Below are 57,671 nucleotides of genomic sequence, written 5' to 3' on the forward strand. Positions count from 1 at the left end.
AAGATTTGATCGATGCTCATATCCTCGCTCTTCAGTATCTTAAAAACGGGGGAGAAAGCGATACGTTCAATCTTGGCAGCAGCCGGGGCTGTTCCGTTCATCAAATTATCGAAACAGCCAGAAAGGTAACCGGCCATCCCATTCCTGCAAAGGTGACACCGAGAAGAGCAGGAGACCCAAAAGCACTTGTGGCATCTTCAGCAAAGGCTAAGAAAATTCTAGGATGGGAGCCAAAACGTACAGGAATCGACCAAATCATTGAAGATGCCTGGAAATGGCACCAAGAACATCCTGATGGTTATAACCAATAGGAGGGGAGGAGATGGAAATCTATTCTGTTATACAGAAGCTTATTCAAAAAGCGATCGCTTTGGAGATCATACAGAAGCAAGATGAAATCTATGCCCGAAACCAGTTAATGGCACTTCTTGGGTTTGATAGCTTCGAAAAAGGAGATGACCCTAATGGTATGGAAGAAATCCCTGATATTTTGGAGCAGCTTGAAAAATATGCTGTAGAAAAGGGGCTTATCAGAGATCTTCTAGATGAGAAAGAAATATTTTCAAGTAAACTGATGGATGTTTTCATGCCCCGGCCATCGGACCTGAACAGAAGTTTTTTTCAAAAATATAAAGAAAATCCTGTGGAAGCAACGTCATTCTTTTATGAATTAAGCAGAAACAGCAACTATATCCAAACAAAAAGGATTGCCAGGAACATAAGCTATAAAACGGATACCCCTTATGGCGAGTTTGATATTACGATTAATTTATCCAAGCCTGAAAAAGATCCAAAAGAAATTGAACTGGAAAAAAAGTTGAAGGTTTTAGGGTCGTCCGATTATCCAAAATGTCTGTTGTGCATAGAAAATGAGGGATATGAAGGAAGGATTGGATATCCTGCGCGTTCCAATCACAGGTTGATCCATTTAGACCTTAAAGGAGAACCATGGTATCTTCAGTACTCACCATACGTTTACTATAATGAGCATTGTATCATGCTCTCAGGTGAACATAGGGACATGAAGATCAATAGGGATGCATTTAAAAGGCTTCTTATTTTTGTGGAGCAATTTCAGCATTATTTTGCTGGATCCAATGCCGATTTACCGATTGTGGGAGGTTCGATTTTAAGCCATGACCATTATCAGGGTGGCCATTATGAATTTGCAATGGCAAAAGCAGAGGATGAATATATTTTTTCAATAAACCATTTCTATGCGGTAAAGGCAGCTTCAATCAAATGGCCGATGCCTGTTATCCGGTTAAGAGGAAGTGATACGGCTGAGCTTACAGATGCCGCTGAATTCATCCTCAAAAAATGGATTCCATACAGCGATCTAAGTGTAGATATTCAGGCTTATACGGAAGGTACTAGGCATAACACGATTACCCCGATTGCCCGCTACAGGGATGGGGAATTCGAATTGGACCTTGTGCTAAGAAACAATCGGACTAGCGATCAGTATCCTCTTGGAATTTTTCATCCTCACCCAGATGTGCATCATATAAAAAAAGAAAACATTGGCTTGATTGAAGTAATGGGGCTCGCTGTATTGCCGGCAAGGTTAAAAAACGAATTGGAAGATGTGAAACATTATTTGCTGGGAGTCAAAAATGAACTGATGGAGTACCATCTGCCATGGGCTGATGATATGAAAGAACGTTATGGAAAAGATATAACTCCTGGTTCTGTTGAAGAGATTCTTAAAAAAGAAGTTGGCCTTAAGTTTCTCCGGGTCCTTGAGGATGCAGGTGTGTTTAAGAGAGATAAATCCGGTCAGGAAGCCTTTCAGAGGTTCATTCTTTCCTTGAATGATTAAAAGAAGGCATTCGCTCATAAATGTAGCGGATGCCCATTTTCTTATAAAGGAGAGTGTCAGAGTGAAGATTCTTCAGAAGAAATTTGGCGAGGTTAACGGCCATCCTGTAACATCCACCACCCTTATTAACGATCAGGGAATGGAGGTTGCGAGCATAGATTACGGCTGCATAATTACAAAAGTAATAGTGCCGGATAAAAATGGGCAAAAGGAAAATGTTGTGCTGGGCTTTGAATCCATTGACGAATATATGAAGCATTCTCCCTATTTCGGAGCCGTGGTTGGGCGATTTGCAGGCAGAATAAAAGGCGGCAGCTTTGAATTGGACGGTCAATCGTACCAGCTTGAAAAAAACAATATGGGGAATCATCTTCATGGCGGTTTAAAAGGCTTCGACAAGGTTATATGGAACTCTCAGGTGATTACAGGCGAGAATGAGACAAGCATCATATACACGTATCTCAGCCGGGATGGAGAAGAAGGGTATCCAGGTAACCTGGAGGTAAACGTAAAGTATACCTTATCAAATACAAATGAATTTTCCATTTTTTACGAAGCCGTTTCAGATAAAAAAACGCTCGTTAATGTTACGAACCACTCTTATTTTAATTTGTCTGGAAACTTGAAACGGGATATTCTGGACCATCAATTGACATTAAAAAGCGAATCATTTCTGGAACTTGATGAGGAATTGATTCCTACAGGTGAAATCCTTTCTGTAAAAGGTACCCCGTTTGATTTCAGAGAAAGCCGAAACATAAAAGACGGATCAGAATCCGGGCATGTTCAAAAAATTTTAACTGGCAAGGGGTACGACCATCCGTTCTTGCTTGCTGATAACCATAATCAAGAAATTGTATTGAAAGACTCTGAAAGCGGCCGGGTATTGACGATTGAAACCGATCAGCCAGGCGTAGTGTTATACACTGGAACACAGTTGTCATCCGACTTTAAAATCCGAGGAGTAAAGTCCCGAAAATACTTGGGTCTATGCTTGGAAACTCAGGGGCTCCCTGACAGCATTCATCACCCTCACTTCCCGTCTAGCATTCTTGATAAAAATGAAGTTTTCCGTTCAACTACAAAATATATTTTTAGTGTGATTACTTAGACGAAAAAAATGGCCTCAGACAGATTCTGAGGTCATTTTAGATGAATGATATAAAGCCGATTCTTGATATTAGATGATTTTTCAAGATAACGAGGTCCTTTTTCCTGATATGTAGTTGTTTTTTCCTGATATCATTCTTAATTTACTGATTTAGGGTTGTCATTACATTTAGATTCCATAAGTTATGCTGACAAAGAAGGACATCCCCCCAAGATGGCGTATTTTAATAATTAACGGAATATTTATGGAAAAATTCTTTTATTCATCGATCAAAGGAGGATCCATCATTGAACCAGACGAAGAAAGCGAACCAGCTGTGGCTAGAAGAGCATTTGCACCGGTTAAATCTTGTTAAGAATATGAAGCAGCCAGAAGGATTCACGAGACTTGGGTTTAGTGAAGAAGAATGGGAAGCGATGAATGTATTTAAGGAGATTACAGAGGATTTCGGTTTACTCGTACGACGTGACTTTGCAGGAAACTTGATCGCAAGATGGAATCCGAGTGAGGAGGCGTCTTCATTGCCTGCTGTAGCACTGGGTTCGCACCTGGATACGGTAAAAGGCGGAGGCGGGTATGACGGCGTCGCGGGAATCCTGTGTGCACTTGGAGCCGTAAAAGAATTAAAAGAAGAAGGGTTTCAGCCAGATTACCCCATAGAAGTGATCTGCTTTGCTTCCGAAGAATCCTCCAGGTTCCCGGTTTCAACGATCGGCAGCAAGGCCATGTCTGGCATCCTGGATACAAATGCATTAGAGAACCTTCAGGATGAAACAGGAACCTCCATAAAAGAAGCGGTCGAAGCCAGGGGGTTAAGCTGGGATACGATAAAATACGCTGAACGCAGTGCGGATGAGATCAGGTCGTTTGTCGAGCTTCACATTGAGCAAGGAATGAGGGTCGAAAACGCAGGTGCTGATTTTGGCGTGGCGACGGCCGTTGCATGTCCGATCCGGCTTAAGGTACAGATCGAGGGCAAGATGGGACATACGGGGACGACCCCAATGGGAATGAGGCAGGATGCGTTAGTGGCCGCGGCACCGCTTATCTCTTTTGTCTCTGAGAAGGCGGAGCAATTATCCAAGGAAAAGGAGTACCCGATCGTGGCGACGGTCAGCAAACTTAACTTGAAGCCGAACGCGATGAACGTTATTCCAGGAGTGGTTGAACTCGGCATTGATATTCGCAGTGTGGATGACTCGTTAAAGGAACGCTTCAAATCGATGGTGGAAGAGAAGAGTTTATCGATAGAGAAGGAAAGTAATGTTAAAATAAAAACAGACATTATCGTCTATAATGCTTCTATTAACCTTGACCCAAACCTTGCCATAAAGCTGGAACAGCTAGGTGAATCAGAGGGGCTAAAATGCCTGGTGATGGAGAGCGGAGCAGGGCATGATGTGATGAACATGAGCCGTAAATGGCCAGCAGGACTCGTTTTTATTAAATGCCGAAACGGTGTAAGCCACCACCCTCAAGAATATGCGACATTGGAAGATTTACGTTTAGGAGTTGATATCCTTGTTAACTATTTACGAGATGAGGCAAGGAATGGATAAATGAGAATCCGGTTAGGTGTAGTAGGACCGAGTGATTCCATAGAACTTGTAAAAAATGCAGCAAAAGAGTTTTCAAAGATTGAAATGATTCCTTTTGCGTATAAAAAGGTAGAAGAAACCTCAGAGATCATCATCAAGAACAAGCCTTATGTGGACCAATGGTTTTTTTCCGGCCAGGCGCCTTATCATTATGCGCTCTCAAATCGTTTGATCCGTAAAGAGGAAGGCAGCTATGTCCCGCTGAACGGGAACAGCCTTTATAAAACGCTGCTTGAAGCCCAGCTTAAAGAACAAAAGATCTTTAAACGCATCAGTCTGGATACGATTCTAGAAAAAGAAGTGCGAACAATTCAGGATTCCATACAGCCAATCAAGGTTTCTACGTTCCCTTATTCGGGATACATGCCAGCAGACGAGATCATCCAATTTCATATGGACCTGTATAAAAGAAAAGAGATCGATATTGCAGTAACATGCCTTCAGGCAGTTTTTGTACGGTTAAAAGAGCTGGGGATTCCATGCTATCGGGTTACGCCCGATGTTCCTTCTATCCAGCTCATGCTGCAGTTCTTAAAGGAACGTGGTGCGTCATACTGGTATAAAAAGGCGCAGACAGCCATCCTGGGTATTGAAGTTCTTCACCCTTCCTCTCTTTCTGAAGAACATTTCTTTTCCTATAAAATGAAGCATAGGGAACTGGAGTTAAAAAGACTATTGCTGGATTATGCTGAGCTGATCAGAGGTTCATTCGTTCAAATCGGGGACGGCCATTATTACATCTATACCACTAGGGGAGAGATGGAGCTCCATTTAGAGGATGATTCCTTGTTAAGATTGATGGAAGAGGCTAAGGTTCATAGCAAATTGGAAGTCAGGATTGGTCTGGGTTATGGACTTACAGCACATGAGGCGGAACAAAATGTGCGCCTTGCTTTCCAATATGCCCGCAAAAAGCACAAACCTGTCATTATTTTAATTAATGAAGATAAACAAGTGATCGAACGGTTTAAATCCGTTGAAGCCATATCCTATAGCGGAAGGGTATGGGGAGAAGAGTGGGAAAGCCGGCTGAAGGATGCGAACATCAGTCCAGCGATCGCTAGCAAGATTCAATCCCTTGCTCTTCATTATAAAAAGACCCATATCACCTCACAGGAGCTGTCCGGCTGGCTGAAAGGCACAGAGCGGAATGCAAGAAGGATTCTGACGGAAATGGAAAAGCTGAAGCTTGTTAAAGTCTCAGGTGAGGAGCAGTCGGGCCAAAGAGGCCGACCTAAAAAGATATATGAAATCATACTGAACAATCAGCAAACCCTTCATCCTTGATGGAGGGTTTTTTATATTAAAAATTTTATGAAAAAATTTTGGCGAGAAAGAAGGGAAATTGACAGAATAGAAAGAATACAAATTATAGGAATATTAAAGGAAAAATTCCGTAATTACTTAAAGGGGGGAATAATATGCCGCAACTGGCAACGGAAGTTCAATCTTCTGAAAAAGGGTTTTCTCGATTTTTAAACTTCATTGAACGGGTAGGGAACAGACTGCCGCACCCATTCATGCTGTTTGTTTATCTTGCACTTTTCATGATCGTTATCTCGTTTGTTGTAAGTCTTTTCAATGTTTCTGTCAAACATCCTGGAACAGGTGAGGTACTTCAAGTAAAAAGCTTGCTGTCCGGTGAAGGGTTAAAGTTCATGCTAACATCCATGCTCGAAAATTTCACAGGGTTTAAGCCGCTTGGCCTTGTTTTAACCATGATGCTTGGAATTGGGATGGCCCAACGAGTGGGTCTGTTCGAGAGTGCGATCAAGAAAACCATCATTAAAGCTCATAAGTCCATCATCACCTATACCGTATTCTTTATTGGAATCATGGGGAACATCGCTTCAGATGCGGCATTCGTTATTATTCCCCCGTTGGCAGCGGTTGTCTTTTATTCGATCGGGCGCCATCCGTTAGCTGGTTTAGCTGCAGGTTTCGCCTCTTCTGGTATCGGATTTACGGCAAACATCCTGATTGCAGGGACGGACGCTCTATTATCGGGAATATCTACAGAGATCTCGACTACGATCAACCCGGATGTTACTGTAACTCCAGTGGACAACTGGTATTTTATGAGTATCTCTACGATTGTCTTGACCATCGCGGGCGGACTCTTGACAGAGAAGTTTATCGAGCCTCGATTGGGCAAGTATGAGGGGAATGCGGAAAAGAAGGAACTGGATTTTAAGGGAGACGCGTTAGAATCAAGAGCGCTTAGAAACACGCTGATCGCTGCAATTATCTATATCGGAGTGATTGCCCTTGCCGTCTTTTTCCCTAATTCACCGCTGCGAAATGAAGAGGGAGGCATCATTCCATCGCCATTCTTGGATGGGATCATTCCGATCATCTTTCTATTCTTTTTGACAGTTGGGGTAACGTTTGGCGTTACGATGAAAAAGATCAAGAAAGTAAGCGATGTACCCGAACTGATGACTGACTCCATAAGAGACATGGCTGGATATATCGTTCTAGTGTTTGCTATCGCTCAGTTCATCGCCTATTTTAACTGGAGCAATATTTCTACTCTGATTGCGGTAAACTCTGCAGATCTGTTGACACATATGAACTTAACGGGTATGCCAGTCATCATTGGATTTGTTTTCTTAACGGCTATATTAAGCTTGTTCATCATGAGCGGATCTGCTCTTTGGGCGCTGGAAGCTCCTGTTTTCATACCGATGCTCATGCTGTTAAACTATCATCCTGCCTTTATTCAAGTGGCATACCGCATTGGGGAGTCGTCTACCAATATGGTGACGCCGCTTAATCCGTATTTTGCCGTATTACTGGCCTTTATGAACGAATATGATAAAAAAGCAGGAATCGGAACGCTCATGGCGTTAATGATTCCATATACTATCCTGTTTTTAACGATTTGGATCATCTTGCTGGTTGCTTTTGGGCTTCTTGGTATACCGGTTGGGCCGGGAATCGGCATGTATATAAAGTAGTTTGCGAGTGAAGGGGGAGGCTTTAAATCTTCTCCTTTTTGACATGAAATCTATAGATGGAGAGTGTATACAATGGGAACGGCAACAACGAATCTAGTAAGAGATATCTATCCATTGATGGTGGAATGGAGACGGGACTTTCATAAGTACGCTGAATCCGGATGGGTTGAGTTCAGAACCGCTTCTTTGGTGGCATCCCGGCTGGAGGAGTGGGGCTATACCGTCAAAGCGGGAAAAGAAGTCGTGGATGTGAATGCGCGTATGGGGGTTCCGCCAGCAGATTTCTTAAAAGAAAACGAAAAAAGGGCACTCGATCAAGGGGCTGTGGCGAAATGGCTACCTTCCTTCTCGGGAGGATTTACGGGCGTTGTCGGGATTTTAAAGACGAACAAGCCAGGTCCTGTCATCGGGCTTCGTTTTGACATGGATGCCCTCGATATTCAGGAATCAGATAGTGAAGATCATGTACCGCAGCGTGATGGCTATGTTTCGATCAACGAAGGAATGATGCATGCTTGCGGCCATGATGCCCATACATCGATCGGACTTGGTTTGGCAAAGCTTTTATCCGAGATGAAGGATGAATTATCAGGCACCATCAAATTTATCTTTCAACCGGCAGAAGAAGGTGTTCGCGGAGCTAAATCCATGGTGGAAGCAGGCGTGATGGATGATGTTGATGTATTCGTTGCCTCGCACATCGGAACAGGTATTCCGGCAGGTGAAGTGGTAAGTGGCGCAAATGGTTTCCTATCGACGACTAAAATAGATGTTACGTATACAGGCGTCGCAGCTCACGCCGGTGGCAGTCCGGAAGAAGGGAAGAATGCCCTTCTCGCAGCTGCATCGGCTGTGTTGAACCTTCATAGCATCCCAAGGCACAGCAGCGGCCAGTCGCGTGTGAATGTTGGCGTATTAAAGGCAGGAAGCGGACGCAACATCATTCCAGCTTCAGCCCATTTAAAAGTGGAAACGCGCGGAGAGACGATAGAGATCAATGAATTCATTTTGGAAAACGCCATCAATATCATTAAAGGCTCAGCCGCCATGCATGATGTTGATGTTCACTATGAAATTGTTGGAGAGGCGAAAACAAGCGATTCAAGTGCACGGCTTAAAACGTATATTGAAGAGGTTGCAAAAGAGGTGGATGAGGTCCGTTCAATCCGGAGTGAATCACCGAATGCAGCTGGGTCAGAAGATGCGACCTATATGATGGACCGTGTGAAAAAGAACGGCGGCCTCGCTTCATACGTAATTTTCGGAACAACCCTTGCCGCAGGGCACCACAACGAAAAGTTTGATATCCAAGAGGATTCGATGATCATGGCGGTAAAAACATTATCAAAATTTGTTTTAAACATCGACCGTTTAAAACTGGACTGAGGTGATTACAGTGAAAACAGAAACAAAAGACTATGTCTCAGAGATTGATCGATTGATTGAGAACAAGCGAGAGCAATATATTGAAATCAGCAATAAAATTTGGGATTATGCAGAAACACGCTTTGAAGAATACAACTCGGCCAATCTGCTTGCTTCTCTTTTAGAAGAAGAAGGATTTTCTGTTGAAAGAGGCGTCGGCGGGATTAAAACGGCCTTCATCGCAAATTTTGGGAGCGGCAAGCCGGTCATCTCTCTCTTAGGAGAGTTTGATGCACTTTCCGGTCTTAGCCAAAAATCAGGATTATCAACGTATGAGCCGGTCGTCGAAAACGGTAACGGCCATGGCTGCGGCCATAATCTGCTGGGCACAGCACCGCTCGCAGCAGCAGTAGCCCTCAAAGAATATATGGAAAAACATGATGTTCAGGGAACGATTAAATATTACGGATGTCCGGGTGAAGAAGGCGGATCAGGTAAAACGTATATGGTTCGCGAAGGGCTCTTTGATGATATAGATTGTGCACTCACATGGCACCCCGGTTCTTTTTCAGGGATCTTCTCTTTATCGACTCTTGCAAACTATCAAGTGTACTTTAAGTTTAAAGGAAAAGCCTCACATGCCGCCAATTCTCCTCATCTTGGGAGAAGTGCCCTGGATGCTGTTGAGTTAATGAATGTGGGAGTGAACTATCTTCGCGAACATATTATTCCGGAAGCGCGAATTCATTATTCCATTACCAATACGGGCGGATTTTCCCCGAATGTGGTTCAAGCAGAAGCGGAAGTGTTATATCTGATCCGTGCACCGAAAATGCCAGAGGTAAGAAGCATCTATGAAAGAGTTGTGAACATTGCCAAAGGTGCCGCGCTCATGACAGAGACACAGATGGAAATCCGATTTGATAAGGCGTGTTCAAACTATATTCCAAATCATGAACTCGGAACGGTTCTGCATGAGCATCTAGAGAAATTTGGTGTGCCGGTCTATGAGGAAGAAGAGAAGAAGTTTGCGACTGAAATCTACCGGCAGATCACAAAAGAAGATATCGAGAACACAAAGAATGAGATCGAGAAGAGTTCAGGCGGTGCGTTCTTTTATAAATTTCAAGAGGGTCCTTTTCAGACAAAAGTTGTTCCCCATCAAAAAACGAATGAAGTCCTGTTTGGATCTTCCGATGTCGGGGACGTGAGTTGGGTGGTTCCGACCGCACAATTCTGGGGTGAAAGTTTTGTATTTGGTACCCCGCTGCATTCCTGGCAGCTGGTTTCCCAAGGAGCAACACCGATCGCACATAAAGGGATGCTGCAGGCAGGAAAAACACTGGCAGGAACAGCTCTTAAGATTTTATATGACCCCGAGATCCTAGAACGCGCTAAAAAAGAGTTTGCTGAAAAAAGAAAGGGAATCGCCTATGAATGCCCGATTCCAGAAGGGGTAACGCCGTCTCCGTTGAAATAGAAGGGATAGATGAATTCCTGAATCGAACAGAATTCCCCATAGAACATCAAAATTTCCCCATAGAGGGGCTGAATCAGAAGATTAACAACTTTTGAGGCAGCCCTTTTCTTATATTAAGCACTGCTCTCTGGACTTTTCTTAGATACACTGAAATAACTTTATGACTTCCTCAGATTCTATTGCGGGCACGATAGGTTTTTCTTATTGTTAGCTTTAGATAACACTCGTTTAAACGTAAAATGACAGCGTTTTCTTTTTCGTTTAAGCAGAGGGGGAGAATGAATCGTGAAGAAGACAGCTCATATAATCTCTCACTCCCACTGGGATAGAGAGTGGTACTTGCCATTTGAAACACATCGTTATTATTTTATAAAGCTCATGAACAACTTGATTGAACAGTTTCGAAAAGAAGGAAATCAATTTAAATCATTTCACTTGGATGGTCAGACTGTGCTGCTTGAAGACTACCTGGAGGTCCATCCCGAGAACCGTCCGATCATAAAAGAATTGATCGAGAGCAATAAGCTGCACATCGGACCATGGTATGTGCTGCAGGATGCTTTTTTAACAAGTTCTGAAGCGAACGTACGTAATTTATTAATCGGTATGAATGATTCCAAGTCATATGGACCCGTATCAAAACTTGGATACTTTCCTGATACGTTTGGAGTTTACGGGCAAGCTCCTCAACTCCTGCGGCAAGCTGGCATCGATACAGCAGCTTTCGGGCGTGGTGTGAAGCCTACAGGATTTAATAACACTGTGTCAGATGCTGCTGCGTTTGAATCTCCATTTTCTGAGATGATATGGAAAGCGCCAGACGGTTCAAGTGTGCTGGGAATATTGTTCGCCAATTGGTATTCCAACGGAAACGAGATACCTGTAGATACCGAAAAAGCGAAGGTGTTCTGGGACCAGAAACTTCAGGATGCAGAAAAGTACGCATCAACGAACCAGCTGTTATTTATGAATGGATGCGATCATCAGCCGCTGCAGGAAGATATACCACACGCTATTACAACAGCCTCTGAGCTATATCCGGACTATCTGTTTAAGCACTCAAGTTTTGATGAGTATATATCCGCACTAAAAGATGCACTTCCACAAGAGCTGCAAACGATTGAAGGGGAGCTCAGAAACCAGCGGACAGACGGCTGGTCAACATTAGTGAACACAGCTTCTGCTCGTATCTATCTCAAACAATGGAACCATCGCTGCCAAATGCTTCTAGAAAAGATAGCTGAACCGTTAGCCGTAATGAACCATCTTGTGAATGGGTCTTATCCGCGTGAGTATGTACGTTTTATGTGGAAATCACTCATGAAGAACCATCCTCATGACAGCATCTGCGGCTGCAGTGTTGATGAAGTGCATCGTGAAATGGTGACGCGGTTTGAAAAAGTCATGCATATGGGAGAAGTGTTTGTTAAAGAACAAGCAACTGACCTTGCTCAAACTATAGATACTTCCAAAGCACCTGAAGGCAGTATTCCTCTTGTGATCATGAACACGACGGGATGGGACAAAAATGAAGTCGTCAAAACGACGGTAGATCTCGAGAGAATCTATTTTTCAGAGATGCATTTTGAAGATATCCCTGCCTATTTGAGCGAAAAAGAAACACCGTCCTATAAGCTCATCGATGATGATGGAAAAGAGTTTCAATGTGTGATCGAGAGCGGGGCTGTTGAGTTTGGATACGACCTGCCTGATGACCGCTTCCGCCAGCCGTATTTTGCAAAGAGAGTGAATGTGTCATTTTACGCAGAAAACCTGCCTTCCTTTGGCTATAAAACGTTTTATCTCGTTCCGCTTCAAGAAACAGCAGCAGATGAGGCACAAACCGTTAAATCAGCAGCAGAGCCCATCGTATTAGAAAACGAAAACGTACATGTTCGTTTTCATGAAGACGGTTCGTATGACCTTACAGATAAAAACCATGGGGTAACGTTTCATCGTCTAGGTGTTTATGAAGACACCGGGGATATCGGAAACGAGTATATGTTTAAAGAAGCAGAAGGCCGTACAAAAATCACGACTGAAGGTACAAAAGCTAAATTCACGTTAAAAGAAAAAAACAAGCTTCGTACCGTTCTAGAAATTGAACAAACGTTAACCATTCCCATTTCAGCGGACAATGAATTGGAGAAAGAACGCCACAAACTGATCTGGCATAAGGAAAGAAAAGCGGGCAGATCTGATGTGACGACAACCATGACTCTACAAACAAAGGTTACGCTTGAAAAAGGGATGAAAGGTCCACAGTTTAAGCTTTACATGGATAATCAAGCAAAAGATCACAGGATGCGTGTGCTTTTTCCAACCGGGCTGAAAACAGATACGCACCAGGCTGACAGTATCTTTGAAGTGGTGAATCGACCGAACACACCTGAGAAGGAATGGGAAAACCCAAGCTTTTGTCACCATCTGCAACGATTTGTGAGTGTAACGGATGGAGAGAAGGGATTGACGGTTGCGGCTAACGGACTTCAGGAATACGAAATCGTGGGACCAGACTCTACGATTGCATTGACCGTTCTTCGTTCTGTTTCAGAACTTGGTGACTGGGGGTATTTCCCAACACCAGAAGCACAATGTTTAGGTGAACAAACTGCAGAATGGTCTGTGATCCCTCATACCGAGGACGTGATTACTTCAAAAGCCTATGTAGAAGCTTATCAATACAAAGTACCGCTTGTAACGATTCAAACTGACAGTCATCAAGGAACACTTCCGGCTACAAACCAGTTTATAGATACAGAAAGCGATGGTCTTGTATGGAGCACTATGAAAGTGGCTGAGAACCATGATGATGTGATGATCCGTTGGTTTAATCCATCAGGAAAAAGTAAACCACTTTCTGCTTCTATCAAAGATCATGCCACTTCTTATAAAAGCAACATTACGGAAGAGAGAACGACTGATTTGAAGGTTTTTTATGATGTAAACCATCATGAAATTATCACACTAGGGTTTGAGCGAAAGAGAGGAGAGTAACAAATGACGACCGGTATTCCAGCATCTATTCAAAAATTGATCAATCATGTAAACGAGTTCTTTCCTCATGATCAGAAGCTGCAGCGGATGTTTGAAAAGTGCTTCATCAATACGTATGAAACAACCTTGAAAAGACAAAAGGATGGAAAAACATTTGTAATCACAGGAGATATTCCAGCGATGTGGCTGAGGGATTCTGCTGCACAAGTAAGACCCTATCTATTAGCGGCAGAAGAAGATGAAGAAATCGCAGGTTTGTTAGAAGGCGTTGTTCGTCAACAATTTGATTTTATTCTGCATGATCCTTATGCGAATGCGTTTAATGAGACAGACAATAACAAAGGTCATCAACTGGACAAAACCGATATGACGCCTCGTATCTGGGAACGTAAGTATGAGATCGATTCGCTGTGTTACCCGATTCAGCTTGCCTATCTGTTGTGGAAATCAACAGGGCGTACTTCTCACCTGGATGAGACGTTCCGACAAGTTATACAGACGATCATCCAAGTATGGCGAACTGAACAGGATCATGAGACTCGATCTGCTTACCGATTCGAACGTTCAGATTGCCGTCAATCAGATACATTGATCAGAGACGGAAAAGGCGGACGAGTGGTTCCGACTGGAATGACTTGGAGTGCGTTCCGTCCGAGCGATGATGCATGTACGTATGGTTATCTTATACCTGCCAACATGTTTGCCGTTGTTGTTCTGGGCTATGCGGCTGAAATTTGTGGAGAGGTGCTGCATGACGCTTCATTAAAGGAAGAATGCCATTCTCTTCGCCAAGAGATCCAAGATGGCATCGAACAGTACGCAAAGCTAGATCATCCGATTTATGGAGAGATGTACGTTTATGAAACAGATGGAGAAGGACGCGTTAACTTAATGGATGATGCGAACGTTCCGAGTCTGCTTGCAAGTCCATATTTAGGCTACGTGCCATTTGAAGATTCAACATACTTAAACACGCGCTCTTTCCTGTTAAGCCGAGACAATCCTTATTATTACGAAGGAAAATATGCAAGTGGGATCGGCAGTCCGCATACACCGGATCATTATATCTGGCATATTGCACTCGCGATTCAGGGCATGACCACTTCAAATGAGGAAGAAAAGAAGCAGATATTAGCTGCTTTCCTCCATACGGATGGCGGAACAGGTTACATGCACGAAGGGTTTAATGCTGATGCACCGGAAGAGTTCACACGTGATTGGTTTGCATGGGCAAACTCGATGTTCAGTGAGTTTGTGTTAAGTCTTACAGGCAAGACGGTTAAAGGAAGCCCTCTGCATCATCAAGTGGAGAAATCATTGCAATAAATCGTTTGATAACGTGATAGAAAGGAGAGGGTGGCATGAAGTGGACAGAATGGATGATGGAGATCAGTGATTGGCTATGGCGGCTCATTCTAGCTAATCTATGCTGGCTGTTCTTTACGGTGCTGGGGTTAGGGGTGTTTGGCTTCTTTCCTTCAACGGTTGCTCTGTTTACAATCGTTCGAAAATGGCAGAAGAACGAGCTGGATGTACCAATTTGGAGAACGTTTAAACAAGTGTTTAAAAAAGAATGGAAAAGAAGCAATCAGATCGGCGTCTTCTTTTATGGAATCGCAGCTTTTCTTTATGCAGATATCAGGGTTGTTGAAGCGATGCCGGGAATTCTATCGATGTTTTTACTAGCTCTTTTATGGGTTCTCGTTCTCATCTTTCTTCTGGCCCTTGTCTACTTTTTTGCCATCTATGTGCATTACGAGTTTTCTAACAAGGCATATATCAAGCAATCCTTTCTATATGCTGTTTCAAGTCTATCAACTGCGCTTTGGATGGGGGCAGGAATCTTCTTTATCGGATACCTCATCTATCAATTGCCAGGCTTAATTCCTTTTGTATCTGCTGTCTTTACTGCCTTTTGGTTGATGAAGGTCTGTTTAAAGCGGTTCGAGAAGCTGGAGAAACAAGTACTAAACCATTAAACATTACGAGTTGGTGAATACGCATGTTTTTAACAGAACGTAAATTAGAAGCACGAATTCAGGAATTATCCGCACTTCGCTACCGAGATCTCACGCCTATCATAAAGTTTATGACCGTTGAAGATGATGGGCAGATCGGTCTCTATCCCCCTGAGATCGGAAACGATCATCAGGAGATTTTAGCAGGAGATCGCTGGGAAGGGCGAGATGTTTATAAGTGGCTGCAAACGACAGTTTTGTTTCCTGAAGATTGGAGAGGAAAAAAGTTAGTCGGAAATTTTCAGTTTGGCCGTACGGGCGGAGGCAATAATTCAGGGTTTGAATCCTTATTGTTTGTAAATAACGAGCCCTATCAAGGTGTTGACTCCAATCATGAAGAGGTAATCTTTCATGAGTCCTTGGCTGGAAAAGAAGTGTCCTTATCGTTCCGGATGTGGACCGGTCTAGAAGGCGGGGGAGCGCCTCAAATTCAGCATTATCGATTAGAACAGGCAGAGATAGGATGGCTTGATGAGACGATCGATGATCTGTACTATACTGCATTGGCCATGTATCAGACGATCATGGAATTACCGGAAACGGATCATAACCGTTCGACACTCATCACTCTCTTGGACCAGACGTTTTTATTAGTGGACTGGACGCTGCCAGGCAGTGAGCTCTTTTATGACTCCTGCTACCAAGCTCATGCTTTCGTGAAAGAAGAACTCAGCAAACTGGATAAGAATCATCCTGTTACCGTTCATTGTGTGGGTCACACCCATATTGACGTAGCGTGGCTATGGCGGTTGAAGCATACGAGAGAAAAAGCTGCGCGTTCGTTCTCGACCGTTCTTCGTTTAATGGAGGAATACCCAGATTATCTATTTCTTCAATCGCAGCCTCAGCTCTACGAATACATCAAGAACGATTACCCAGCTATCTATGAGAAAATGAAGAAGCGGGTAGAGGAAGGCCGTTGGGAAGCAGAAGGCGGGATGTGGCTTGAGTCCGATTGTAACATCCCAAGCGGCGAATCACTGGTTCGTCAGATTCTCGTCGGCAAACAGTTTCTAAAAAAAGAATTTAATGTGGATTGTTCTATTCTTTGGCTTCCCGATGTATTTGGGTATAGCTGGGCATTGCCTCAAATTTTAAAGAAGTCAGGCATAGATTCTTTTATGACGACAAAGATCAGTTGGAATCAATACAACCGGATGCCGCATGACACCTTTTATTGGAAGGGTATGGATGGAACAGAAATCCTGACTCATTTCATTACAACCCCAGAGCCTTGGAACGCAGAGGATTCTTGGTTCTATACGTATAACGGGCTTATCACTGCTAAAACCGTAAACGGTGCCTGGAAAGGTTACCGAAATAAAGACGTGAACAAGAACCTTCTTCTATCTTATGGCTATGGAGATGGGGGAGGCGGTGTTAATCGAGAGATGTTAGAACTGCGCCGCCATTTAGACGATATGCCAGGGATCCCGCATGTAAAGCCGGGTAGAGCAGGGGATTTCTTCAGAGAGCTTCAGCATACTGTCAAAAACACCAAGCAGTACGTTCACCAATGGGACGGTGAATTGTATTTAGAGTATCACAGAGGCACTTATACGAGTCAGGCTTTCATGAAGCGAAATAACCGCAAGCTGGAGTTAGCCTTTAGATCTTGGGAGTTTTATAGTGTGCTTGAATCTCTGCAAAATGGGTGGGCCAGCTATCCAACGGAAAAGCTGCTTGAAGCTTGGAAGATTCTATTAAGGAATCAGTTTCATGATATTATCCCGGGATCGTCCATTCGAGAAGTATATGGAGATGCAGAGGTTGAATACGAAGAAGCCAAACATCTCTATCAATCTCATTTAAAAGAGACCTCATCCGCTTTGATGAAGGAACAAAAAGGAACGTATACCTTATTTAATCCTACCCTTTGGAACCATAAACAGGCCGTTCTTATTCCTTTTGATGAAGTGAATCAAGAAGAAGGAAATTTTATAGATGAAGAGGGCCAGCCTCTTTCTGCTCAAAAAGGAAAGGATGGCTGGTGGATCATTCCTCAAATCCTGCCTTCCTTCGGTGGAACAAAAGTTTCTTATAGGAAGACTGAACCATCTCGGGATGAGGAACAAACACCGTTTTCATATGATCATCGAACATTAAAGACTCCTTTTTACGAAGTGAAATGGAATGAGAACGGTCAGATCATCTACTTATATGATAAAGAGAACAATAGACGGGTACTTGCAGAAGGAGCAAAAGGAAACCTTCTCCAGATTTTTGAGGATAAGCCTCTGGCCCATGATGCTTGGGATATTGACTTGTTTTATCAAGAGAAATCCAGTGAAGTAAACGAGCTTCAAAAAATAGAAGTAGTGGAAAATGGACCGCTCCGGTTTGCAGTTGAGATGCAATGGAATTATCATCTATCCTCCATTACACAAAGAGCTGTATTCTATACGCATACTAGAAGGATTGATTTTGAGACGCATGTGGATTGGCATGAGAGACGAAAGCTTATGAAAGCAGCTTTTCCTGTAGATATTCGATCGACAGAAGCAACGTTTGATATTCAATATGGAAACGTAAAGCGTCCTACTCATTGGAATACCTCTTGGGAGATGGCTAAATTCGAGACGGTAGGACACCAATGGGCAGATCTGTCTGAGACGGGGTACGGAGTCAGTCTGCTTAATGATTGTAAGTACGGATATGACATAAAAGGAAATACCCTTCGTCTTTCCCTGTTAAAGTCCTCTGTTTATCCTGATACGGAGGCAGATCAAGGAGAGCATGTATTTACCTATTCGCTGTATCCGCATAGCGGAGACTGGCGCGAAGGGAAGACCCATCAGGAAGCTTGGACTTTAAATGCACCGGTTGAAGTATTTGATGGTGTGCTGACTTTGCATAAAGGTTCACTTCTCTCATCCGACCATCACCATATTCACATTGATGCGGTTAAGAAAGCAGAAGAAGCAGATGGTATCATTGTAAGGCTCCATGAATTTGAAGGCAGGAAAGGTGAAGTAACGCTTCGCTCAGATTTTGCATGGGATTATTGGCAAGAAACAGACTTAATGGAAGTGCCGCTTTCTGATAAAATGGAAAGCAGCACAATTACTCTTGATGTTTCTCCCTATGAAATTAAAACGATCTTCATTAAATTTCAATAATGCGGGGGAAAGGCGTAGCACTTTAGAGTGGTGCGCTTTTCTCTTATTTCAAGTTTAAGGAGACGGCAGGATGAGAAGACTCCATTTTAACCAGATGAAACAAAAAGTGTTTAATAAAATCTTGCTGGTCTATTCCGTTATTTTAATCTTAGTGATGTTTCTGTTATTAAGTGTGATGTGGAATTACTATACAGACGTTGTAGTGAAACGGGAGCAAGACGCAAACATGCGTATTTTAAACGAAGTTTCTTCTTACTTTGACGAAAAAGAAGAATTTGTGAGTCAAGTTGTTCGAGAGATGTATACAAAAGACGACATTATCTACGACATCAGTTATTCCCTTCAAAACAATTATTCTAGCTATCTCTCGTATAAGCTTAATAAATATAGTGAGAGTCCTTCTTTTGTACCGAACAACATGGAGACATTTGTCCAAACGTACTTTAGTGAGGAACCAGATATTAATGCGATCAGCTTCTCTAGTGAAGAAGAGCAATATGAATACTTATTTATCTTTAACCATTACCGATGGGATCGATCCATTAAAGATGAGAAACAATCATCGTATATACAATACGATTCCTTAGGACCTGAGAATAGACAGGTTCCCACAATAAGGCGTTCCTTTCAAAGAGAACTGCAAGATACGTATACAATAAAGCGTGAACTTAAAGATCCGCGTTCGTTAGAAAAGCTAGGAAACTTTTATTCCTATTTCAGTTTTGATTCTCTTAATCAATTTCTTCTAACCAATCAAGAAAGATATAAAGGTAATTTATTTGTCTTTAATAAAAATGGCGATAAGTTTTATTCTTCGGATCATGAAAAATTCCCTGAGGATATAGATCTCCCCAATTTTAAAACGGTACAAGAAGAAAGAAGCATCCAGGGAGAGGATTACCTTGTGAGTACGTTAGCTGATGACCGGCTGGGATTGATGTTTGTGAGTTATTTACCTAAAAGCGAACTTCAACAGCTCTCCATCGTATTGTGGACGATGATCTTTGTTACGGTAGCATTGGTATTCATTGCGATTTCAGCTACTTACTTCATCATGCGTTCTTACTCAAAGCGTATCCATACGATCGAAAAATCCATGAAGAAAGTACAAGAAGGTAATTTAGATGTCCGTGTCCCTGTTTCTCATCATAAGGATGAACTGGCGACGATCACAATGACGTTCAATCAGATGCTTGAAAGATTAAAAGCGTATATCAATCAAGTGTATATAAGCGAGATCAAACAAAAAGAAGCAGAAATGAAAGCGCTTCAGTCTAATATTAATCCGCACTTTCTCTATAATTCTCTTGAAACTATCCGTATGAAGGCTATAAGTGAAGGTTCACGTACTACCGGCGACATGATTGTTTATTTGGGAAAGCTATTTCGCTATTCCCTTGAGAGTAAACAGATGGTAACGGTTGAGGATGAAATCAATCATATTAAACAATATTTAAATATGTATCAGATCAGATATCCTGATCGATTAAAAATAGAGTTTGATATTCCAGACGATTGCTATGATTTACCGATGATGCGCTTTACACTTCAGCCTCTAATCGAAAACTACATGATTCATGGATTCAGAAAGCAACAGGATAACAATCTGGTAAAAATAGTGATCCATAAATCAGATGAGGAAATGATCATCACCATCATTGACAATGGTGAAGGGATTAAAAAAGATCGGTTAAAGGAAGTCCTTGAAAATCTTCAAAAAGAAATGATTGGAGAATCCATCGGTCTTCATAATGTGCATCAACGGATTCAGATGAAATATGGAAAACCATTCGGACTTCATATTGAAAGCATTCAAGGGCAAGGAACTTGTGTCATTCTTACTCTTCCGGTGCTGAAAGGAGGAAGTGTTCATGTATAAGGTGTTCATTGTTGATGATGAGCCAATTATTGTTGAAGGATTAAAATATTTGTTTGATTGGGAAGGCAACGGACTGGAAGTGATTGGAGAAGCAAATGATGGGGAGAGTGCACTTGAGCAGTTAAGAGATAATCCTTGCGACCTGTTGATCACAGATATCATGATGCCGAATATGACTGGCCTTCAGCTTATAGAGGAAGTAAAAGCCGTTCACCCTCATACAAAGTGTGTCGTTCTAACTGGGTATCAAGAGTTTGATTATGTAAAAAAAGGGATAGAGTTAGGAATTGAAAACTATTTGCTAAAACCAGTAGATGAAGAGGAACTGGGCTCTACCATCCGTAACGCTGTAGAAAAGTTAAACCGACAAGAACAGGCATTAGAAGAAAACCATATTTTGCGGGACAATGTGATCTGGCGCTGGTTAAACGAAGAGATTGAAGAAGACGAACTAAAGCACAGGCTCGAAATGTATCAGATCCCTTTTTCAAAGCAAGCGTTCTATCTGTCCTCTTTAAAGATTGATTCAACAGAAGAACACACGATCCAGAAACAAACCATATTAAAAAAGAAACTTGAAGAGGCAACGGAGGCCCTTTTTGTTATGGAGCCTGGCGGTGAAATCATTGTCCTCTGGATGAATAAAGATTTTGCAGTTGTTGAAAAAGATATTGATACGTTAATTATGATCATGAAACAAGAACGCTGGATTCGTCATTTTTGGATCACGAAAAGTGATGCGACCTCTTTCATGGACACGATTTCGGATCATTTCAAACAAATCAAACACCTAGCTGATTTTCGTGTTGTATTGCCGGAAGATACACATATCATAACAGAAGAACAAGCAGGAAAATTCTCTGTCTCTCAAGATACATCACTAAACGGGCAAGAACTCGTACAGATCATACTTAAAAGTGATGCAGAGGGAGTGAAGAGATGGCTGCAGACTTTTTTCCAGCAATATGGTTCTTTAGAAGATCCTCAACATGTTATCCTGCTGCGAGGCGCAGTCATTGATACGATCTCTATTGTAAAAAATTCAATTTCCGTTCAGTCCAATTACGTGGAAACCGCACAGATCATGCAAAATATCCTTCAGTCTACTAGCTTGATCGAATTGGAACGAATACTCTTTGCCTATTGTGAAAATATTATTCAAAGCCTTCATGAAAGAAATAATCACATTAGCCCGATTATTAAAAGTCTCGTAGATTACATTAAAAACAACCTTCATGAAGAGCTGTCCTTAAAAAGTTTGAGCCATCAGTTTCACATTAACACCGTTTATTTAGGTCAGCTTTTTCAAAAAGAAATGAAGGTTGTCTTCTCGGACTATGTAAACGAGCTTCGCATCCATAAGGCAAAAGAACTCCTTCAGTCCACTCACCTGCGAGCAGGTGAGATCGGGAAGCAAGTAGGCTATTCGGATTCTACCTATTTCTATAAACAGTTCAAAAAGAAGATCGGTTTGACCCCTACTGAGTTTAGAGCTTTATCACAAGGAATAAATGCATAGCTGCTTGATCCCGTACATGTTCAGTGCGGGATTTTTTAGTGGACATATTTTAGTTATAGTGAAAAAAACTTATCACTTTCATAGAGCGGATTGACTGCTTATAGAGCCCAAGATATAACTACTTACAGGAAGATGTTGTTAATGAGTGGCCGATCCACCAGGTTTTGATAACGCTTACATAATTGATGTCCAGCATTAACATCATCTGAAAAATTAGACAGAGGAGAGGATTAAACTTGAATCACCTAAAGAAGAACGTCTGGGTAATCGGTAGTTTCTTAGGCATGTGTATGCTGGTATTGTTTCTTTTGCCTCATAGCAGCAGTGCCGCACAGCCACAATCTTCACATTGGTTTCCAGAGCAGCTATTAAACTGGAACCCAGAGAATGACCCGAACGCCAAGTACAACCGCAGTCATATTCCTTTAGCGCAACGCGATGTGTTGTACAAAGTAAATGAAAATGCTCAATCAGATGCAAAACTCGTTGCCTTATCTGCGTTAAATCCCAATACAAGTGGTGTACCGTCACAAGGAGGGAAAGCGTTTTTTGCCAACACGTTCAGTTATTGGCAATACGCGGATCTTATGGTGTACTGGGCAGGTTCTTCTGGAGAAGGGATCATTGTTCCGCCGAGCGCTGATGTAATTGATGCTTCTCACAAAAACGGTGTACCCATTTTAGGCAATGTCTTCTTTCCTCCTACTGTCTACGGCGGTAAAAAAGAATGGGTAGAACAGATGCTCACGCAGCGAGCCGACGGTTCTTTTCCTGCGGCTGATAAACTGCTTGAAGTAGCTGAATATTACGGTTTTGACGGCTGGTTTATTAACCAGGAAACAGAAGGTGGAACTCCTGAAACAGCTAAGAAAATGCAACAGTTTTTAGTGTATTTACAGAACCATAAGCCAGAAGGCATGGAAATCATGTGGTATGACTCCATGACGAATGATGGAAGAATCAACTGGCAAAATGCGCTTACGGATAAAAACAGCATGTTTTTACAGGATGGGGAGCAGCGTGTCTCTGACAGCATGTTCCTGAACTTCTGGTGGCGTGACCAGCAATCCTCTTATAACAAAGCGCAGCAGCTGAAAAGAAATCCATATGATTTATATACAGGTATTGATGTGGAAGCGAGGGGAACTAGTACATCTATTCCATGGGAAGGAATCTTTCCAAAAGGAAAAGCTCCATACACTTCTCTAGGCATCTATCGTCCAGACTGGGCGTTTAAGACCTCGCAAAACATGGAGGAGTTTTATCAAAAGGAACAAGAGTTTTGGGTTGGTAAGAACGGAGACCCTTCTGATACAGAGGGTAATGGGAGCTGGAAAGGGATGGCACACTACTTTACAGCTAAAACACCTATTCAAGAATTGCCTTTTGTTACACATTTTAATACGGGAAGCGGAAAGTTCTTCTCTGTAAAAGGAGACGTGTCGAGTAATGAAGCATGGAACAACCGCAGTCTTCAGGATGTCCTCCCAACATGGCGCTGGCTAAAAGAAGGAGGTCAGGATCTTGATGTGAATTTTGACTGGGAACAAGCTTATTACGGCGGAAGCTCATTAAAACTATCAGGGATGTTGGACCCGGCTGATCCTGCTCACCTGAAACTCTATAAGACAGATCTTCCGATACAAAAAGATACGGAACTTTCGATTACGCATAAAGCTAACTCTAAGAACGCAAAGGTTAAAGTAGGGATTAGTTTCTTAGACGATCCTGAGTCCTTTATCTTCTTGGACACAGAAACCAAAGACAGAGATGAATGGACCACAAGTTCCTTTAAGTTAAAAAAATATAACGGCAAGAAGCTGGCTGCCATCTCACTATTTGTAGAGGGGAACCAAGAAGTTGAAGATTTTAAACTTCATGTAGGCGAGTTAAAAGTTTTCAATAAAGACGATTACCGTATAAAAAGTGTACGAGCTAAAGGTGCTAAAGTAAGTGACGTAACGTTTAATAAAGGAATCTACGCAGATGTGTCACTTGAATGGAGTCCGGTAGAATCAAATATTAGTCATTATGAAATATATCGTACGCTGCCAAACGGTGAAAAGGAGTGGGTAGGAGCAACTCCAAATCATGTCTATTTCTTATCTGAGATGAAACGCAAGGAAAAAGAAAATCATACTCTCTTAGAGGTTGTTGCGGTCAGAAAGGACTTCAAACGAAGCAAGCCTGCAGCTATTCAGTTTGAATGGCCGCCGTATCCAAAACCTGAAGCTGATTTCCGTGCAGATAAGACGATTGCAGCACCTGGTGAACCAATTCAATTCACAAATGAATCATCAGAAGTAACAGAAGAAGTAAGCTGGGAGTTTGAAGGCGGTACACCGTCTATATCTAACGAAGAAAATCCAATCGTTACGTATGAAAACGAAGGCGTCTACTCTGTTACATTAACGGCGAGAAACAGTGAAGGAGAAGATATCCTCACGAGAGAAGCATGGATCACTATTTCTAAAGATGCTAAAAATATTACGAATGTCGCACTAAACAAACTAGCAGAGGCGAGCGGGGCATGTGCCCCATCAGAAGGACCGGGCTATGCTTTAGATGGCAAAGTAACGGATAACAGCAAATGGTGCGCGCTTGGGACTGCTCCCCATTGGCTGAAAGTAGATTTAGGAGCCAGCCATTCCATTTCAAAGTTTGTGGTAAAACACGCACAAGCAGGTGGAGAAGCTCAAGCCTTTAACACGCAAATTTTTAAAATCCAAGTAAGTGCAGATGGCGTAAATTGGGGAGACTCTGTCCAAGTGACGGATAATACACAAGCTGTTTCTGAGCATAGTATTCCGCTTACGGACGCTCGATATTTCCGATTATGGATTGAGAAACCGACACAAGGAAGTGACCAAGCAGCAAGGATCTTTGAATTTGAGGTATACGGATACCCTTCCAATTAATAGCTATTCTACGAAAGAAACATGGAGTGATCCATGTTTCTTTTTTTTTTGGTATTTTTAGTAAAACTTAAATTTGCACATAAAAACAAAGATAGTACAGTAAACCTAAATTTTGTTAACTACTCCTGCTCCTGTTCCTTTTGTAAAATTAGTGTAAAGAATCAATTATAGAAACAAGGGGGAGAGCAATGGCTAGGATAAAGAGGTTCTTTCAAGACGTTTATAAAAATAAAACATGGCTTTTGATGGTCCTTCCAGGTGTTGTATGGTTTTTGTTGTTTTCTTATTTACCGATGTTTGGGACTGTAATCGCCTTTAAAAACTTCCAATTCCACCCCGACGGATTTTTTGCAAGCGTTATCAATAGTGAGTGGGTAGGGTTTGAGAATTTTGAGTTTCTATTCAGTACGGATGATGCTTTCATTATTACGAGAAACACGATTCTTTATAATTTGGTATTCATCATTCTAGGACTCATATTGGCTGTTGCGACAGCGATCATCTTAAACGAGATTACAAATAAGAAAATGGCAAAAGTATATCAGACAGGTATGCTGTTTCCCCACTTTCTATCCTGGGTTATTGTCAGCTATTTTGTGTTCACCTTTCTAAGTGTAGATCGAGGGATGCTGAACAATATTTTTCAGTGGTTTGGAATGGAGAAGGTTTCCTGGTATAGTGAGCCAGAATATTGGCCGTTTATCCTTGTATTCATGAGCATGTGGAAAGGGATTGGATATGGCAGTATTGTTTATTTAGCTGCTATTGTTGGAATCGACCGAAATTACTATGAAGCAGCTATGATTGATGGAGCATCAAAGTGGCAGCAGATCCGGCATATTACCATTCCGATGATCACTCCGTTAATTGTGATACTAACGATCCTAAATATCGGTAAGATCTTCAACTCTGATTTTGGATTGTTCTATCAAGTCCCTCTCGACAGCGGATCTTTGTATCCGGTTACAAACGTTATTGATACGTACGTTTACAGAGGATTGATGACGATGGGTGAAGTCAGTATGAGTACTGCAGCAGGACTCTATCAATCTGTTGTTGGTTTTATTCTAGTTATTTTAACCAATTACATTGTTACGAGAATCAACAAGGATTATGCCCTGTTCTAAAATATAGCCCTTATTTCTTTTTAAACTCAAATACAGAAAGGGGGGAGTCGCAGCTAAAGCGACTATTGTATGAGTAAATCCGTAATAGAGACTGATGTGCTGAAGCCTGCAGTTCCATCTAAAAAAGTTCCAAAAGCAGTGAAAAAGAAGAACTACAATCCACATCAGTTGGGAAAAAAAGCAAATGCCATCTTAAATACCATGCTAGCGGTTTTTGCTTTTTCATGTGTGTTTCCTTTTCTTTATGTCATCATCATTTCACTTACAGATGAGAGTGTATTAGAAAAGAACGGGTTCAGTTTACTGCCAGAGACCTGGAGCTTTGAAGCTTATCAGTTCTTATGGGCGATTAAAAGTCAATTGCTGCAGTCTTATATGATTACGATTGCAGTAACGGTACTAGGAACGATTATAAGTGTATTTACCATTGCTTTCTATGCGTACGCCATCTCGCGTCCGCAATTTAAATTTCGAAAACAGTTCACCTTTTTTGCGTTTTTCACCATGTTGTTCAATGGAGGGCTCGTTCCCTTCTATATTGTAGCTACTCAAGTATTGCATCTTCGCGATACCATTTGGGCGCTCATCCTTCCGATGGCCGTTAACGCGTTTTACATTTTGATCATGAGAACGTTCTTTCAACGATCGGTACCTGAATCGATACTAGAATCGGCACGGATTGACGGGGCCAGTGAACTGCGAATCTACTTTCAGATTGTTCTGCCGCTATCCCTTCCGGGGCTGGCAACCATCGCGTTGTTTAGTACACTCGGGTATTGGAACGATTGGTTTAATGCTTTACTATTTATCGATAACCCAGCACTCGTTCCACTTCAATCTCTTCTTATGAAGATCGAGAATACCCTTGAGTTCATACGCCAGAACACGTTATTAACAGGTTCTGTAAAAGGAATCATGCAGTCTGTTCCAAAGGATGCGGCAAAGATGGCGATGGTCGTGATCGCAACGTTGCCAATCGCTGTTTCCTATCCATTCTTTCAAAGGTATTTCATTCAAGGATTAACGATAGGCGGAGTAAAGGAATAAGTAAAATTACGATATAGGAGGAATTGAAATGAAGAAGATATTTCTTGTATTGTTTTCCTGTTTGCTATTACTTTCTGGTGTACTAGCGGGCTGCAGCTCGAATGAAAGTGAAGCAGGAGGCAAGGATGGAGAAGAAGTTAAACTTACGTGGTATATGATTGGAACCCCTCAAAAAGATATGAACAAAGTAATGGAAGAAGTAAACAAATATACGAAGAAGAAAATCAACACAACGATTGATCTGAAGATGATTGATTGGGGAGATTACGATAAAAAAATGCAAGTCGTTATCGCCTCTGGTGAGCCTTATGATATTGCATTCACAGCCTCTTGGGCTAACAATTATGTGCTAAACGCACGTAAAGGAGCCTTCAAGGAATTAGATCAGCTGATGGACGAACATGGCAAGGAACTTAAGGGTGCGTTAGATCCGGCGTTCCTTGAGGGAGCAAAGATTGATGGGAAGCTTTATGCGGTTCCAACGAATAAAGAAGTGGGACAACAAGGAGTTTATGTTTTCAACAAGCGTTTAGTTGATAAATACAAGTTTGATATCCAGAGCATTAAAAGTTTCGAAGATTTAGAGCCGATGCTGCAAACGATAAAGGAAAAAGAATCTGGCATCCAGCCGATGACAACCTTTACACCACATGCACCTTTTGATTATATTCTCGATGACAAGATGCCATTTGCTGTTCCTTTAGAAGGTGAAAACAAAATTGTTAACGTGTATGAAACGGATGAAATGAAACAAAATTTAGATACGCTTCATAAGTATTACAAAGCAGGCTACATCAAATCAGATGCAGCTACTTCCAAAGAGCCTTGGGCACTTGATGTAGAGAACTGGTTTGTACGTAAAGAACTATACCAGCCATATGCGGAGAACATCTGGAGCCGAAATGCGGGTTACGAATTAGTGGTTCAGCCGATGCATGAATCTCCAATCACATTCAACAACTCTGTTACAGGTTCTATGCAGGCGATCTCTGCAACATCCAAAAATCCTGAGCGTGCGATGGAATTCTTAAATCTATTAAATACGGATGAGTATCTTCGTAACCTGATGGATAAAGGGATTGAAGGCGAACACTACGAGAAATTGGATAATGGACGCATCAAAGACCTTCCAGCTCGTAAGAATTATACGGTACCAAGCTTTGCATTAGGAAACCAGTTCATCCTAGATCTGTATGAAGAAGATTCTGATGATAAGTGGGAGAAGTTTGAAGAGTTTAATAATCAATCAGATGATGCTCCTACCCTAGGATTCTACTTTGATCCTAAGCCAGTACGAACAGAGATTGCAGCTATCTCAAACGTAACCAGTGAGTTTGCACAAGCTCTTTTAACCGGTTCTGTTAATCCGGATGAGTACTTGCCGAAGTTCAATAAAAAGTTAAAAGAAGCTGGACTTGATAAAGCTTTAGATGAAATGAACAAACAGTACGAAGAGTGGAAGAAGAAGCAATAACGAAAAGAAAGTAGCCAAGTTCAATTTTAACTTGGTTACTTTTGTTCTATTCCAACAAAATTAATAAGACGGTGATCAGAAATGAATGAAACCAATCAGACATATTCTTTCCCTTCAGATTTCTGGTGGGGTAGTGCTGCATCAGGGCCACAAACAGAAGGCGCTGCAAAAGAAGACGGAAGAAAGCCGAGTATATGGGATTACTGGTACAGCAAACAACCTGAATGTTTTCACGGAGAGGTTGGTCCAGAACATACGTCCAACTTTTATCACATGTATAAAGAAGACATTCAGTTAATGAAGAAGACAGGCCATAACTCGTTTCGCACGTCTATTCAATGGTCGCGTCTCATACCAGATGGAAAAGGAACCATCAATGAAAAAGCGGTTCAGTTCTATAACGATGTGATCAACGAATTAATCGCTAACGATATCGAACCTATTATGAATTTATATCATTTTGATATGCCGATGTGCATGCAGGAAAAAGGGGGATGGGAATCCCGTGAAGTGGTTGATGCGTATGTTGAGTATGCCAAAACGTGCTTTGAACTGTTTGGTGATCGAGTAAAGTATTGGTTTACCTTCAACGAACCAATTGTTCCTGTAGAGGCGAGTTATCTGTACAACTTGCATTATCCTCATATTGTTGATTTTAAACGAGGCGCACAAGTGGCACATAACACGATTGTGGCACATGCGAAAGCTGTAGCCGTTTATAAAAAATTGAATCTTAATGGCCGTATAGGAATCATTTTAAATCTGACGCCTTCATATCCAAGAAGCAAGAAGGAAGAAGATGTTCAAGCAGCACACATTGCCGATCTGTTTTTTAATCGAAGTTTTTTAGATCCAGTAACAAAAGGGGTGTATCCGGCAGGTCTGATTGAAATCTTAAAGGAACGGAATCTGCTTCCAGCTGTTGAAGAAGGAGACCTAGAGATTATTCAAAGCAATCCAATTGATCTATTAGGTGTAAATTATTATCAGCCAAGGCGAGTTAAAGCAAAGGAAGAACAGGTACCGCCTGAGAAACCGTTTATGCCTGAACATTTATTCGATCCTTATATCAAGCCAGACCGTAAAATCAATCCACATCGGGGATGGGAAATTTGCGAAGAAGTCATCTATGACATCATGATCAATATTCGAGACCATTATGACAATATTCCCTTTTTTATTTCAGAGAACGGTATGGGAGTAGAAGGGGAAGAAAAGTTCCGTAACCATGAAGGCTACATTGAAGATGATTATCGGATTGAATTCATTCAAGAACACTTAAAGTGGGTGCATAAAGGTTTACAAGAAGGAGCCAACTGTCTAGGCTATCACCTTTGGACCTTTATGGATAATTGGTCTTGGGCAAATGCGTACAAAAATAGATATGGACTTGTTGAAGTAGATCTTAATAGAGACTTTAAACGGACGATTAAAAAGTCCGGACAGTGGTACAAAGCATTAACAGATAATCATGGCTTTACGATTAACAGGAAAAAGGAAGCGAAATCATGAGTGATCATCTTCTCGGAATTGATCTAGGAGGAACAAACCTTAGAGCAGCACTTGTCACAGCTGACGGGGAGATCGTTGAAGAACGAATCGTTCCAACAGAAACAGAAAAAGGTCCTTATCACACCATTCAAAATATGATTGATCTTTGTGAGTATTTTTTAAATAAGAATCAAATAGCTGCAATTGGGATTGGGGCTCCGGGTCCTTTGGATTCAAAACAGGGAACGATTTTAAGTCCACCCAATCTACCAGGATGGGACGAGATTCCGTTAGTGACGCTGTTAGAAAAGGTGTTGCATAGAAGAGTCGTTCTTGATAATGATGCAAATGCAGCAGCACTTGCAGAAGCAATGATAGGAATTGGAAAAGGCAAGGAGTCTATTTTTTATATTACGGTTAGCACAGGAATTGGTGGAGGTTTTGTCTATCGAAACCAAATCATTCAAGGTGCTCATTCTTGTGCGGGAGAAATAGGCAACATGATCATTGATCGCTACGGGCCTGTACACTCAAACCTTAATAAGGGTTCTTTAGAATCCTTGGCTAGTGGAACAGCTCTAAAAAGATCAGCTCAAGAACAGTTTGGTTTGGATGGTCATGCGGGAGATCTATTTTTGTTAGCAATGGAAGGTCATGATGATGCGAAAATGATCGTAGATACGATGCTCACACAATTAGCAAAAGGGATCGCTAATATTGTGCATACGGTTGATCCACACATGATTGTATTAGGTGGCGGAGTTATGCAGTCCAAGGACTATATCATGCCGATTCTAAAGAAAAAAGTGGATCTGTTTCTATATCCGCAGCTTCGCAGCAAAGTTAAACTAGAGTGTGCCGCGTTAGGTACGAAAGCAGGAGTGGTTGGAGCAGCTTTATTATCCCAGCAATTTAACGCTGTTCTTAGGAGTTAATGCAATGAAAACGTACATGGTGTTTGATCTAGGTGGAACGTATATCAAGTATGCCGTCATGGATGAAGAAGCCGGCAAGTTAGAAAGCGGCAAGCTGATTACACCTGTTAGCCTTGAAGAGTTTGTACAAAAAATAACTTCGATTGTTCAATCGCTTCAGAGTAAATATGACTTTTCTGGTATAGCCGTGAGCTCCCCTGGGGCTGTGGATACCCATACAGGATATATTGGTGGAGCGAGTGCCATCCCCTTTATACATGACGTTAACATGATAGAGTTGCTTGAAAATGAAACGGGTCATCAAGTTTCCATTGAAAATGATGCCAACTGTGCTGCGTTGGCAGAAGGCTGGCTAGGTGCAGCGAAGGATACTGATTATTATATATGTATTGTAATCGGTACAGGAATCGGTGGCAGTATCGTCATGAATCGTTCCATTTTAAAAGGATCCAACCTTCATGGCGGAGAGTTTGGCTACATGTTATTGGGAGATCCACTCGATAATCCGCAACGATTGAATTGGAGTCGAACCTCTTCAACCCATGCACTGGTCAGGGAAGTGGAGAGAAAGAAAGGTCTTGCAATGGGTGCTTTGACTGGCGAGCAGGTATTCGATTCCGTTAATAACGGAGACATAATAGCAAGTGAGTGCGTGGCTGATTTTTATAAAAAATTAGCCGCAGGAATCTTTAATTTAAAATACATTCTTGATCCCGCTAAAATATTGATAGGCGGGGGAATTAGCAAGAGGTCAGAAGTGATTGACGGCATTAATCAGGAATTAAAAAAGTTAAGAAATGAAACGGCAACCCTTGATTTTAGAGTAGAAGCTTGTCATTTTGACAATGATGCAAATCTAATTGGGGCTTTGTTTCATTTGTTAAACAGTGGAAAGAGCGATTATTAAGAAAATCGCTCTTTTTATACGTTTAAGAGTACATTTTGATTAGGCCTGGGCGTAAATGTGAGGAAATAGGGTGTAAATATGAGGAACCTGGGTGTAAAATGGGAAAACTGGGCTAAATTGTATGTGAAGCGGGTGTAAACGTGTCGAATTCGGGTAAACGTGTAACAGATAAAAGAACACGTACCGTAAAAAACAAAAAAGGCAGGTGAGATGAATTTCTCTCCTCAAACAAATAATAATAGAATGGATGCCTTTGTCTAGACTGGTGCCACGGTAAAAAGTGTTTTAAGATATTTGTATCAATGAAAGAGAAGATAGAAGATTGGTAAACATGCTACTATATAAGATGGCGAAAAGCGCCATTTAAATACTTTTATCCGGAATTGTACTTTAATTAATCACTTTTTAGGAGGAACCATGCTACAAAAATTCGGTTTTTCACAATATGAGAGTCAAGTTTTTGAAGTTCTTGCATCGAGTGAGGAACCCATGGATGCGACGAACATCGTAAAATATTCAGGTGTCCCGAAATCAAAAATTTACGAGGTTCTTTCGCGCATGATCGAAAAAGGGATGGTGCTTGATTCAGTATCGGAAAAGAAAAAACTGTATACCGCGCTGCCATTGCCGATTGTGATCGAGAAGCTTACGACTGAATTCCAAGAGAACGTCCAACAGTTAAAAACCAGCACCTCCAAGAGGAAGTTCTATGATGAACACGTTTGGAGCCTAAAGGTCGATTCATCGATTCGTGCACAAACGAAGCGGCTCCTTCAAGGTGCGGAGAAATCAATTAAAGTTTCCGCTTGGCAGGATGATGTTCTCGACTATCTTCCTTTACTCGAGGAAAAAGAGGAACAAGGAGTAGATGTGGAAGTACTTGTTGTAGGTGAGATGGACTCCAGTTTGTCCAACGTACATACACTGATTCCGGCACAGGAGCACCATTCGTTGGAACGATTCCGCTTAGTTGTCGTCGATGAGACAGAAGTGATCTTTGCGGGGATGGAAAATCAAAGCTGGCAGGCGCTAAAGACAAAATCCAGGCCGTTCATCAAAGTGTTCATCGAGTTCTTTTACCACGATGTGGCCCTTGCTAAAATTAATGAAAAGCATTCAGAACTGTTGATGAATGATGAAGAGATCAGAAGTGTATTAATGAAGTTAAGGTATTAAAAAAAGGAGGCTAATGCAGCCTCCTTTTTACGTGCTTATTTTTCTGAACTTACTACTTCCAGAGCCATTTCGATCATATCGTTGAACGTTGTTTGACGCTCCTCCGCTGACGTTTCTTCACCTGTGAAGATGTGATCACTTACTGTCAGGATCGATAGTGCATTCACGCCGTATTTCGCTGCGATTGAATAGAGTGCTGTTGTTTCCATTTCGATAGCCAGTACGCCGTTTTCAGCTAATTTTTTCACGATATCCATGCTGTCACGGTAGAACAGATCAGCAGTTAACACGTTACCTGCTTTAATTTTTAAGCCTTTTTCTGTTCCGGCATCATATGCCTTCTTCAATAGATCGAAGTTTGCACAAGGTGCAAAATCAATGCCAGGGAAGGCTAAGTGGTTCATTCTTGAATCCGTAGAAGCTGTCATAGCTAAGATTACGTCACGAACTTTTACGTCTTGTTGGATTGCACCGCATGTTCCAACACGGATCAAGTTTTTCACGCCATATTCACGGATTAGCTCGTTTACATAGATCCCGATTGATGGAATCCCCATGCCAGTCCCTTGAACCGATACGCGTTTTCCTTTGTACGTTCCTGTGAACCCTAGCATACCGCGAACTTCGTTGTAGCATGTTACGTCTTCTAAGAATGTTTCTGCAATGTATTTTGCACGAAGCGGATCACCTGGTAATAAGATACTTTCTGCGATTTCACCTTGTTTTGCACCAATATGGATACTCATTTGTTTCACCATTACAGCCTTTTTAAACAGCTAGTAATGGCTTCACCTCCTTAAAAAGTTGTAGCTTACCTCAAAAATTTTCTCTACATTCATCATGCCATAGTTTTAGCAACCTAGCTAATTGTATGTGCGCGACTCGAAGAATGCTCTTTTTTACCCATGGAAAAAACAGCTGTACCAAGAGCCAGTATGACCAACAATCCGCCGACTGTTGCATTCATCTCTACGGATGCATTCTCAATCACGATTCCACCGATCATGGACCCGAACGCAATGCCGAAGTGAAGCGCAGAATTGTTTAAGCTCTGCTGGATATCGGATGTTTCAGGAGACGACTCGATGAGATAACTCTGCATAGCAGGTGTGATCGCCCAGCTGAGCATGCTCCAAATGATCATGACCACTAAAAATAACGGGAAAGCAAAAGTTGTATATGGAATCATAAAGATTGAGATGCCAAAAACGATAATTACACCTAAAATAGTAGGCTTCGTGCCAAATCGGTCAGCAAGCATGCCGCCTAATCCACCGCCGAATACCGCTGCAACCCCAAAGATCAGGTACACGATGCTTACCCATGTTCCATCAAGCCCGAGCGTCATCTTTAAGAACGGTGTTAAATAGCCGTACAACGTTAGATGACCTGCCAAGAAAAGAAACGATGTAACTTGAGCAAATAATACTCTTCTGTCTTTTAACGTGCGAAGTTGTTGTCTGATCGGAATCGCGGGCTTCGGATCAAGACGTCCCATAAAGAAATACACACCGAGTATGGATAAGACAGTTAGAGCTGTAATTAAGATGAATGGAGCGCGCCAACCGAAGGCGTTTCCAAGCATCAAGCCGATTGGAATCCCTAATACCAGTGAAGCACTGATCCCCATAAAGACCACGCCGATCGCACGAGCACGATATTTTTCTTCTACGATGTTGGATGCGATCGTCACACATAGAACAACGAGTAACGAGCCGCTTGCTGCAGAAAAGATTCGGGCGATCAATAACATTGTATAAGTTGGACTCACGATTACCAATGCGTTCCCTGCTAAAAATACCACTAGAGCAATAAGGGTTAAACGCTTCCTTTCTACTCCAGCAGTCATCGTCAGCAAGATGGGAGCTGCGACGGCAAACACAAGAGAGAAGATCGTGATAAGAAATCCTGCTTTACCTAAACTAACTCCAAGATCCTCTGCTACGAGGTCTAGAATTCCACCTATAATTAACTCGACCATCCCAACAACAAATGAAACGATCGTCAATAAATAAACACGTTTATTCAACATTACCGACCTCCATTCAAAAAGTTACCCCTGTAATGGTAACTTATAAAGAAAAGAAGGGCAATACTAATTTTCTAACCAATATATGTCGTTTATTTTATTTATAAATGAACTGTGAAAGGGGCTGTGGTATAGATGTATTTGTATATTTGCGAATGAATCAATAAAAAAATGAAGAGATTATTTAAATCTCTCCATTCAAAGCAGCAAGTATTAATTTAATTTGGAAACAGATTCTCCACACATTTTATTTGTAGGAACAATCGTTTTGGATTCCATTTTACTTCCTCTTATTTTCCCAAATAGAATTTTACTGCCAACCGCTCCTAATTCTTCGATTGGTATTTCTACTCTTGTAAGCGCAGGGCTGAGAAAGGGTGAATTACTATAACCAACGACAGAGAGATCTTGAGGAATGGATATTCCTAATTCTGCTGCTGCCTTATAGAGAGTCCAAACTTTTAAATCATCATTTGCAACAACGGCAGTAGGTCTCTTCGAACGAAGCAAAAGTGATTTTGCTGATTCATAAGCACTTTCAACCGTATAACCGCTGTTTATGATCCAGTCGTTATTGAGCTGTAACCCATGGTGCAGGATGCCATCTGTATATCCTTTAAGACGATCGATGGATACATGGTATTCAAGCGGTGAATGGAGACAGGCAATATCCCGATGACCTTGCTCGAATAAATAATTTATCAGGTCATAGCTGTCTTGATAGTTATTGGTATCTACTGTATATACATTTTTATAGGTACCATCTAGTCTGCCAATCACAACGATGGGAATGTCAAACACATCTAGCTCTTTAAAGAAATGCTCATCGGCAGGAGCCGTTAGCATCAAGATTCCCTTTATCATCTTTTCGTTTATTTTATTTTTGCATTTTTCAATTTCATCGTTGCTGCTGTGTGATGTATTCAAAATAAGATCAAAATTCTCTTCTTCCGCTTTTGAGGAAATGGTCTGAATGATTTCGGAGAAGAACGGATTGTTTGCTGTCGTTCTAGATGAACGTGAAATAACCATAATCGCATCAAAACCGGAAGAGAGTCCTCTAGCCACTTTATTAGGCTGATATTTTAATTCCGCAATAGCATTAAGCACGCGCTCTTTTGCCTCTGCAGAGATATTGGTCTGATTATTTAATACTCGAGATACTGTTGATTTTGAAACATTTGCAAGCTTTGCTATATCGTAAATGGTACAACTCAAAAAAGCTCCCCTCCTATAAATATCCATAGATATAGATATTGAAATTGTCTCAAAATGTTGGAAGCCGCAACAATTAGTTATTATAGTAATAGTATTGGAAATTATCAACATCTATAACGGAAATGAAAGCGTTGACAGTATCCGCTTTGTATATTATAGTCTCTTTGTGGGAGCGGTACCACAGAATATTTTATTTTTTTTGTTATATCGTGGGAACGGTACCACAGAATACTCTATTTTTTTGCGATATCGTGGGAGCGGTACCACAATCAGTTTGCTGCTTTTTTTTACGATATCATGGGAGCGGTCCCAAAAGGAGGAGCTACATGGAAAATCTTAAAGAAAGATTAAAGTTGATTTACTCTGAAGAGGAAGTTAATGAAGTTTGGCCAAGCCTAAAAAAATTAATAGATAGTGCAAAATCAAAAGTTATAAAAAAGAGAAAACCGCATTGGGATGAAAAGGATGTTGTTTTAATCTCATATGCTGACCAATTTCATGAAGAAAATAAACCTACCTTAGCTTCTTTTAAGAAGATGTTTGACCGTTATTTTACAGACAAATTTGATATGGTTCATCTTTTACCATTCTACCCTTATTCATCCGATGATGGATTTTCTGTTATAGATTATACAAAAATCAACCCGATTTCCGGAGACTGGGAAGACTTAGAGCATTTATCCGGATCAACACGACTCATGTTCGATTATGTATGCAACCATATTTCAGCAAAAAGTGAATGGTTCCAGAAATACCTTCAAGGTGACCCTGAGTTTAAGGATTTCTTCGTGGTGATGGATCCTTCCGTTGATCTAAGCTCTGTGACAAGACCTCGGGCTACACCAGTTTTGACTAAGTTTAAAAAAGATGATGGAACGGAAGAATATATTTGGACAACCTTTAGTGAAGATCAGATTGATTTGAACTTCAAGAACCCAAAGGTATTAGTAAAAATGATTGAAGTCTTGTTGTTCTATCTGGAGCAGGGGGCAGAGTACGTACGTCTTGACGCTGTAGGATTTATGTGGAAAGAAGTTGGAACTACGTGTATCCATCTTGAAAAAACGCACCAGATAATAAAACTGTTTCGAGATATTGCTGATGAAGTTTCTGAAGGAACAGTCCTTATTACAGAAACAAATGTTCCGCATAAAGATAATATCTCCTATTTTGGAAACGGTGAAGATGAAGCTCAAATGGTTTACCAATTTCCCCTGCCGCCATTGGTGCTTTACTCCATTTTACAAGGGAATGGAAGCGCTATTATAGAATGGGCAAAAAATCTTGAATTGCCAGGTAAGCAAACAACCTTTTTTAATTTCTTAGCATCCCATGATGGAATAGGCCTAAATCCAATTCGAGGAATCATCCCAGAAGAAGAAATCCTCAAGATGGTGGATGGATTAAAAGGTGAAGGGGCATTAGTAAACTACAAAAATAACCCAGACGGCAGCAAGAGTCCTTACGAAATTAATGTGACGTATATGGATGCTTTAAACAAGCAATCGGATCATGATGAGATCCGGACAAAAAGATTCTTAGTGGCACATTCCATTCTATTAACACTTCCTGGGGTCCCAGCAGTTTATATACAAAGCATGCTAGGTTCACGCAATGACTATGAAGGTGTTTCTAGAACAGGTATGAACCGGTCGATTAATCGTCAAAAATATGATGTTTTGGTAATCGAACAAGAATTGACTAGTACGGATACACTTAGACACAGCATTTTTGAAGAATTGACAAAAATTATTGTGACCAGAAAAGAAATCGAACTTCTTCACCCTGATGTTGCTATGGAAGTATTGGATCTGGATGAAAGACTTTTTGCTTTTAAGCGGATTTCTGATGACGGAAATGAACTACTGGTTATTCATAACCTTGCAAATGAGTCTGTGGAATGTAAGATTTCTGGTGACTATTTGGATCTCTTAACTGGAAACACGATGAATTTCGATACGCACAGTCCATTGGATCCCTATCAATTTCTCTGGTTAAAACCAATCCAATAGGAGGTTAAATGATGAAGATCAAAAGTTTGAGTTTGCTGCTCATAATCATGTTTAGCATCGTTTTGAGCGCATGTGGAAATAGAACAACCACTGATGACGGCAGGACCATCGTTGAATTTATGCATTCATCTGTTGAGCAGGAACGCTTAGCTGTCATCAATAAATTGGTGGCTAAGTTTGAGAAGGAGAACCCTGATATTAAGATCAAACAGGTTCCCGTTGAAGAAGGCAATTATAATACGAAAGTCGTCACATTAGCGAGATCTGGAAACCTGCCTGCTGTCATCGAAGTAGGAAATGATTATGCAAAGGTTATGGAAAAAGACGAGTTAATTGATAGAAAGTCAGTGAACAAAGTACTTGATCAGGTTGGAAAAGAAAACTTTTATGAAGGTGCAATTGACCTTTTGAGAACTGAAAATGGAAAGAGTTATTCAGGGGTACCGATCAGTGGCTGGGTACAAGGGATCTGGTATAACAAAGAAATGCTGAAGGCAAAAGGCATGGAAGAGCCTAAAAACTGGGAAGAAATCATGGGAGTTGCCAAAGAATTCACGGATAAGGGCAGCAAAAAATATGGAATTGCGATCCCGACAGTTGAAGGACCTTTTTCAGAGCAGGGATTTTCTCAATTTGCCTTATCTAACAATGCCAATGTATTTAATAACAATGGCGACCTCATGCTGAATACTCCTGAAATGAATGAGGCACTTACGTACTATAAAAAGTTATCCCAATACACGATGCCTGGCTCAAACGACACGACCGAGATTAAAGATGCTTTCATGAACGGAACAGTCCCGATGGCTATGTATTCAACGTATATTCTTCCATCTGTTTTTGAAGAAGGCGATGCAAACAATATCGGATATATTGTTCCTGAACAAGAACAAAAGGCAGTATTCGGTATGGTATCTGCATTGACGATATCATCTGGATTGGAAGCCAACCAGAAAGAGGCATCAGAAAAATTCGTTTCCTTTATGTCCGAACCTGAAAATACGACTGATTGGGTTTTAATGTCACCAGGTGGAGCTCAGCCTGTAAACAAACAAGTGACTGATAACCCAGACTATCAATCCAATGAAGTGGTTAAAGCATTCGGAAATCTTTCAACTGAAATTGCTGCGTCATTCAACGATATCCAGGCATTCGGTTTAGTCGGCGGCAAAAACTATTTAAAAATGGGAGACGTTACAAGCTCGGGTGCGATTCCTACTCTGATCAACAACATAACGGTTGGAAAAAGTGGAATCAAGAGCGAACTTAAAAAAGCTGAAAAGACTATAAAAGACGCTTTAGAAAAAAGGTAATCTCTCTTTGATACTTGAGTGAGGTTATGGAACGGGGAGGTACTATGAAAACTACGATAAAAAAAGGAAAAACTGACTTTAAACTTGCAATGGTACTGCTTTTTCCAAGCTTATTTCTTCTATTATTGCTTGTTGCTTATCCAATGTTTTCGAACATACAGATCAGTTTCTTCCATCTTCCGATAAACCCTAGGCTTGATTCAACATTTATTGGCTTAGAAAATTATATAAATATTCTTTCAGATATAGAATTTTTGAAATCATTAGGCCTTACTGTTTTGTATACAGCTTTAGCGGTAGGAGGAAGCACTGTCCTTGGTCTACTTGTAGCTATATTTTTTAATCGGCCGTTCATGTTTAGAAAAACAGCACGGTCATTAATCATCCTATCTTATGTGACACCATCGATTTCATTAATTTTCGCTTGGAAATACATGTTTAATAACAGTTATGGAATCGTTAACTTTCTGGGCGGAGATGTGTTTCATCTTTTTAAACAAGCGCCACTTTGGTTTGATAACCCGGTAAGCAGTTTTATTCTAGTTGTCATTTTTGCCATTTGGCGTTATTTCCCTTATGCCTTCATCTCATTCCTGGCGATCCTTCAAACGATCGATTCCAGTTTGTATGAAGCAGCAGAAATAGATGGGGCATCGGCTTGGCAAAAGTTTAAGATTGTAACCCTGCCAGCAATCATGCCGGTGCTTATAACAGTAATTACGCTACGTTCGATCTGGTTATTCTATATGTTTACGGATGTATATCTACTGACAAATAAGGTAGATATACTTGGAATCTATCTGTATAAAACAGCCTTTGCGTTTAATGACTTAGGTCAGGCTGCATCGATATCTGTGATCCTGTTTATCATTCTATTCATCGTAATCATTGCAGCAAGAAAGAGGGTGAATTTTAATGGCAATGGCTAGTAGCAAAAAAACCAAGATGACAAAAAAAGTTGCGTTTTACGCTACCCTTATCCTACTCATGGTAGTTACGCTGTTTCCATTTTTAATCATGCTGATGACAGCCTTTAAGAGTTCGGGTGAGGCTGTTTCAACCAGCCCGACGATCTTTCCAAAGGAATGGACATTCCAGCATTTCCAGGATATTTTTAATCCCGTTGTTTTTCCTTATTTGATCTACTTTAAGAATAGTTTGATCGTTGCGCTCACTGCTTCTGTATTAGCAGTAACAATCGGAATCTTTGGTGCGTATGCTCTCTCCAAATTAAAGTTCATGGGAAAGACTACGATTAATGCCAGCTTCTACACGGTATATATGTTTTCAGGAATCTTGCTGGTAGTGCCTTTGTTTAAGATCATTTCGGGCTTAGGCTTGTATGATACGAGAACATCCTTAATTATTACGATGATCGTGCAAACCTTGCCTACAGCCATCTTTATGCTGAAAAGTTATTTTGATACGATTCCAGATGATTTGGAAGAAGCAGCAATGATTGATGGGCTTAACCGTATACAGATTATCCTGTACATCATCATTCCGCTGTCTATTTCAGGAATCATTTCCGTGTTTGTTTATTCCTTTATGGTGGCATGGAACGATTACCTGTTTGCATCGATTTTTATTTCGAATTCAGAGAATTTTACACTGCCGATCGGCTTAAATGCGCTATTCAGCACCCCGGATTATGTTTGGGGAAGAATGATGGCTGCTTCACTCGTTACAGCTTTGCCGGTTGTCATTATGTATGCGATATCCGAGCACTTCATTAAAGGAAACCTGACTGAGGGCGGAGTAAAAGGATAATTCTTTGACCAATTGAGGAGGAAATAGCAAGTCATGAAAAAATTAATCGCAGTCCAGCCAAGAGAAGCGGGATTCGTAGAGTATACAGACCGTTCAATAGAAAATAATCAAGTCAAAATTAAAGTAGAGTTCGCGTCACCAAAACACGGAACAGAAGTCATTGACTTTCGTGGACAGACTCCTTTTATCGGTGAAGACTTCAATGAAGAATGGCGAATGTTCATGCCGCGTGAAGAAGGCTCAAAGCCGGGTATCGTGTTCGGTGAGTTTCAGCTCGGAAACATGGTAGTCGGCAAGATTGTAGAAAAAGGTAGCGATGTAACGGAGTATGAAGTCGGTGAAACGGTATGTACGTATGGACCGATCATGGAAACGGTTATTGTGAACGCGATTGATAATCACCGTTTAAGAAAGATGCCTGAGGGAGCGAAATGGCAGAATGCTGTATGTTATGATCCTGCCCAATTTGCGCTAAGCGGAGTAAGAGACGCCAATGTGAGAGCAGGGGATTATGTCATGGTCGTCGGTCTCGGGGCTATTGGACAGATTGCTGTTCAACTTGCAAAGAGAGCAGGAGCGAGTCTAGTGATCGGGGTTGATCCGATCAGTCAGCGTTGTGAGATCGCTAAGCGCCACGGTGCAAATGTTTGTCTTGATCCCACTGCTTGTGATGTAGGATATGAAGTGAAAAAACTGACAGATAAACTAGGTGTGGATTCCATCATCGAAACGAGCGGAAATTCAGCGGCACTTCAAGCTGCACTTAAAGGAATTGCATACGGCGGAACCATTTCATACGTTGCTTTCGGAAAACCTTTCCCAGAAGGATTAAATTTTGGACGTGAAGCACATTTTAACAACGCTAAAATTGTTTTCTCACGTGCAGCGAGCGAACCAAATCCGGATTATCCTCGCTGGAACAGAAAAAGAATCGAGGATACATGCTGGGAGCTGCTGATGAATGGATATCTTCACTGTGAGGATATTATTAACCCGGTCGTGTCTTTCGAAGCGAGCGATAAAGCTTACATGCAATATGTTGATCAGCATCCAGAGCTCAGCATCAAGATGGGAATCACATTTGAATAATTTTACGATTAAATCCTTCTGTCTCCTGACAGCAAGGATTTAATCATAATGTAACAGAATTAGGAGGACGGACAGATGAAGATTGGTACTCAAAATCAGTTTTTCTTTCCCGAGGATATCAAAGAAAAATTCCAATATATAAAAGAGATGGGATTTGACGCATTTGAGATAGATGGGAAGTTTTTGGTCGACCACATAGAGGAAGTTAAAGAGGCGATGGATGAAACGGGATTATCCGTTCCTACTGTTTGCGGCGGCTACAGCGGCTGGATTGGTGATTTTGATGAAGAACGCAGAAAGACTGGATTAACTGAAATTAAACAAATCTTAGAAGCCTTACAGGAGATTGGCGGGAAAGGAATCATAGTACCTGCTGCTTGGGGAATGTTCACGTATCGATTGCCGCCTATGGTTTCACCAAGAAGTAAAGAAGACGACTGGAAAGCAGTGAGTGATTCTCTCATCTATTTAGATCAAGCAGCTAAAGAGACCGGTACAATCATTTTCTTAGAGCCCTTAAATCGTTATCAGGATCACATGATTAATACGTTGGCAGATGCGCGGCGCTATATAGAAGAAAATCATTTAGAAAACGTTAAGATCATGGCTGACTTCTATCATATGAACATTGAGGAAGACGGTATATCAGAGGCATTGCATCAACATCGTGACTTAGTAGGGCATGTTCATCTTGCAGATAACCATCGTTTTCAGCCTGGGAGCGGTTCGATTGATTTTCAAAAACACTTTAACCAGTTGAAAGAAGATGGTTACGAAGGATATTTGATGATCGAGTGCCGTGTCCGTGGGAACGATCCTGAATCAGAGTATAAAAAAGCATTGTCTCACCTTAAGAGATCTTTAGTCTGAAAGGAGAAAGCCCGTGAATAAAAAGAAGGTAGCGATCATAGGAGGCGGACAAGTAGCGGAAAAAGTGCATGTCTCCTACTATCAATCCCGAGATGATATTGATCTGGTTGCTGTGGTAGGCAGGAATCATGAGCGAGTGGAGGAATTTGCTGAACGCAATGGGATTCCTAGATTTTATACGGATGCTGAAGCGATGTATGAAGAAGAAAAGCCTGATATGGTCAGTATTTGTACGCCGAATAAATATCATTATGAAAATACGATGCAGGCATTGTCATATGGATGTGATGTTTTATGCGAAAAACCCCCTGCCATTCTTGCAGAAGATGCTAAGAAGATGAAAGAAAAGGCGGAAGAAAACAATCGTATCCTGGCATACAATTTTCATCATCGTTTTGCGGATGATGTTCAAGTCCTGAAGGATAAAGTGACCGAAGGGATATTGGGTGATGTCTACTTCATAAAAGTGCAAGCTATGCGACGATGTGGAATTCCGGGCTGGGGAACCTTTACGGATAAAACGATACAGGGCGGAGGGCCGCTTATTGATCTGGGCGTCCATATGCTGGATGCGGCATTGTATGTTCTAGGGTATCCGAAAGTAGAGAAGGTTACCGCTAAAATGTTTCAAAAAATAGGCAACAAAAAATCCACGGGTATGTTTGGGGAATGGGACCCAAACAAATTTGAAGTAGAAGACTCTCTATTTGGATTCATTGAACTCGAAGGTGGCCGTTTGCTCCAACTGGAAACTTCTTTTGCATTAAATATAAAAGAGCAGTCTATTATGAATGTTGAATTCTGCGGGGATCAGGCGGGAGCCACTCTATTTCCGGCACAAATTTATACAGACGAAGGTGGAGAGCTGCTCTCACTTTTCCATAGAGAGAAAGCTGATCCCGACAGACATCCTAAAAGCCTGGAAGCTTTTGTAGACAGATGTCTTGGAAAAGAAACCATGATTGCAGATGCAAAAGAAGGATACATGATCCAACAACTAATAGAAGCTTTATATCATTCTGCTGAAAAAGGTGAAAGTGTATCCTATGAATAAACAACAAACCGTAACGGAAGAAATTTTTAGCATAGATTCTATCAATAAATATGCAAGTTTAATGACATTAGGAAATGGTTATCTTGGCTTGCGTGCTTCGCATGAGGAAGAGTATACCGATCAGATAAAAGGGATGTATGCAGCCGGAATCTACAATAAAGCCACTAATAATGGCATTTCTGAAATTGTTAACTTACCAGATCTAACAGCGATAAGAATCGAGATCGACGGAGAACTTTTCTCCTTGCTTGATGGAGAAATCCTTTCCTATCATCGTGAATTAAGTCTCTTAGATGGTCAGATTAAACGTGAAGTCGTATGGAAAAGCAGATCAGGTGCTAAATACCAATTAATTTTTCAACGCTTCGTATCCAAAGATGACTTACATCTAGTCGGGATGAAGGTAACAGTTACTAGTTTAGATAAACAGTCTAAATTAAAAATCGTTACAGGCATTGATGCTCAACAGACAAACTTCGGCAACCAGCACCTTCTTGAGGAAAACGTAAGGGTATTCGATGAAAGAATCATGCAGGGAACCTTTCAAACAAGTGAGTCAGGTCATCAGATAGCCATTACGGCTAGCTGCAGCTGCACAGGAGATGCAGATACCGCATTTGTTGCGAAGAACCGGCAGCTTTATACAACCGTAACGGCAAACCTGCCTTTAAATGAACCATTTATTCTTGAAAAACTGTGCACCATTCATACTTCCCTTGATGATGAGACAGGCTTGGACCTTGAAACAACCGGTGTACAAACATTACAGAAGAAGTTAGCTGAAGGATATGACGATCTGTTAAGTAAGTCCGCCCAAAAATGGAAAGAATTTTGGGATCGAAAACAAGTGAAGATCACGTCGGAACACGAATTCGATCAATTCGCTCTTGATTTTGCTTTGTATCACATTGAAATTATGACTCCTGCACACGATGAACGCTTCAGCGTAGGAGCAAAAGGCCTAACTGGTCCGGGATATAAAGGGCATATTTTCTGGGATACCGAGATTTTTATTCTGCCCCATCATCTTTTCACACAACCCGAAACAGCTAGAAAGCTATTACGCTATCGATATCTCCACCTTCAGCAGGCCATAGAAAAGGCTCATCAGAATGGTTATGAAGGTGCTCTGTTTCCGTGGGAGAGTGCGTTCACGGGCGTTGAGGAAACACCTGAATTTGCAGCGATCAACATTCGTACTGGCAAGCGTCAAAAAGTTGCATCTGCTATAGCTGAGCACCATATCGTGGCAGATATAGCTTTTGCCGTGGTGCATTACTATCAAGCTACTCATGATGATGAATTCATGAAAAAGGAAGGATTGGCTTTATTAAAAGAAACGAGCCGATTCTGGATCAGCCGTGCTTGTGAGGAAGATGGAAAACTGTCTATTCAGGATGTAATCGGACCTGATGAATATACCGAACATATCAATAACAATGCCTATACAAACTATATGGCTCATTTTAACGTTAAACAAACGCTTAACTATATGAAACGATTTAAAGATGCTGATGAGTCTCTTCTTGCTGCAGGTGAAGACTTCTTGAACCGTCTGTATCTTCCAAAGCCGGGACCAGACAACATCATTCCGCAAGATGATACGTTCTTGAAGAAGCCTGAGATCGACTTATCCAAATATAAAATGAACCAAGGCAGCCAGGGCATCTTATTAGACTATTCCAGACAGGAAGTAAATGAGATGCAGATCCTGAAGCAAGCCGATGTCGTCATGCTTTTGTATCTGTTCCCAGACCTTTTCTCCAGTGATGTAGTAGCTGAAAACCTTCAGTATTATGAAGAACATACGATCCATGATTCATCCTTAAGTAAGGCCATTCATGCGATCGTTGCAGCAAGGTGCGGGGAAAAAGAGGAAGCATACCGGTTCTTTAAAGAAGCCTGTTTGATTGATCTGGGTCCTAACCCTCATTCATCAGATGAAGGACTACATGCGGCATCACTTGGTGCTATTTGGCTGGCAACGGTATTTGGATTCGCCAATGTATCGATTGTTAATGATAGGCTATCAATAGACCCTAAGCTGCCAACGGAATGGACTGAACTCGAATTTCCGATTATATGGCAAGGAACGAGATTAAATATTACAATAACACAGCAAAAAATGACGATCTTAAAACTTTCTGGTCCCGACGTACAGCTGGATATCCGAGGAACAGCTTATCAGGTTACAGACAAAATAGAAGTCGGTTTATAAGGAGAACAAGATGAAAATTGTAATTGCACCTGATTCATTTAAAGAAAGTTTACCAGCCGAATTAGTGGCAAAAGCAATCCATGAGGGTTTCATAGAATCCTTTCCAGATGCGGAATATCATCTTCTGCCGATCGGTGACGGTGGTGAAGGCACCATGCAGTCACTAGCCTCTGCCAACCAAGCCGTTATCGAAACGGTCTCTGTAACGGGTCCTCTAAGTGAGCCTGTCCATGCTAAGATTGCCTTTTCTTCTGATGGAAAAAAGGCTTATATTGAAATGGCTGAAGCCAGTGGACTTCATCTCGTTCCTTTTGAGCGGCGAAATCCCTTAAATGCAACGACATTCGGTGTTGGAGAACTTATTGTACATGCTATGGATTCTGGTGCCACTGAGTTAGTGATCGGGGTCGGAGGAAGTGCAACGAATGATGGCGGCATAGGAATGGCTGCTGCGCTAGGCTATCGATTTTACGATCATGAAGGGGCTTTGGTAAGAGGAATCGGACAGGATTTATTTCATATTGAATCAATGACTGGTGAACATCGCGATCCCCGTCTAGATAAAGTCAAGATTACGATCGCAGCGGATGTTGAGAATCCCTTAACAGGCAGCAACGGTGCCACCTATGTATATGGACCTCAAAAAGGGCTGAAGAAAGAAATGCTGGAAGAGGTGGATTCCGCTTTAGGACGTTTTTATGAAAAAGCCTGTTCGAATTTCAATAAAGAGATTATGAGCATACCTGGCAGTGGTGCAGGCGGAGGAATCGCCGCAGGTCTCTTATTGTTTACTAACGCTGAAATAAAAAAAGGTATTGAACTCGTGTTAGAGGAGCTAGATGTGAAGAACATTTGTAAAGATGCTGACCTAGTGATCGTGGGTGAAGGAAGAATGGATGGACAAACCCTAAATGGAAAAGCTCCTTTAGGAGTAGCGGCTTGTTCACCTGCATCCTCCAGAGTTATCGCGATCTGCGGAAGCATTGGGGATGGAAGTGAAAAGCTCTACAAGCATGGCATCCATGCTGTTTTCCCTACCATACCTGCACTATTGCCTGTTGAACGTATCATGAACGATGCGTATAACAATATTAAAAGAACTGCACGGAACATCGCTGCTTTACTTTAAAACAGAGAGGTCGTTATCCATGAACAATCATAAGATTGATGCTGTCATTTTTGACCTGGACGGCATCATTACAGATACAGCACACTTTCATTTTTTAGCTTGGAAGCAGCTGGCCGAAGAAATAGGTATTTCAATCGATGAGGAATTCAACGAACGCCTGAAAGGAATAAGCCGGATGGATTCGTTGGAATTAATTTTGGAAGAAGGAAATCGGCAGCATGATTTCACTTCAATCGAAAAAGAAGAAATGGCTGAAAGAAAAAATGCTAACTATGTAAATTATCTTGATGAATTAACCCCTGAACATGTACTTCCGGGTATCATGGACTTGATCAAGAGCATTAAAACAGATGGGATTCCGATTGGACTTGCATCGGTTTCCAAAAATGCAGAAACCGTTCTGAGAGCATTGAACCTAGTTGAGGCATTCGATTACTGTGCAGATGCATCAAAAATAAGCAAATCAAAACCCGACCCTGAGATCTTCTTAACGGCATGTAAAGGGCTGAATGCAGTGCCGGAACGGTCTATCGGTATAGAGGATGCAGTTGCAGGAGTTGAATCCATTAAGGCAAGCGGCATGTTTGCAGTTGGTGTAGGAAAGCAGCTGTCTAAAGCGGATTACCAATTAATGTCCACAGGCCAGCTTCAGTGGGAGAAAATAAAAGAAGCATTCAATAAGTGGAACGATTAAAAACAATGAAGGAGCGACTATAAGATCGCTCCTTTTTATCTGCTTATTTCCCTTTCCCTGGACCCACTTTATGAACGACAGTAGAAGTTTTGCTGCTATCTGTTTCAGATGTCGATGTAAATGAAAGTTCCGTTGGTTTCGGACCGCTCTCTGCATCAGGAATCTTTACATAAACAGGGACTTGAACCGTTTTTCCTGCTTCCACTTCAATCACATTGTGTTCTAACTGAAGCTCCCAACCCGCTTCAGTCTTAGCATTCAAGCGGATAAGATCAGTCGCTTCACCCGTGTTGGTCACATTAAAGTTATACACCGCAACTCGGCCAGGAACAGCGAACTTTGTCGTGCCTCTCTCTGCTTTTACGCCGCGATCATAAGGACCTGCGCCATCCATATGTCTAACGCCCACACGGTAGCTTAGTGCACCTTCATCATCCACTTTCTTCTCTAAAATGTAGAAGTGAAGCCGGTTATGCTCATCCTTATATTCACTGACAACACCCTCTGCAGTTCCAGCTTTAAAAAGGGAGTCGGCTAGCTGCTGAAAGTCTCCTTTTGATAACTTCGCTTCCGTTCCATCAGGACGTTTAAAATCGACTTGGTTGATGTCTTCTTTATGAGAATCGATGACCCAGATGTTTGGAGCAGATTCCGAGTTCTTCGTTTTTGCGAGCAACACGCCAGAATCCGGTGTAAAAGAATCGTAACCTACTTGATCAACGACCTCGATCGTGTAGTTGTCGTACCATTTTGCTCCGCGCTGCATGTCTGCACGCCAGTCATCTTTTAGCGAGTTCGCCGGTGTTAAATCTTCCATCGCGATATTGATTCCATGTAATCCTGTGCGTCCAAACTCGTCACCGGTAGGTACTTCACGCGCAAGGATATCTGCAAAAACAGGACCTGTTTCCGCAAGCTCATCACGATTCAAGCTCAAATACTGATCTTCATCAAGAAAGCCTTGTTTGATTTTATTACGCAGCATATGGTGGGACGGAGCAGATGCGCCAAGTGGAGAAGGAACCATCCATCTTGTGTGTGGCCCGCCTGGGCCGTTGAAGCTGCCTCGGCTCATTAGTTCCCACGGACCTGAGTACGTTCGAGAAACTGGATTTGCATAAGGGTTGTTGTAGTTGTCGCCAAGTTTCATGATGTGTCCGAACTCATGAGCGAACGTTCCCATCCCATCGTTTTCTCCTTGAATGGAAGTTCCGCCACCAGCACTCGACCAGATGCTTTTCGCCGCATACCAAGATGTCCATGGCACATAGCGGGTAACAGCGGAATTCGGCATCTCCGCATATGGCGGTCCGAATGGCTTTGTTACGGATTCAGGCGTTTGGAACATCATCTCTCCTAGCTCTTGCCACACACCTGATTCGTCATAACCGGCGTGCACGATAAAGCGGAAATCGTATTGTTCACCGGATGCATCAATGTCGGCTTGTGCCTTTTGGATCGCTTCCGATCTTAAATTTTTACCGGTAAACCCTGCAGGCATGTTCTGCATCTGATTAAATTCGTTGAGGCCATATTGGAATTCGTTGTGGTCCATGCGGTATGTTCCGAAAGCATCAAGTTCAACCGCCCACTTTCCATAAGAGTTCTCGCGCCAATATTCATTGATGGTTCTGTAGTTATTGAGTGCTTGAGGTTTGTTCAAGAAGTCGAGCCAGAACTGACCCATCTGGTCTCTTGGGATATTTCCTGTGTTAATGGGGTTACCTGCAATTTCTGAGCCTTCAGGCTGACTGAGGATAAATTCACGGTCTGGAAAATCTACAATGATGAGCGCACCTTTAATGACACGTTCTGGCTGAACATCAGCATTTCGCCAATCGATTCCTGGAACAGGGCGATAATCGTTCCACGTCATGTCACGCGGCAGCGTCCACGATTCCTTGTCCACCGGTTCAGGGAACGAAGGCAATCCAGGCTTGTCCGCATAGACGGTGGTTGAGACGGTCATGAGAAGCAAACTGAGGGAAAAGGAGGCAAAGGATTTTTTTCTCAACATTAAAGCAACAACTCCCTAATTAAATTGTCTGACAATTCTATACATAACATAGATGATTTTACAATTTCATGTGTTTGAGCTCGATTGTCGAGAGAATGGGAGGGAACACCTATCTTGCTCGACATAAAAAGGAAAATATAAGGAATTGTACACATGAAAATTAGGCTAGAAGACTTAAAAAATATAGCAGGATATCAATTGAAATCGGAGTTTGAATATTGGATAATTAAGGAAGTGCTGGGTATGAAATGAATACATAAGAGAGGGCAACGGTGATAATGGGAAGCAAAGTTTATGAAGCATCTACCTTGAAGGCTGCAACCAGAGAACGAGCCCATCAATATGAAACGTTACGAGAACAGTTCGAGTCATTAAAAAAAGAGTTTGGTAAGATTGTAGATAACGGTGAATTTCAGGGTCATGGAGCAGAAGCGATCAAAGGATTCTATCAAGCACAGATCGATGTGGTCGATGCATGGATCCGGTTCATCGATGTGAACGTTGAATTCTTAAAAGGAATTCCAGGGGACACTGAAGATGCAGATCTTTCAGGCGATACCGTGGTTCAGGTTCCGTTTTTAGAGGAAAGTGTGGAACGAGCCGGAAGAACGGCCATAGATAGGGTTGCCGATCAACAAGAAGCCCTTCAGAACATCTTTAACGGAATCAACGATCTTGTGTCGCTATCGGTATTCTCGAAGGACGCTTTCGATGACCAGATGGCTCAAGCAGAAAAGAAACGAAGTCAGACCGTTGAGAAAGTAAACACACTCGATCAACAGTTATCTCAAGAATACGCGATCTCACAGAATCAGGAACAGCATATCTATGGTTTGTTCGCTCAGATGATGGAAGCCACACGCCAAGGCGAAAAGATCTCACCTCTTTATTTTAACGCGGAAGCGTATCATAACAGCGACGTGTATAAGGCGATCGGACAAGCGGAAGAAGAGACGACTAAATATCTCACCATTAAAAAAGAACAACAAGAATCAAGAGAAATTGCGAAAAAGATGGAAGAGATGGAGAATCGGCCGTGGTATGAAAAAGGTTGGGACATGGCGTGTACCTTCACTGGAGAAATGACGGGATATTACGATACGATAAGAGCATCAACGGGTGTTGATCCTGTTACAGGACGCAGGCTTTCCAATGCCGAGCGCATCGCAGCAGGTGGTATGGCAGCTGCAGGCTTCATCCCGGTCATCGGATGGGGTGGAAGGATTGCAAAAGGCGGAAATGCAATCTTCAAAACCGTAAAAGGCATGAACGCAGCGGACAACATGCTAGATGCCTATAAAACGACGAAAGGTCTGAGTAATCTTCAGAAAGCGGAGTTTGGAATTTATGGTCTCGTTTCGGCCAACGGATTCGGTGAGTACTTTACCGAAAAGGATATGTTCGGAAATGAGCTTACAGAAGAACAGCGAAATCAAAGCTTGTTCAACGCATTTGCAATCGCGGGAGTAGGCGGTGCAGGTTATGCACTGAACAAAGTCGACGTTGGAAAAGCGATGCAGACCAAATTCCCGCATAGTACGAAGTATGCGCAGCAGCAAGTGGCAAAAGCTCAAGAACTTCTCAAGACCGTAAAGACAAACATAGGGAATACGCAGATTCCGGTACGATTTAGAGTGGAAGAAGTCGCAGTTGCAGGGGGCGGCTCTTTTAAAACGATCGCTACGGAAACGAAGACACTAAAAGAGTTGATGATGCAGGCATCGGATTTAGGTAAGGGTACAAGTAAAGATATTAAGAATTATAGAAAGACATTTTTTGATAAATACCCTGAACTTGAAGGAAGTGTTGTAGTTCATCATGCTATTGAGCAACAAGTTCTAAAAAAATACCCAAATCTGTTTACACTTGAGGAAATTCATGCTCTAGAAAATCTTAGAGGAATACCCAAAGAAATAAACAGTGATATTCACTTATCAAAAATAAGAAAAGATTGGAATAGATTTTACAGAAATCACCCAAATCCTACAAAAGAAGAATTAATAAATTATATGATTGAGTTGGATAAAAAACATGGTGAAAACTTTAATCCACCAGTAAAAAAGTGAGTATATATTAGGAAGGACGATAACTAATGATATTATATTTTTTAGAGCCAGAAGTGTCTGGTGGTCATGGTGAACAAACAATTTATGGAACAGAAGAAAATGTTGCAAAAGAGGGTATATCAGGGAAAATAAAGTTCTTGCATTATGAGTTTGAGGGGTGGCTAGGAGATGATCTTTTAGAGTCTACACCAGCCTTTATAGTATCAAGCAATCTAGAAAATGAATTAAAAAAGAGTGAATTTAAAGACTATAAATTAGAAAAATGTCTGATTACTATGTCCGATGTATTTATGGAACTGTATCCTAATAAAGAAATCCCTTCTTTTACTAGATTTATTCCGCTTGGAACAGTTGAAGTAGAAGGAGAGAACTTCAAAAACTGGTCTGGACATCATTTTTGCCTATCGTCAAAAGGAGAGTTAGTAGTAACTAAAAAGGCGTTAGACTTTTTAAAGAAATTTTCAATTAAACATTGTGATATTACAAGCCTGACACAATCATAACTTAAATACCTTAGAGGATTCCCTTCCTCTTTCTCATGTTACTTTTACGATACACAATAAATTTGTATCGGTAGTACGGGCTAATAACTAACGAAATTAAAGGTGCTCGTTGGTTTAAAGATAGGATAAGTAATGAATTACTTTATATAGCTAACTTTAAAGCACTTGATTGCCTTTTAGGCAACAGGTGTTTTTGTTTTTATGAGATATTTATTCTTTAAACGATGTACCATCATGAAGTAATGATTTTATGCTTTGTTCGTGTGAAAAGTATGATAACCCAGTATATGACATTTTACATGGGAGCACATAATAAACTATTACAAATTGATACATCTGAAGATTATGATATGTTTAAAAGGCGATTTATAATGCTTTAATTCTTCTATACAACTTTAAATATGAGGGAAATAAAATGAAAACCACAATTAATACAAGTAATTTAGAGTTTTTAGGCGCAGTAGAATACTTGTAATATACATAAAAAAACTCGATTTGTATTTTAGTTTTTCGAGGTTTTTCTATTACAGGTTATTGTCAAATCAAAAACTCATGATGGTAAGTAGACATACGAGATTCTATACCATCATGGCGTTTTATTTTAATACTGGGATAACTAGAAAAGTATGAGAAATGGGCGAGATGACATTTTACATGGTAGGGGTAGTTATAACAAAGCAGATTTAAAAACTGAAATATAATAAGCTATCAAGTTAAGCAGCAATAAGATTGGGAAGAAGACTGAGAAACTTTACTGTCTTCTTATAAATAATAAAATTTGAAATAAGTATTAAGAAGATAAAATTATTATGTGATTAATAGATTTGTGAGGATATATATGGAAAACAAGATACTAAGTATGATTGAAACTTATGAAGAAGATAACGATTTTTATGGCCCTATAGCCATTGAAAGAATTCATGAGATTGAAAAGGATTTAGAAGTGAAATTCCCTTTAATGTATAAAAACTTTATACAAGGCTATGGTTCTGGTGGAATATGTGGTGTTAATATCTTGGGGATAGAAGGCAATGATGGAGTTTCTGTATTGAAAACGACTGAAAGGTATAGGGAGCTTGGATTAAGAAAAGACTTAATTGTCATTGAAGATTTAGGTGAATTTATAATGTGTAGTGAAACAGGGGATAATGAGACCATTTTATACTGGGATCGAGTAGAAAAACAAGAAACAATTAGGTATGATAATTTTCAAGATTATCTTGTAGATACATTTCAAGAAGCAATAGACAACTGGGATTAATAATTATCTTCTTAAATTAATGCATTCTAATTCAAAGGTAATATTCTGTGAGTATAATGATTGGTAAATAAATATAAAAAGAAATCTATGGTTAGTTGAATACGAAAATCTCTTAAATAAAGTTAATGAATTAGAATTTCACGGATTGGTAATTTACAATACTAATTTAAATGATGATAACAACAGAATAATTAGTGCCAATGAAATCTGGCGTGAAATGAAAATGAATGGGATAGTGATTTTTTTTTATCGGATATTCTAATATTTCTTGGTATTCTTTGATATTGAACTATTTGGAGTTGGATAAACCAAGCGGGGATGTAGTAGAGGAGTTTGATAGTTTTAATGATATGCTGGAACACGCTTTAAAAAGCGTGTTGTAAAAATTCAATGGGAGGTTATTAAAACAGTTAATGTTATTATTTGAAGACTACTTTTCGGAATTACAAACGGATATGGTCGCAATTTGTCTGGAATATGTCGAGAATAATGCTGATGATATCTACATTTATTGCTCGTATGAACCAAAGATGTATGTATTTGATGTTTTTACAGAATCAATGGCCAAATTGTCCATAAAAACCAACTGAATAACGCTATAAAGGACTCAAATGATCAGCATGAGTCGTGTATGATGTTTCAAAAGAGAGGCAAAAAGCACTATTGAAAATTGGTAACGAAAATTTAAAGCTTATTCATAAAAAATGTGAAGAATTTAACAGAAAAATGCCAACTGAAATCAAAATGTATTACAATGTAAAACAAAATAAATTAAAAGCAACATATAAATATGAATTGGTGTATTCAAATGATGAAGAATTACTACCAGATGATATCTTCGATGCATGGTTTGAAGAAGTAAAAGCTAAATTTTTTTCTTAATTTAAAAAAACGATAGTTATAACTATCATGAACGCGTTATAATCTAGAAGTGTAAAAAAATGTATACTTCCAGATAAAGATCGTACAAGCGATAAGAACTTATTAATGAATTTTAGTTGAAAAGCAAGTAGATAAAAATTAGTTAACAAAAAGCGATTGCCCCAATGGCGATCGCTTTTTTCTCTTTTATTATTAGTATTCTACGTAATCGTCCCGCGGTCCACTTGCTCATGAAGGATCCCCATATTTAGCTTTACGGCTTCTGAGACTTCACATAGCGCCTCGATGGCGATGGCTTTTTCATCCGACAGCTGAAAGACAATGTCCTTGAACAGGCGGTCCATCTCCTCTAAAATTCCCATCGCTGCTAAGTTGTATAGGTGGATGTTATAATAGCTGGTCTGGCTGAACAGGGCAGAGTAGATGTAGGGTTTAAAATTCTGCAGCAACTGCGGAAAATAGACCAACAGGTTGCCTACGCCTCTGCGCAGTCCTTCTACGGTGTTTGCCAGTTCGTCGAGTGGTTCAAGGGCAGCATTTACGCTTGCTCGGATCTTATCATCAAAATCTGTGAAGAACCCAACTACTTTTCCAGGAAGATTGCCGTCGAGTGCGACAGCTAATGCTCCTTTTACTGAGGCTGAGATACTTTCCAAGGTATTCTCGAGTAAAAAGGTGATCGTCTCAAGCCCAGCTAAGAGCGGCATCAAGCTGGCATGTGCAAAATGTGTGGTCTTCCCGAATGCAAAGTCTAACTGAACCTCTAAAAACTTCATCCCCATTTTTAAGTATGGTGAATCTTCCATCGTGTAGATCTTGGTCGACTCCACGGTTGGTCCGCCTAATGATGCGGTTGCCTTGTTTTGAATGGCATGAGCGAGCATGGAGTCACGATTCTCAAAATCTATCGCCACATGCTTCACTTGTTTTTGATAGTCTGCTAGATGTTTACCGATCAATGTATTATTTTTACCGATGATTGCAAAATGCGAACGCAGTTCACCGACAACGGCATCTGCAAAATAATCTGTACCGCCTTCAAATAATGCTGGAATCTGGTTGGAGACAAAATTAAGGGTCACTTGCGTGAGATCGTCCACATTTGATCGCATCATGAGTAAGAAGTTTCTTGCCTCGTTAAAAAGGGTGTCAGTTGCAATATCTTTTTGAAAAATAAACTCAACGATTTCAGCGGGTGGAGAATTCAGAATATAGTTCAGCGCTTGAGCTTTCGTTTCAGCCACGTTCAAGGTGGCAATCATTCCGTCGATCGCGGATTTTATGATATAACCGGATGTTGTAATACCTGCAAACAGGGGACTGCCTGCAGCCTCTTCCATCATCGTTCGAAAGGTTTCCTGCAGATTACGCACCCTCTCATAATAGCGGCTGGCTTCATCTTGTACGATCTCATTGGAATTCTGAAGGTAGCTTTCAACGAGCGCAACGCGTTCTAAAACATGGCTCTTTAATGAACCTGCCAGTGTATCCATATTTTCTTTGTTGATCTTGATCCTTTCAGAGCTGCCGCCATAGAGGGGCTGACCGGTCCAAATGCTAGTCACGATATGCGCATCCGCATCGATGTAGATCTTTCCGTAGCCAGGCTGACCAGGTTGACCGATATAATAATATTGTTTTCCGTTTTCTTCACCAATGTAGCCTGTATGGTTGGTCGAAAACTTTGCAAATTCGGGAATGCCGCTATTGATTGTATATTGATAACCTGGGATTCGATGACCTAGACGAAGAGCGGTTTCCGTCTTTGTTAATCCATCGTATTGAGAGAAGTAGTTCGTGATGTTGGGGTACTTTTTGTTGTAGTCGACAAGACCTTCTGGGAGCAGGGCTGGATTAAGCGTAACAGTTTTGACATCTGGATTTTCAATTCCAACAGCATTGGCGTTTCCACCACCGAGTGAGTTTCCGCACACATAAGAAACAGGGCCGACCTCCTGGTTGATATCATGGAAATATTGACGTGCTGCTTCCACTTGGGCAGGGGTCATATCGCTTAACAACTGTGCATCCGTCAACAAGTCTTGTTTCGTGGAAGGATTGGTTCCGGTATAGGCAATGATGATTTCTTCCGTTTCATAGGACTGGAAGGCAATCGCGTCCAGTCCCGTAACTTCATCCGCATGTGTATCGACGACTACATATTTATTGCCGTTTACTTCAACCACTTGATCTTCCACATAGTTCATATAGGCATTATAGCCGGCAAGCTCCACTAAATCAGGGTCACTGACGGTCTGAATCTTCTTATTCACTGTAACCATTGGCTGCCTCCTGTTTTATTGCTTCTTAATATAATTAGGATTTGCCCGTTTGATCGTGCTCTCTTTCGTTCCGTCTGCAGATTTAGCGTCGATGGTATTGTCGTTTAGATAAACACTATAGTATCCAGGGGAAAGAGTATCCATGTTTTCTAGGTCAGTTGAGATTTGATCTAGAATCTTTTGATCTGGCTTTTGATCTTTTTCCTTCATAAATAACTGAATAGTGATGCGGTAGCCTTTTGGATTAATTTCTAGCGACTGAGCAGCTTGCTGCCATTCTTCTTTTGTAGTTTTAGGATTTTCCAGATAGTTTTCATAAAG

41 protein-coding genes and 1 pseudogene (2 of these 42 cut by a window edge) are annotated in these 57,671 nt (G+C 41.2%); 36 read left to right on the forward strand and 6 right to left on the reverse strand.

Annotated features, from left to right (window positions below):
* From galE to IEV52_RS02125, 22 genes are all read left to right on the forward strand, one after another.
* A protein-coding gene (gene galE, locus IEV52_RS02020; protein ID WP_188400860.1) for a UDP-glucose 4-epimerase GalE crosses the window boundary here: on the forward strand, nt 1–311 show its 3' portion. The gene continues 679 nt to the left of window position 1, outside the view; 311 of the gene's 990 nt are visible here — the last part of the coding sequence; its start codon lies off the left edge, out of view; it ends in the stop codon at nt 309–311.
* Between the two features lie 11 nt (nt 312–322).
* A complete protein-coding gene (gene galT / locus IEV52_RS02025; protein ID WP_188400861.1) occupies nt 323–1,822 on the forward strand; it encodes a UDP-glucose--hexose-1-phosphate uridylyltransferase in 1,500 nt (499 codons plus the stop codon).
* Between the two features lie 61 nt (nt 1,823–1,883).
* Nucleotides 1,884–2,933: an aldose epimerase family protein gene (locus IEV52_RS02030; protein WP_188400862.1), complete on the forward strand. Its 1,050-nt coding sequence runs from the start codon at nt 1,884–1,886 to the stop codon at nt 2,931–2,933.
* Between the two features lie 287 nt (nt 2,934–3,220).
* Nucleotides 3,221–4,492, forward strand: a complete 1,272-nt coding sequence (locus tag IEV52_RS02035) for a M20 family metallo-hydrolase (protein WP_268234744.1) — start codon at nt 3,221–3,223, stop codon at nt 4,490–4,492.
* Nucleotides 4,493–5,818, forward strand: coding sequence for a hypothetical protein (locus IEV52_RS02040; RefSeq protein WP_188400863.1), 1,326 nt, complete (start codon nt 4,493–4,495; stop codon nt 5,816–5,818).
* A 134-nt stretch (nt 5,819–5,952) separates the two neighbouring features.
* Nucleotides 5,953–7,491: an AbgT family transporter gene (locus tag IEV52_RS02045; RefSeq protein WP_188400864.1), complete on the forward strand. Its 1,539-nt coding sequence runs from the start codon at nt 5,953–5,955 to the stop codon at nt 7,489–7,491.
* 72 nt (nt 7,492–7,563) lie between these two features.
* Nucleotides 7,564–8,877 carry an amidohydrolase gene (locus IEV52_RS02050; RefSeq protein ID WP_188400865.1) on the forward strand — a complete coding sequence of 438 codons (1,314 nt, stop codon included), beginning with the start codon at nt 7,564–7,566 and terminating at the stop codon, nt 8,875–8,877.
* A 10-nt stretch (nt 8,878–8,887) separates the two neighbouring features.
* A complete protein-coding gene (locus tag IEV52_RS02055; RefSeq protein ID WP_188400866.1) occupies nt 8,888–10,336 on the forward strand; it encodes a M20 family metallopeptidase in 1,449 nt (482 codons plus the stop codon).
* A gap of 285 nt (nt 10,337–10,621) precedes the next feature.
* Nucleotides 10,622–13,333 carry an alpha-mannosidase gene (locus IEV52_RS02060; protein WP_229754159.1) on the forward strand — a complete coding sequence of 904 codons (2,712 nt, stop codon included), beginning with the start codon at nt 10,622–10,624 and terminating at the stop codon, nt 13,331–13,333.
* Between the two features lie 3 nt (nt 13,334–13,336).
* A complete protein-coding gene (locus IEV52_RS02065; protein ID WP_188400867.1) occupies nt 13,337–14,659 on the forward strand; it encodes a glycoside hydrolase family 125 protein in 1,323 nt (440 codons plus the stop codon).
* Between the two features lie 35 nt (nt 14,660–14,694).
* Complete coding sequence (locus IEV52_RS02070; protein ID WP_188400868.1) at nt 14,695–15,312, forward strand: YesL family protein; 618 nt, start codon at nt 14,695–14,697, stop codon at nt 15,310–15,312.
* Between the two features lie 23 nt (nt 15,313–15,335).
* Complete coding sequence (locus IEV52_RS02075) at nt 15,336–18,470, forward strand: alpha-mannosidase (protein ID WP_188400869.1); 3,135 nt, start codon at nt 15,336–15,338, stop codon at nt 18,468–18,470.
* Between the two features lie 70 nt (nt 18,471–18,540).
* A complete protein-coding gene (locus IEV52_RS02080; RefSeq protein ID WP_188400870.1) occupies nt 18,541–20,349 on the forward strand; it encodes a sensor histidine kinase in 1,809 nt (602 codons plus the stop codon).
* Nucleotides 20,342–21,868 carry a response regulator transcription factor gene (locus tag IEV52_RS02085; RefSeq protein ID WP_188400871.1) on the forward strand — a complete coding sequence of 509 codons (1,527 nt, stop codon included), beginning with the start codon at nt 20,342–20,344 and terminating at the stop codon, nt 21,866–21,868. Before IEV52_RS02080 ends, IEV52_RS02085 begins: the two co-directional genes overlap by 8 nt.
* 236 nt (nt 21,869–22,104) lie before the next feature.
* Nucleotides 22,105–24,786, forward strand: coding sequence for an endo-beta-N-acetylglucosaminidase (locus IEV52_RS02090; RefSeq protein ID WP_229754160.1), 2,682 nt, complete (start codon nt 22,105–22,107; stop codon nt 24,784–24,786).
* Between the two features lie 188 nt (nt 24,787–24,974).
* Nucleotides 24,975–25,913, forward strand: coding sequence for an ABC transporter permease (locus IEV52_RS02095; RefSeq protein ID WP_188400872.1), 939 nt, complete (start codon nt 24,975–24,977; stop codon nt 25,911–25,913).
* A 69-nt stretch (nt 25,914–25,982) separates the two neighbouring features.
* A complete protein-coding gene (locus tag IEV52_RS02100; protein ID WP_188400873.1) occupies nt 25,983–26,960 on the forward strand; it encodes a carbohydrate ABC transporter permease in 978 nt (325 codons plus the stop codon).
* Nucleotides 26,961–26,988: 28 nt separating this feature from the next.
* Nucleotides 26,989–28,434: an ABC transporter substrate-binding protein gene (locus tag IEV52_RS02105; RefSeq protein WP_188400874.1), complete on the forward strand. Its 1,446-nt coding sequence runs from the start codon at nt 26,989–26,991 to the stop codon at nt 28,432–28,434.
* Nucleotides 28,435–28,515: 81 nt separating this feature from the next.
* Entirely contained in the window at nt 28,516–29,946 is a 1,431-nt protein-coding gene (locus tag IEV52_RS02110) for a glycoside hydrolase family 1 protein (RefSeq protein WP_188400875.1), read from the forward strand.
* Nucleotides 29,943–30,860 carry an ROK family protein gene (locus IEV52_RS02115; protein ID WP_188400876.1) on the forward strand — a complete coding sequence of 306 codons (918 nt, stop codon included), beginning with the start codon at nt 29,943–29,945 and terminating at the stop codon, nt 30,858–30,860. The genes IEV52_RS02110 and IEV52_RS02115 overlap by 4 nt, the downstream gene beginning before the upstream one ends.
* Nucleotides 30,861–30,864: 4 nt before the next feature.
* The gene (locus IEV52_RS02120) at nt 30,865–31,767 is read left to right on the forward strand and encodes an ROK family protein (protein ID WP_188400877.1); all 903 of its coding nucleotides are present in this window, start codon (nt 30,865–30,867) and stop codon (nt 31,765–31,767) included.
* Nucleotides 31,768–32,184: 417 nt separating this feature from the next.
* The gene (locus tag IEV52_RS02125; protein ID WP_188400878.1) at nt 32,185–32,943 is read left to right on the forward strand and encodes a TrmB family transcriptional regulator; all 759 of its coding nucleotides are present in this window, start codon (nt 32,185–32,187) and stop codon (nt 32,941–32,943) included.
* 35 nt (nt 32,944–32,978) lie between these two features.
* Here the strand turns inward: IEV52_RS02125 and deoD are convergent, their stop codons facing one another.
* From deoD to IEV52_RS02140, 3 genes are all read right to left on the reverse strand, one after another.
* Nucleotides 32,979–33,689 carry a purine-nucleoside phosphorylase gene (deoD, locus tag IEV52_RS02130; protein ID WP_188402215.1) on the reverse strand — a complete coding sequence of 237 codons (711 nt, stop codon included), beginning with the start codon at nt 33,687–33,689 and terminating at the stop codon, nt 32,979–32,981.
* Nucleotides 33,690–33,802: 113 nt separating this feature from the next.
* Nucleotides 33,803–34,972, reverse strand: coding sequence for an MFS transporter (locus IEV52_RS02135; protein WP_188400879.1), 1,170 nt, complete (start codon nt 34,970–34,972; stop codon nt 33,803–33,805).
* 213 nt (nt 34,973–35,185) lie between these two features.
* Nucleotides 35,186–36,190, reverse strand: a complete 1,005-nt coding sequence (locus IEV52_RS02140; protein WP_188400880.1) for a LacI family DNA-binding transcriptional regulator — start codon at nt 36,188–36,190, stop codon at nt 35,186–35,188.
* A 326-nt stretch (nt 36,191–36,516) separates the two neighbouring features.
* Here IEV52_RS02140 and IEV52_RS02145 point away from each other — a divergent pair, with 326 nt between their 5' ends.
* From IEV52_RS02145 to pgmB, 10 genes are all read left to right on the forward strand, one after another.
* Complete coding sequence (locus IEV52_RS02145; RefSeq protein WP_188400881.1) at nt 36,517–38,202, forward strand: sugar phosphorylase; 1,686 nt, start codon at nt 36,517–36,519, stop codon at nt 38,200–38,202.
* A gap of 11 nt (nt 38,203–38,213) precedes the next feature.
* Nucleotides 38,214–39,515, forward strand: coding sequence for an ABC transporter substrate-binding protein (locus tag IEV52_RS02150; RefSeq protein ID WP_188400882.1), 1,302 nt, complete (start codon nt 38,214–38,216; stop codon nt 39,513–39,515).
* Nucleotides 39,516–39,559: 44 nt separating this feature from the next.
* A complete protein-coding gene (locus IEV52_RS02155; RefSeq protein ID WP_188400883.1) occupies nt 39,560–40,444 on the forward strand; it encodes a carbohydrate ABC transporter permease in 885 nt (294 codons plus the stop codon).
* Entirely contained in the window at nt 40,437–41,285 is an 849-nt protein-coding gene (locus IEV52_RS02160) for a carbohydrate ABC transporter permease (protein ID WP_373869406.1), read from the forward strand. Before IEV52_RS02155 ends, IEV52_RS02160 begins: the two co-directional genes overlap by 8 nt.
* Before the next feature lie 33 nt (nt 41,286–41,318).
* Entirely contained in the window at nt 41,319–42,374 is a 1,056-nt protein-coding gene (locus IEV52_RS02165; RefSeq protein WP_188400885.1) for a zinc-dependent alcohol dehydrogenase, read from the forward strand.
* A gap of 75 nt (nt 42,375–42,449) precedes the next feature.
* A complete protein-coding gene (locus tag IEV52_RS02170) occupies nt 42,450–43,244 on the forward strand; it encodes a sugar phosphate isomerase/epimerase family protein (protein WP_188400886.1) in 795 nt (264 codons plus the stop codon).
* Nucleotides 43,245–43,257: 13 nt separating this feature from the next.
* Nucleotides 43,258–44,298, forward strand: coding sequence for a Gfo/Idh/MocA family protein (locus tag IEV52_RS02175; RefSeq protein ID WP_188400887.1), 1,041 nt, complete (start codon nt 43,258–43,260; stop codon nt 44,296–44,298).
* On the forward strand, nt 44,291–46,516 hold the full coding sequence (locus IEV52_RS02180) for a glycoside hydrolase family 65 protein (protein WP_188400888.1): 2,226 nt from the start codon (nt 44,291–44,293) through the stop codon (nt 46,514–46,516). Before IEV52_RS02175 ends, IEV52_RS02180 begins: the two co-directional genes overlap by 8 nt.
* A gap of 10 nt (nt 46,517–46,526) precedes the next feature.
* Nucleotides 46,527–47,645 carry a glycerate kinase gene (locus IEV52_RS02185; RefSeq protein WP_188400889.1) on the forward strand — a complete coding sequence of 373 codons (1,119 nt, stop codon included), beginning with the start codon at nt 46,527–46,529 and terminating at the stop codon, nt 47,643–47,645.
* 19 nt (nt 47,646–47,664) lie between these two features.
* Nucleotides 47,665–48,339 carry a beta-phosphoglucomutase gene (pgmB, locus tag IEV52_RS02190; RefSeq protein ID WP_188400890.1) on the forward strand — a complete coding sequence of 225 codons (675 nt, stop codon included), beginning with the start codon at nt 47,665–47,667 and terminating at the stop codon, nt 48,337–48,339.
* A gap of 43 nt (nt 48,340–48,382) precedes the next feature.
* On the opposite strand, the gene IEV52_RS02195 is transcribed toward pgmB, so the two are convergent.
* A complete protein-coding gene (locus tag IEV52_RS02195) occupies nt 48,383–50,308 on the reverse strand; it encodes a M6 family metalloprotease domain-containing protein (RefSeq protein WP_229754161.1) in 1,926 nt (641 codons plus the stop codon).
* A gap of 326 nt (nt 50,309–50,634) precedes the next feature.
* Here IEV52_RS02195 and IEV52_RS02200 point away from each other — a divergent pair, with 326 nt between their 5' ends.
* The 4 genes and pseudogenes from IEV52_RS02200 to IEV52_RS02215 all read left to right on the forward strand — a co-directional run bounded on the left by IEV52_RS02200 (nt 50,635) and on the right by IEV52_RS02215 (nt 55,068).
* Nucleotides 50,635–52,422, forward strand: a complete 1,788-nt coding sequence (locus IEV52_RS02200) for a ribonuclease YeeF family protein (protein ID WP_188400892.1) — start codon at nt 50,635–50,637, stop codon at nt 52,420–52,422.
* 26 nt (nt 52,423–52,448) lie between these two features.
* Entirely contained in the window at nt 52,449–52,925 is a 477-nt protein-coding gene (locus IEV52_RS02205; protein ID WP_188400893.1) for a hypothetical protein, read from the forward strand.
* 838 nt (nt 52,926–53,763) lie between these two features.
* A complete protein-coding gene (locus tag IEV52_RS02210) occupies nt 53,764–54,186 on the forward strand; it encodes an SMI1/KNR4 family protein (protein WP_188400894.1) in 423 nt (140 codons plus the stop codon).
* Nucleotides 54,187–54,599: 413 nt separating this feature from the next.
* Nucleotides 54,600–55,068 (forward strand): annotated as a pseudogene (locus tag IEV52_RS02215) (DUF600 domain-containing protein).
* Between the two features lie 200 nt (nt 55,069–55,268).
* Here IEV52_RS02215 and IEV52_RS02220 read toward each other — a convergent pair.
* Nucleotides 55,269–57,350 (reverse strand): SA1320 family protein, encoded by a 2,082-nt coding sequence (locus IEV52_RS02220; protein WP_188400895.1) that lies wholly within the window; start codon nt 57,348–57,350, stop codon nt 55,269–55,271.
* Nucleotides 57,351–57,365: 15 nt separating this feature from the next.
* Nucleotides 57,366–57,671: the 3' portion of a DUF1672 family protein gene (locus IEV52_RS02225; protein WP_188400896.1), read on the reverse strand. The gene runs 633 nt beyond the window's last position; only the last 306 of its 939 coding nucleotides appear in the window; the start codon falls outside the window, past its right edge; the stop codon is at nt 57,366–57,368.

It is taken from the genome of Fictibacillus barbaricus, assembly GCF_014635025.1.
In the GTDB taxonomy this organism is placed as follows: domain Bacteria; phylum Bacillota; class Bacilli; order Bacillales; family Fictibacillaceae; genus Fictibacillus; species Fictibacillus barbaricus.

Coding starts and splice junctions, on each gene's coding strand:
- IEV52_RS02095 (WP_188400872.1), top strand. CDS start 24,975: ATGGCTAGGATAAAGAGGTTCTTTCAAGACGTTTATAAAAATAAAACA.
- pgmB (WP_188400890.1), top strand. CDS start 47,665: ATGAACAATCATAAGATTGATGCTGTCATTTTTGACCTGGACGGCATC.
- IEV52_RS02220 (WP_188400895.1), bottom strand. CDS start 57,350: ATGGTTACAGTGAATAAGAAGATTCAGACCGTCAGTGACCCTGATTTA.
- IEV52_RS02050 (WP_188400865.1), top strand. CDS start 7,564: ATGGGAACGGCAACAACGAATCTAGTAAGAGATATCTATCCATTGATG.
- IEV52_RS02120 (WP_188400877.1), top strand. CDS start 30,865: ATGAAAACGTACATGGTGTTTGATCTAGGTGGAACGTATATCAAGTAT.
- deoD (WP_188402215.1), bottom strand. CDS start 33,689: ATGAGTATCCATATTGGTGCAAAACAAGGTGAAATCGCAGAAAGTATC.
- IEV52_RS02040 (WP_188400863.1), top strand. CDS start 4,493: ATGAGAATCCGGTTAGGTGTAGTAGGACCGAGTGATTCCATAGAACTT.
- IEV52_RS02200 (WP_188400892.1), top strand. CDS start 50,635: ATGGGAAGCAAAGTTTATGAAGCATCTACCTTGAAGGCTGCAACCAGA.
- galT (WP_188400861.1), top strand. CDS start 323: ATGGAAATCTATTCTGTTATACAGAAGCTTATTCAAAAAGCGATCGCT.
- IEV52_RS02145 (WP_188400881.1), top strand. CDS start 36,517: ATGGAAAATCTTAAAGAAAGATTAAAGTTGATTTACTCTGAAGAGGAA.
- IEV52_RS02070 (WP_188400868.1), top strand. CDS start 14,695: ATGAAGTGGACAGAATGGATGATGGAGATCAGTGATTGGCTATGGCGG.
- IEV52_RS02105 (WP_188400874.1), top strand. CDS start 26,989: ATGAAGAAGATATTTCTTGTATTGTTTTCCTGTTTGCTATTACTTTCT.
- IEV52_RS02150 (WP_188400882.1), top strand. CDS start 38,214: ATGAAGATCAAAAGTTTGAGTTTGCTGCTCATAATCATGTTTAGCATC.
- IEV52_RS02185 (WP_188400889.1), top strand. CDS start 46,527: ATGAAAATTGTAATTGCACCTGATTCATTTAAAGAAAGTTTACCAGCC.
- IEV52_RS02170 (WP_188400886.1), top strand. CDS start 42,450: ATGAAGATTGGTACTCAAAATCAGTTTTTCTTTCCCGAGGATATCAAA.
- IEV52_RS02165 (WP_188400885.1), top strand. CDS start 41,319: ATGAAAAAATTAATCGCAGTCCAGCCAAGAGAAGCGGGATTCGTAGAG.
- IEV52_RS02080 (WP_188400870.1), top strand. CDS start 18,541: ATGAGAAGACTCCATTTTAACCAGATGAAACAAAAAGTGTTTAATAAA.
- IEV52_RS02195 (WP_229754161.1), bottom strand. CDS start 50,308: ATGACCGTCTCAACCACCGTCTATGCGGACAAGCCTGGATTGCCTTCG.
- IEV52_RS02075 (WP_188400869.1), top strand. CDS start 15,336: ATGTTTTTAACAGAACGTAAATTAGAAGCACGAATTCAGGAATTATCC.
- IEV52_RS02100 (WP_188400873.1), top strand. CDS start 25,983: ATGAGTAAATCCGTAATAGAGACTGATGTGCTGAAGCCTGCAGTTCCA.
- IEV52_RS02155 (WP_188400883.1), top strand. CDS start 39,560: ATGAAAACTACGATAAAAAAAGGAAAAACTGACTTTAAACTTGCAATG.
- IEV52_RS02210 (WP_188400894.1), top strand. CDS start 53,764: ATGGAAAACAAGATACTAAGTATGATTGAAACTTATGAAGAAGATAAC.
- IEV52_RS02045 (WP_188400864.1), top strand. CDS start 5,953: ATGCCGCAACTGGCAACGGAAGTTCAATCTTCTGAAAAAGGGTTTTCT.
- IEV52_RS02110 (WP_188400875.1), top strand. CDS start 28,516: ATGAATGAAACCAATCAGACATATTCTTTCCCTTCAGATTTCTGGTGG.
- IEV52_RS02085 (WP_188400871.1), top strand. CDS start 20,342: ATGTATAAGGTGTTCATTGTTGATGATGAGCCAATTATTGTTGAAGGA.
- IEV52_RS02125 (WP_188400878.1), top strand. CDS start 32,185: ATGCTACAAAAATTCGGTTTTTCACAATATGAGAGTCAAGTTTTTGAA.
- IEV52_RS02180 (WP_188400888.1), top strand. CDS start 44,291: ATGAATAAACAACAAACCGTAACGGAAGAAATTTTTAGCATAGATTCT.
- IEV52_RS02205 (WP_188400893.1), top strand. CDS start 52,449: ATGATATTATATTTTTTAGAGCCAGAAGTGTCTGGTGGTCATGGTGAA.
- IEV52_RS02115 (WP_188400876.1), top strand. CDS start 29,943: ATGAGTGATCATCTTCTCGGAATTGATCTAGGAGGAACAAACCTTAGA.
- IEV52_RS02160 (WP_373869406.1), top strand. CDS start 40,437: ATGGCTAGTAGCAAAAAAACCAAGATGACAAAAAAAGTTGCGTTTTAC.
- IEV52_RS02065 (WP_188400867.1), top strand. CDS start 13,337: ATGACGACCGGTATTCCAGCATCTATTCAAAAATTGATCAATCATGTA.